Raw genomic sequence first — 55,243 nt, 5'->3', positions numbered from 1 at the left:
TGGGCGCCGCCCGCCTCCGTCTCGACGAGGGCCGGGAGCTGGCCTCCCGCCAGGCCCGCCACGTCCAGGCCGTCCAGAGGCGGGAGGCTCTCACCGCACGCGCCGGTGAACGCGAGGGCTGGGCCGGCCTCCTGGGCCTGGCCGACCGCGCCACCCGGGTGCTCCCCTACGCGCGGGCCGCCGCCGACCGCCGTGACGCGCTCTCCCAGGCCATGGGCCGGGCCGCCGGCCTGCGCCGCCGTGCGGCCGACCTCGTCCCGCCCTCCTGCGTCTGCGCGTCTTCCCCGGCGGCCGCGTCATCCGGTGGTCCGTCCCCCGAGGCGGACGCCTCCTCCTCGGAGGGGCATGTGTGCCCGCCGCTGTCCGTCGAGGCGCCCGTGGAGGCGCTCGGACGGGCGGAGCGCGTCTGGCGGGCGGAGCTGGCCCGACTGGAGGCCCTGCGGGGACGGGAGGTCCGGCACCACGAGGTGCTGCGGGAACTCGCCGGGCACCGCGAGCAGGAGCGGCGATGGGCGGACGAGGAGGAACGCCTCCGGGCACGGCTGGAGGAGCTGCCCGCTCAGGTCGAGGAGCAGCAGACGCTGCTGGAAGAGGCCCGGATCCAGGCGGCCGGGGCCGAGGCGGCGCAGAAGGACGTCGACGACGCCGAAAAGGCCGTGGAGGGCGCACGGCAACGCGACCTGGTGGCCCGTCGGCTGGCGCATGCCGAAGAGGAGACCCGTCAGGCGGTCGACCGGGCCCAGCGGACCCGCGACCGGGTGCAGGAGCTGCGGGAGCTGCGGCTGACCCGGATGGCGGCGGCGCTGGCGGCCGACCTCGTCCCCGGCGAACCGTGCAAGGTCTGCGGCTCGGCCGAGCATCCCGCGCCCGCCGTCGGAGCCACCGACGTCCCGTCCCAGGAGGAGGAGGCGCGGGCCGCGAGGGAGGACGAGGCCGCTCAGAAGCACCGGGAGGAGGCCGGGCGGCGGGTCGAAGGCCTGCGCGCCGAGTACGACCTGCTGCTGGAACGCACGGACCTGCCCGTCGAGACCCTCGCCAAGGCACTGGAGGAGGTCAGGACGGAACTCGCCGCGCGCCAGGCCGCCGCCGCCCGCGCCGAGACCCTCGAACCCCGGTTGAAGGCCGTCCGGCTCGAGCTGGAGGAGGCCCGGCAGGCCCATGCCGACACCGGCCGCCGGCTCGCCGAGACCCGGGCGTCCCTCACCGCCCTGGACGGCGAGGAGATCCGGCTGCGAGCCGAGCTGGACACCGCCCGGGGCGGGGACCTCTCCCTCCAGGCCCGTGCCGTCCGCCTGTCCGGGGAGGCCGACCTGCTGACCGACGCCATCGAGGCGGACGCCCGCGCCGCCGCCGCCCGTTCGGAGCTGGCGGCGGCCGAACAGGCGCTGACCGAGGCGTGGACGGCCGAGGGCTTCGCCTCCGCGGAGGAGGCCGCGCGTTCCCTTCTCGCCCCGGACGTCCGGGCCCGGCTGGAGTCCCAGGTCCGGGAGTACGACGCGGCCGAGGCGGCGGTGCGCGACCTCCTGTCCTCCCCCGACCTCGTCGCCGCCGCGGCGCTGCCCGCGCCCGGCCTGGCTGCGCTGGAGGAGGCCGCCCACCGGGCCGAGCAGTCCCACACCGCCCTGGTCTCCGCCCGCGACCGGGCCTCCCAGCGCCACACCCGCCTGATGGAGCTGCACGCCGAACTTCGCGCGCGGCTCCGGGAGTGGGAGCCCGCCGCCCGGGAGCACGCGATCTGCGCCCGTCTGGCCAACCTCGTCAACGGCCAGCCGCCCAACGCCCTGCACATGCGGCTGTCGGCCTATGTCCTGGCCGCCAGGCTGGAGCAGGTGGTGGCCGCCGCCAACGAACGCCTCACCACCATGTCCTCGGGCCGCTACCTGCTGAAGCACACCATCGACAAGTCCGCCGGCGACACCAAGCGCGCCAGCGGCGGCCTGGGCCTGCGCGTCATCGACGGCTGGACCGGCCAGGAACGCGATCCCGCCACCCTGTCGGGCGGCGAATCCTTCATCACCTCCCTCAGCCTCGCCCTGGGCCTGGCCGACGTCGTCACCGCCGAGGCGGGCGGCGCCGAGATCGCCACCCTCTTCGTCGACGAGGGCTTCGGCACCCTGGACGAGGACACCCTCGACGAGGTCATGACCGTCCTGGACTCCCTGCGCGACGGCGGCCGCGCCGTCGGCGTCGTCAGCCATGTCGCCGAACTCCGCACCCGCATCCCCGCCCAGCTCCGCCTCCACAAGTCCCGCACCGGTTCCAGGGTCACCGTCGTGGTCTGACCTGATCAGAGGAGATGACAGGGATACATACCAAGCGTTAGTTTTTCTTCCGTTGTCTCCGGTTCCGCCAGGAGGACCCATGTCCACACAATCGCCCTTGATCCAGCGCGTGTTCGGGCCGCCCTTCCAGAAGATCTCCGGTGCTCCGTGGTTCAGCAAGGTCGGGCCCAAGGTGGTCCCGGGACTGGACCGGACCCTGCACAAGGTGACCGGGGGACGGGTCATGCTGTCGCAGCTGCTGGTGCCGACCCTGTACCTCACGACGATCGGGGCCAAAAGCGGCGAGGAACGGATCTCCCCCCTGCTGTGCATGCCCGAGAGCGGCGGGTGGATCGTCGTGGGAAGCAACTTCGGTCAGGACAAGCACCCCGCGTGGACCGGCAACCTCCTGAAGACCCCCGAGGCCACGGTCGAGTATGAGAAGAAAGTCCACAAGGTCACCGGCGACCTCCTGACGGACGAGGAACGCGCCCGCGTCTGGCAGCGGCTTACCGAGGTCTGGCCCGTCTACTACCGTTACCAGGCCCGCGTCGACCGCGAACTGCGCATCTTCCGCCTCACTCCCCGGTGACCTCGGGCACCGCCCGCCTTCCCCTCCGCCCGATGGCGGAAGCCCCGCCGTGAGGCGGGGCTTCCCGGGGAGACGGCGCGGTGCGGGTCAGGCGGCCTCGGCCCGGGCCGCGGAGCCCTCCAAGGCGATCTCGAGGACCTCGCGGACGTCGGAGACGGTGTGGACGGTCAGTTCGGACAGGACCTCGGCCGGGACGTCGTCCAGGTCGGGTTCGTTGCGCTTGGGGATCACCACGGTGGTGACGCCGGCGCGGTGGGCGGCGAGCAGCTTCTGCTTGACGCCCCCGATGGGCAGGACGCGGCCCGTGAGGGAGACCTCGCCGGTCATGGCGACGTCCGCCCGGACGGGCCGGCCCGACAGCAGGGACGCCAGGGCCGTCGTCATCGTGATGCCCGCCGACGGGCCGTCCTTGGGGACCGCGCCCGCGGGGACGTGGACGTGCACGCCGCGGTCCTTCAGGTCTCCGACCGGCAGCTCCAGGTCCCCGCCGTGCGAGCGCAGGTAGGACAGCGCGATCCGGGCCGACTCCTTCATGACGTCGCCGAGCTGTCCGGTGAGCGTCACGCCGGTGTCGCCCGTCTCCGCGTCGGCCAGGGACGCCTCGACGTACAGGACGTCGCCGCCCGTTCCCGTCACGGCCAGGCCGGTGGCCACACCGGGGACGGCGGTGCGCCGCTCGGACTCCGAGAGGGAGACCTCCGGGGTGAACCGGGGACGGCCCAGGTAGGGCACCAGGTCGTCGACGGTGACGGGCAGTTCCACCTCGTCGAGCGCGACCTTCGCGGTGACCTTCCGCAACACCCGGGCGATCGCCCTCTCCAGCGAGCGCACGCCCGCCTCGCGGGTGTACTCGGCGGCGATGAGTCGCAGCGACTCCTCGGGCAGGACGACGTCGCCCTCCTCCAGGCCCGCCTTCTCCAGCTGCCGGGGCAGCAGGTGGTCGCGGGCGATGGTGACCTTCTCGTCCTCGGTGTAGCCGTCGAGGGTCACCAGCTCCATCCGGTCCAGCAGCGGGCCCGGGATGGTCTCCAGGGAGTTGGCCGTCGCCAGGAACAGCACGTCCGACAGGTCGAGCTCGACTTCGAGGTAGTGGTCGCGGAAGGTGTGGTTCTGCGCCGGGTCGAGCACCTCCAGCAGCGCGGCCGTCGGGTCGCCCCGGTAGTCGGCGCCGACCTTGTCGATCTCGTCGAGCAGGACGACCGGGTTCATCGAGCCGGCCTCCTTGACGGCGCGGACGATCCGGCCGGGCAGCGCGCCGACGTACGTGCGCCGGTGGCCGCGGATCTCGGCCTCATCGCGCACGCCGCCGAGCGCGACCCGCACGAACGAGCGGCCCATCGCGCGGGCGACGGACTCGCCCAGCGACGTCTTGCCGACTCCGGGAGGGCCGGCCAGGGCCAGGACCGCGCCGGAACGGCGTCCGCCGACGGCGCCCAGGCCGCGCTCGGCACGCCGCTTGCGCACGGCCAGGTACTCGATGATGCGCTCCTTCACATCGTCCAGGCCCGCGTGGTCGGCGTCCAGGACCTCACGCGCGCCCGCGATGTCGTAGGAGTCCTCGGTGCGCTCGTTCCACGGCATCTCCAGGACGGTGTCGAGCCATGTGCGGATCCAGCCGCCCTCGGGTGAGGCCTCGCTGGCGCGTTCGAGCTTGTCGACCTCCTTGAGCGCGGCCTTCTCCACCTTCTCCGGCAGGTCCGCCGCCTCGATGCGGGCGCGGTAGTCCTTCTCCTCGCCCTCGGTGTCGCCGTTGAGCTCAGACAGCTCCTTCTGGACGGCGCGGAGCTGCTGCTTGAGCAGGAACTCGCGCTGCTGCTTGTCGATGCCCTCTTGGACGTCCTTGCGGATGGTCTCGGCGACGTCCAGTTCGGCCAGGTGGTCGCGGGTCCACACGATCACCAGGTTGAGCCGGTCCAGCACGTCGGGGGTCTCCAGCAGCTGGACCTTCTGCGCGACGCTCAGGTACGGCGCGTAGCCGGCCTGGTCGGCCAGGATCGACGGGTCCTCGATCTGCTGGATGATGTCGACCAGCTGCCAGGCCCCCCGGTGCTGCAGGATCGCCTGGACGATCCCCTTGTACTCTTTGGCCAGCGGTTCCGCGCCGGTCGCGTCGGGGATCTCCACGACCGTCCCCTCGACCCACAGCGCCGCGCCTGGCCCTGTCGTCCCGGTGCCGATCCGCACCCGGGACACCGCCCGCACGACGGCTCCCGGCTCCCCGCCGGGCAGCCTTCCCTCCTGCTCCACGACCCCCAGGACCCCGACCGCCGCGTACTTCCCGTCGATCCGCGGCACCAGCAGCACCCGGGGCTTCTTCTCCCGGCCCCCGGCCCTCGCGGCCTCGATCGCCGCACGGACCTCACCCTCGCCGAGTTCCAACGGGACGACCATGCCGGGCAGCACGACCGCGTCGTCCAGCGGCAGCACGGGCACCGTCAGCTTCTCGCTCATTCCACTCCCCAGTCATAGTTCCTGAGTCAATAGCACTCAAGAAAACGGAGCGGGGTTTCATTCCTCTCCCGTGTTCGCCCACAGCGATCATCCCGAAGCGGACCTCTCGCTCCCGGCGGCATGGGAGCCGGGCACCCGAACCGAATCCGGCCCTCGGCCGGGTCCACCTGGCTGGATCCGGGTTTCCTATCGTGGAAGGCATGGAGATCAGGTTCACCCGGCTGCCCGAGGACAGGTGCGAGATCAGCGTCACCGGCCGGAAGGGCCCGGACTTCCGGCTGCCCGCCGTGCGTGTGGGACACCTGCTGCCGCACGACCTCGTGCACGCCGCCGTCGAACGGAGCCTCGGCCTGGAGGACGGGTTCTGGGGCTCGATCGCCCGGGGCGCGAAGCTCGAAGCGGCCGAACCGGTTGAGCCTCCGCAGGAAGAGCCTCCGCCGGAAGATCTTCCACAGGAAGGGCTGGACGACCGCGCCGCGACGGAGCAGAAGCGCCGAGCGGCGGCGCGGGAGGCCCTCCTGCGCCGGGGCGGCAACGGGGTGATGGACGCCGAGATCAAGGTCAACTGGGCCTACCGGGACTGGCGCGGCCTCCCCCAGCCCAGCCCCGGTCCGGGCCCGCTCGACGAGGACGAACGGGCCCGGGCGCGCGAGGCCATCGGCGAGGCGGCCGAACTGTGGGCCGGCATCCCCGAGGGGGGCGACCTGGTCTGGCGCTGGTGAGGCCCGTCAGGTAACGCATGAGCATGGCGGTCAGTTCGTCTTCGAGGCGGCTCGGGTCGCCGGGCTCTTCTGCCGTCACCGCCACCGCCGCCGGCGCAAACTCGTCCGCAGACATCCCCTCCTCGCCGATGACCTGCACGGGAAAGTTCGGTGATCCACGTTTACCCTCGGCTTGACCCTGGGTACTTAAAGTCACGTGGCGATGACACGGAGTTAGTGAAGAAAGGGGCCGGTCTAGAGAACCCAGAAATCCTGCGCAGCCCGCCCTCGGCGGCCCGAGAGCGTTCCCTCCCGCACCTGTACCGGTCGCGTCCCCGACGACCGGTACAGAACACGGGAACACACCTCGGGCTCTCGGACCGCCGAGGGCGGGCACCCCACAAGCCGGGCGCGGCGTGCCCGTATCCCCCGAGACGCCGAGCCCACCGCCGGCCCGGCCCGTGCCACGCGCACCCGCCGGGCCGGCATCATGTCTTCTGTCCTTCCTCCTCTTTAAGCTGTCCGCAGCGACCACCCGCCGGACACGGAAGGACCACCCCTTGATCGGTGAAGCCGAGGCCGCCCGCCTGAGAGAGATCTGCCTGTCCTTCCCCGAGGCGACGGAGAAGCCCTTCGGCGGCCACACCGCCCCGTCCTTCAGGGTCCGGGACAAGCTCTTCGCCATCACCAGAGAGGACGGCACGGCCCTCACCTTCAAGGCCGCCCCCGGCGTCCAGCAGGCCCTGGTGTCCTCGGACTCCGACCGCTTCTTCGTCCCGCCCTACGTGGGCTCCAAAGGCTGGGTCGGCGTCCGTCTCGACGCCTCCCAGGACTGGGACGAACTCGCCGAGCTCCTCGAGGACAGCTACCGCCTCATCGCGCCCAGGCGCCTCTCCGCCCTCCTCGACGGCCCTCCCCCGCCCGAATCGCCCTGACCGTCGCCGTCCGTCCGGGTGGCGGGGCCGCAGGCCGGTCAGGTGACGATGACGGTCGCCGTCGCGAAGTAGATGACCACGGACAGGAGGTCCTGGACCACGGTCGCCAGGGGGCCGGATCCGAAGGCGGGGTCGCGGCCCAGGCGGGTGATGGCCCAGGGCAGGAGCATGGCGACGAGGGTGGCGATGGAGGACGCCGCGAGAAGTGCCACCGAGACGGCCAGCGCCACGGCCGCGTCGTGCCAGACGAGCATGATGAGCGGCCAGGCCAGGACGGACAGCAGCCCGCCCAGCAGCACCCCGGTGATCATCTCGCGTACCACCATGCGGGCGACGGGGACGCCGACCGACAGGCCGCGGATGACCAGCGTCTCGGTCTGGGTGCCGACCGCGTCGGCGATGTAGACCACGCCGGGGATGAAGAAGGCGATGAGGACGGTCTGCTCCAGCTGGCTCTCGAAGGAGCCGACGATCAGGGCCGAGCCCAGCGCCCCGACCAGGCCGACCAGCAGCCAGGGCAGCCGGTGCCACAGCCGCCGGGACACGCTCTCGGTGGAGGCGGTGCGCGCGGAGTTCGCCGTGGCCATGAAGCCGCCGAGCCGCGCCATGTCCTCGGTGTGCTCTTCCAGCAGCACCCCCAGCAGCCGCTGGGGCTGGAGCAGGCCGAGGAAACGGCCTCCCTCGTCGACGACGGCCAGGACGGCGCCCTGGTGGACGGCTTTCCACGCGGCGCGCTCCTGGCTGGTGGCCGGGTGCACGGTGGGCGGGTCGGTGTCCATCACCTCGGACACCGCGGCGTCAGGCGAGGCCTTCAGCAGCCTTTCCATCGTCACCAGGCCGACGAGGCGCTCCCCTTCGCACACGGCGGTGACGGCGACGCTGTCGTAGTCCCTCCCGCGCAGGTCCTCCAGCAGCCGCCCGGCGGATTCGCCGGGGGCCGCGACCGGCACCCGGGTCGTCGCCAGCCGAGCCGTGCTCCCCGCCACCCGCGTACCTCCGGTCGCCGTTTCCGCCACCTGGCTCATTCCACGTCCTGTTCAGCGCTATGCGGCAATTCCCGACGAAGAGTAAAACCTTCTCTTCGCGCATGCGCCAGGGACGAAGGTCGGGAACGCCGACGGGCTCCCGTCGGCGCGGGTCGGAGGCTGCGGAACCGGCCGGGATCAGGCCCTGGCCTGCTGGAAGGCGGCCACTTCCCTGGCCTCGGAGACGATCTTGCGTTCGACGAAGAAGGCGAGGAAGGGGATCAGGCCGGCGGAGACCATGATCGCCATCTTCTTCAGGGGCCACTGGGCCTTGGTGTACAGGTCGAAGGAGATGACCAGGTAGACCATGTACAGGAGGCCGTGGACGGGCGAGATGATCGCGGAGGGGGTCTCGTTGCCCGTGATGAGACGGATGGGCAGGCCGACGAAGCACACCAGGATCAGCATGACGCCGACGATGGTGGCAAAGATGCGGTACCGGTTGATGGCCGCTTCCACGTGAGTCTCTCGCCTTCTAGCGCCGCGGGGAGTTGAGCCGGGCCAGGTAGCGGTTGTAGGCGGCCAGGCTCGGGTCCTCCTTCTCGGCTTCCTTGATCAGTTCTGCTTCGGTCTTGGGGACGACGGGTTCGGCGGGCTCGTCCTGGTCCTTGCCGGTGCCCTTCAGCTCGTCGCGGATCATCTTGATCCACATCACGACCACGAAGATCGCGAACAACGGCCATTCGAAGGTGTAGCCCCAGCTCCGGGCGTTGCCGCTCGAGGCGCGCTCGAACTGCCACCAGCCGAACCACAGGAAGGCGCAGAACAGGACGAGGGCGAGCAGGTGAAGGCCCAGCCAGCCGGGAGTGAAGAACCGTCTCACGGCTCAAAGGTACCGCCGCTCGCGGAGGGTCCGTACCCGCCCCCGGAAAGCACGTGGATCATCCCTTCGAGCGTCGCCTTCCACGGGTAGGCCTCCGCGCGGCGGCGGGCGGCGGCCCTCCGGTCGGCGACGGGCAGGGAGAGCACCTCCTCGACGCCGTCGGCGAAGCCGGTTCCGGAGGCGGGGACCGCCACTCCGGCGCCGGGGGCGAGCAGCTCCCGTGCCGCTCCCCGGTCGGCGGTGACGACGGGGGTCCCGCAGGCCAGGGCCTCCAGGACGGCGAGCCCGAACGACTCGACGGGGCAGGTGGCCAGGGCCACGTCGGCGGTTCCCAGCAGCCGGGCCAGTTCGTCCCGGGAGCCCAGGTGTCCGTGGAAGGTCACCGGCAGCCCGGACGCGGCCCGCCCCAGCGACCGGCGCAGACCGCCCTCCCCGATCACGTCGAGCCGCACGTCCAGACCGCGCCGCAGCAGTTCCCGCACCGCCGCCAGGGCCAGGTCGGGCCGCTTCTCCCGGGACAGCCGGGACAGGTACACCAGCCGCACCGGTCGCCCCGGCCGGGAGAAGCAGGGCCGGAACACCCGTAGGTCGACCCCCAGCGGGATGAGGTGCACGTTCTCCGCCCCCGTCCGCAGGAACTCCGCGGCCGAGAACTCCGAGGTGGCCACGACGGCGTCGAAGGAGTCCGCGAGCCGCCGGTTCCACCGGTCGCTCCCCCGTTCCAGCGCCCTCCGGAAGGGCACCCGCGTCGAGAGGATCGCGTCCAGCCGCTCATGGGAGAAGAGCACCGATCTCACCCCGTTCCGCCGTCCCCACCGCGCCGCGACGGTCAGAGTCGCCTTGTCGGAGACCTCCACCACCTCCGGTTCGAGCTGTTCCAGGACCCTCAGGACGGGACGGGGATCGAGCACGAACCGGTACCCGGGGGCCATCGAGGGGCCCGGCACCGTGATCACGGTGCCGTTCTCCGTCTCCCTCCGGGTGAAGCGCGGCCCGGGGAACACCAGCGCCCTCTCGTGCCCCGCCCGCACGTATCCCCGTCCGAGCGCGTCCACGGCGGTCCGCAGTCCGCCCGAGACCGGGCTGTAGAGGTTCGCCAGCTGGACGATCCTCATGCCTCGCCCACCAACGCCTCATAGGTGAGGGGCCTGGCCCCGGCGCCGAGCGCGGTCCGCAGGGCGGAGAGGGCCGCCTCGCGCAGCCCCGGGCGGGAGAGGTCGGCCGGGTGGAGGGCGATGCGAAAGGACGTGCGGGTGCGGGCGAAGGCCCTTGCCGCGCTGGTCATGAGGCGGGCTCCGGTGCGTTCGCCCCGGCCGCCGGGGCGGTGGGAGAGCGCGGGCATGCGGTGGGCGCGGCCGCCCACGAGGTCGTGGACGGCGAGCTGGCTGGTCCAGTAGGTGAACCCGAGGGAGCGCAGCGCCGTCCGGGACCCCGGGGAGGCCAGCCAGCCCGGCGGGGTGAAGCCGGTGACGGGCAGCCGGGCGTCCCGCATGACCCGCAGGCCCGCGGTCAGGCGTTCCAGCGCCTGGTCCTCGGTGAGGGCGCAGAACTCGCCGGCTCCCCTGGCCATGACGTGGTCGACCGCCTTCCGCCAGGGAGGGCCTCCGGGGACGGCCTCGTGGTGCAGGCCGTGCAGGGAGAGTTCGTGCCCGGACAGCGAGCGCAGCCAGGAGGCGAAACCGGGGTCGTCCGCCAGGGAGGGGCCGCCCCCGAACGCTCCCGGGATCACCAGGAGCGAGGCGGGGACGGCCAGCGCGTCGAGGTCGGACAGCCAGGCGGCCGTCTCCTCGGCGGTGGCGGGCGCCACGTCGTGCACGGAGACCACCAGGCGGAAGTCCGCCTCATGCCGCGCGGTGTAGCGGGGAACCATGGACGACCTCTGAGTAGTGGGCGAGGAGCCGGTCGCAGACGGCCTCCCAGGTGCGGGAGCGGACCGAGCTCAGGGCGGACTCCCCCATCCGGGAGCGCATCGGGCCGTCCGTCACTATGGCCGTGACGGCGGCCCGCAGCGAGGCTCCGTCCGAGGGCGGGAACAGCAGGCCGTTCACGCCGGGCCTGACGAGGTCCAGGGGCCCTCCGGCGGCGGGCGCGACGACGGGGAGCCCGGACGCCTGGGCCTCCTGGAGCGCCTGGCAGAAGGTTTCGTTGGCGCCGGTGTGCACGAAGACGTCGAGGGAGGCGAGCAGTTCGGACAGGGCCCGGCCCGTCTGGAACCCGGTGAAGACGGCGTCGGGCAGGAGGGAGCGCAGCCGCGGCGCGGCGGGCCCGTCCCCGATGACGACCAGGCGGGTGCCGGGGATGCCGGCGGCCTCGGCCAGCAGTTCCACCTGTTTCTCGGCGGCCAGGCGTCCCATGTATCCGATCAGGAGTTCCCCTCCGGGGGCGAGGCGGGCGCGCAGGGGGGCGGAGCGGTGCCGGGGGTGGAAGGCCTCCTGGTCGACTCCCCTTCCCCACAGGGCCAGGCGGGGGAAGCCCCGTTCCTCCAGTTCCCGCAGGGTGGGCCGCGAGGGGGCCAGGGTGCGGTCGGCCTTGGCGTGGACGTGCCGGAGCCACGACCAGAGCGGGCCGTCGGTGCCCCGGAAGCCGTACCGGCGGAAGAATCCGGCCACGTCGGTCTGGAACACCGCGACCGAGGGGATGTCCAGGCGCCGGGCCGCGGAGGCCCCGGCCGCGCCCAGCACGACGGGTGAGGCGAGATGGACGAGGTCGGGCCGGAAGTCCCGCAGGACGTGCTCGACCCGGCGGCCGGGGACCCCGACGACGAAGGACCTGTAGACGGGCAGGGAGATCCCGGGCACCAGCGTCACGGGGGCGCCGGCGTAGCCGGAGGGGCCGGGACGGGGCGCGATGACGACGGCCTCGTGCCCCCTGGCGGCGAGGTGATCGAGGATCCGGCAGACCGAGTTGGTCACGCCGTTCACGCGGGGCAGAAACGATTCCGCCACGATTGCGACCTTCACGGGCGTGAGGCTGACAATCCGGAACGACCACGAAACCGCCGGGCGGAACCATCGTGGAAAACAGGAAACGAACACTCGCGCCGCGGAGAGCCGCCTGACTATGCTGACGTGCACTTAACCGGCATTTCTGTACATCCAGAGGCTGCACATGACGACCGTCAGTTCGGGGCAGGCCTGGACGGCCCAGCAGAGCGCCTACCGGGCGGCTGTACAGCGCCGGGTCCTGTCCGTCCTCACCACGAGCCAGGTGCTGGGCGGCATCGGGGTCGGGCTGGGAGTGGCGGCCAGCACGCTGGTCGCCCGGGACCTCTCCGGCAGCGACGCCATCGGCGGGCTGGCCCAGACCAGCGCGGTGCTCGGCGCCGCGCTGATCGCCGTCCCCGCCGCGCGCCTGGCCGCGGGACGGGGACGCCGCGCGGCTCTCACCTTCGGCTACGGCTCGGGGGCGGCGGGCGCGCTCATGACCGTCCTCGCGGTGGCCCTCGGCTCCTGGCCGCTGTTCCTGGCGGGCCTGCTGCTCTTCGGCGGGGCCTCCGCCGCCGGGTACGCCGCCCGCTACACCGCCACGGACCTCTCCCGCCCCGGCCACGCGGCACGGGACCTGAGCATCATCGTGTGGGCGTCCACCGGCGGCTCGGTCCTGGGCCCGCTGCTGGCCGGGAAGACCGACGCGATCGGCGGCCACACCGGCATCTACGCCCTGGCCGCCGCGGTCTTCGTCCTCGCCACGCTGGGGATCTTCGTCGGGCTGCGCCCGGACCCGCTGCAGGTGGCGCATCTGGGCAGCACCCGGGGTGAGATCCCGCCGGACCGCTCCCTGCGGACCGGGGTGCGGGTGCTGGGCCGCTCCCCCAGCGCCCGGGTGGCGGTCATGGCGATCGTGGTCAGCCACGCGGCGATGGTGGCGCTGATGTCGATGACCCCCGTCCACCTCGACCACGGCGGGGCCGGGCTCGGCACCGTCGGGGTGGTCATCAGCCTGCACATCGCCGGCATGTACGCGCTCTCGCCCCTGGTCGGATGGCTCGCCGACCAGTTCGGGCACGTCCCGGTCCTGCTGGCCGGCCAGGTGCTGCTGGCCCTGGCCGCGGTCGTCGCGGGCCTGGCGTCCCATGACTCGGTGGTGCAGTCGGCTATCGGACTGGTCCTGCTCGGTCTGGGCTGGTCGTGCGGGATCGTGGCGGGGTCGGCGCTGCTGACCGAGTCCGTCCCGGTGGACCTGCGGCCGTCCGTCCAGGGCCTGTCCGACCTGCTGATGAACGGGGGCGCCGCCCTCGCCGGCGTGGTCGCGGGCCTGATCGTCGCGACCCTGTCCTACGCGGCCCTGTCGGCGCTGCTGCTCCTGCTGGCGCTGCCGATGGCGACGCTGCTGCTGTTCGCCCGCCGGATCGCCGACGACTGAACGACCCGAGCCCCAACCTTTGCGACGCGCCGGGCTTGCCCCCGGATGCCGCGGGCAGCGTGAGAGAGGAACAAGGAGGTTCTCTCATGCAACTGCCGATCATCAACACCTGCGAAGCGGAAGCCTGCGCCTACAACAGGGACCGCACCTGCCACGCAGGGGCCATCACCGTGGGGGACGCCGCGCACCCGCACTGCGACACCTTCATCTCCGCCGGGACCAAGGGAGGCGTGGCCACCGAGACCGGACGCGTCGGCGCCTGCAAGGTGGCCGGCTGCCGCCACAACCGCGACCTGGAATGCCAGGCGGAGGGCATCAACGTCGGTTACGTGGAGAACCAGGTCGATTGCCTCACCTACGCGCCCCGTTAGTAGCGCACGCCCGTCAGTTCGGCCGAGACGTCCCACAGGCGGCGGGCGAGTTCGACGTCGTCGCCCTTCGGGTTGAGGCCGCCGACGGCGGGAGCGCCGCGCATGACGAAGCGGGGTCCGTAGACCTGGCCGCCCCGGGCTTGCGGGTCGGTGGCGGCGCGCAGCGTGGACAGGGCGCCGAACTCGCTCGACAGCGCGACGGTACGGCTGCCGAGCCAGTAGGCGGCCGCCTCGACGGGGTTGCCGCCCAGGCGGACGGACGACGTCATCAGGCCGGTGGCCGCGTACCCCGGGTGGGCGACCAGACTGTCCAGGCCCTCGTACCTGCGGTCGAGTTCCTTGGCGAACAGCAGGTTGGCGAGCTTGGAACGGCTGTAACCGCCCCAGCGGGAGTACCGCTTCTCCCACTGGAGGTCGTCGAAATCGATCCGGCCCATCCAGGAGGCGAAGCTCGACACGGTGACGACGCGGGCGCCCGGCCGTTCCAGCAGAGCGGGCAGCAGCAGCCCCGTCAGCGCGAAGTGACCCAGGTGGTTGACGCCGAACTGCGTCTCGAAGCCGTCGGCCGTGGTCGCCCTGGGGATCGCCATCACGCCGGCGTTGTTCACGAGCAGGTCCAGCGGCTCCTTCGCCTGCGGGGCGGCGAAGGAGCGCACCGAGGACAGGTCCGCCAGGTCGAGCGGGGCGAGCGTGACCGACGCCGGATCCGGCGCGACCGCCGCGACCTGCTCCCGCGCCTCCCTGCCGCGCTCGGCGTCACGGCAGGCGAGCACCACGTCCGCGCCGCGCCTGGCCAGCTCCAGAGCGGTGTACAGGCCGAGGCCGCTGTTGGCCCCGGTGACGATGGCCCGCCTGCCGGTCAGGTCGGGGATGTCCGCGGCGGTCCAGCCCATGAGTCAGCACCCCTCGTCGATGATCTGCACGCGAATGTAGACCGGTCGTCCAACGAAGGGCAAGGGCGGGAGGGCCCGGGTTCAGCTCCGGGGCAGCGCGGCCTCGATGGCCGAGACGAGCGCCTCGTCGTCCGGCTCGGTCCGCGGGTCGAAACGCGTGACGGTGCCGTCGGGTGCGATGAGGAACTTCTCGAAGTTCCACCGGATGTCGCCGGTGTGCCCGGTCGCGTCGGGCACGTCGACCAGCTGCCGGTAGAGGGGGTGGCGGTCGGGGCCGTTCACCTCGATCTTCTCGGTGAGCGGGAAGGTGACGCCGTAGTTCGTCGAGCAGAACTGCGCGATCTCCTCGGCGGTGCCGGGTTCCTGACCCAGGAACTGGTTACAGGGAACGCCGAGAACGGTGAAACCGCGCTCGGCGTACTTCTTCTGCAGCTCCTCCAACCCGGTGTACTGGGGGGTCAGACCGCACTTCGAGGCGACGTTCACCACGAGCACGGCCTTGCCCTGGTACTGGGCCAGGTCGGCCGGTCCACCCTGCAGGGACTCGATCTCCACATCGAAAACAGACATACGGAGATCCTAGTGAGTCCCTTCTTTGGACGGCCTCTTCGCCGCCCGTCCGAAGCGTCGTGAAGCCGCCGTCAGCTGCCCAGGGAGCTGACGAACAGACCGAGCTGGTTGCCCGCGTCCCCGATGGCGGAGAACGCGTTGTTCACCACGTCGGCGGCGGCCCTCGGCTGGCTGATCAGATAGAAGATCACGAAGGCGATGGCCACGTAGCGGACCTTTTGATTCATCAGGCGCCGTCCCTCATCAAGTACGCAGTGACACACTGACCCGATTCAGTTGTGCCCACCGTTGATAGCCCGCAAAGAGACTTTCATGTGGCTTCATCGCCACTCCGGTCGGCTCCATCGTAAGACTTCACGGCGCGCATTGAGAGCCCCGGGCCCAAAAGGACCGGGGCTCGCACGTTCTTTCCGTCTCAGGGGATGGCGCTCGTCATGAACGTCGACAGGGAGTCCGCCGCGCCACCGAGTCCGTTGAGCGTCCCCTGGACCACGCTGGCGGCTCCGTCTGGTCGCTTCAGGATGTACCAGGCGACGAACGCAATACCGCCCCACTTAAGCCACTTCTTGGACATGACTGACCACAACCTTCGGGATGCACTCTCGGTTACTGAGAGTGATTCCCCGGTCGCGGACGATCGGGGGACCTCGAAGGGTAAAAGAAAGTCACTTGATGTCCCCGGGCAGGGGCTCGTCATTACGGAGCGCCGTAAACAGCTTTTCGGACTTGGCCTTGTCCCAGACCACGTAGGAGCCGATGGAGCCGGAGGAGCCGAAACTTCCGAAAGGCACGCTCAGCGTCGTTCCGTCCCCGCCGGAAAGACCGCGCATCGCCAGCATCATCCGGGCCAGGTCGTACAGGGAGTCGCCCTCGTCCACGGTGAAGTTGCCGGTGGAGTTCCAGGCCAGCGGGATACCGCGGAACGGGTTGAGCAGGGTCGCGGGCGAGGTCGCCTTGTCGATGAGCGCGGCGAAGAACTGCCGCTGGTTCTTGATCCGCTCCAGGTCGCCGTTGGCGTACTGGCGGGTGCGGACGTAACCCAGGGCCTGCGCGCCGTTCAGGTCCTGGCAGCCCGCCTTGAGATCCAGCCCGGCCTTGGGGTCCTTGAGCGGCTTCTTCACGCAGATGTTCACGCCGCCCACCGCGTCGACCACGCCGACGAAGCCGCCGAACCCGATCTCGGCGAAGTGGTCGACGCGGATGCCGGTCGCCTGCTCGACCGTCCGGACCAGGAGGTCCGAACCGCCGATGGCGTAGGCGGCGTTGATCTTGTTGTTGCCGTGGCCGGGGATCGCGACGTAGGAGTCGCGCGGGATGCTCAGCAGCGTGGTGCCGCCGTCGCCGTAGTGCAGCAGCATGATGGAGTCGGTGCGCTTGCCCTGAGCGCTGCCCGTCCGCAGCTTCTTACGGTCGTCCTTGGTCAGCCCGGCGCGGCTGTCGGAGCCGACGATGAGCCAGTTGGTGCCGGGCGTGTCCTCGACCCGGCCCTCGTAGTCGGCCAGCGCGCCCTCCCGCTGCAGCCGCCCGTCGAGGCTGAGGTAGCCGGCGACCGAACCCGCCAGCAGGACGGCCAGGACGACCGCCAGGACCCGGCCCGGACGGCGACGGCGCCGCCTCGGAGGCTCCTCGTCGTACGCGGGGGACTCCGCGGTGCGCGTGTGCGCCATCTCGACTCCATCCTGCGGTCAGGCCGGCGAGAGCGGGGCCCGCACGGCAAGCTGAAGACAAACTATGAGATACCGACGGCCGACGCATCGGCCTAACGCATCAGCCATATAACCCTCTGTCGTACGACGGGACACGGAAAATGTCGTGCCGCGGGGTGAGACTGCCGGGAGCGGACTCACCATCAGAGGTCAGGAGGACTATGCCGCGTATCGCATGGTCGAGAATCCCGAACCCGTTCCGGCGCGCGAGCAAGGCCCGGAAGGCCGCCGCGGAGGAGAACCTCCCCAGGCTGACCGACCGCCCCTGGATGGCGCACTCGGCCGAACTCGCCGGAACCAAGATGAGCACGGTGGCTCGACGGCTGCCCTCGCTCGTCGCCCAGTCGCTGCGGCTGGCCTGGCGGGCCAACCCGCGCGACACCCTCATCGCCGTCGTCTTCAACCTGCTGGCCGGCGTTTTCACCGCGTTCGGCCTGCTCGCCACCACCGAGGTCCTGTACGCCCTCTTCGCCGAGGGGCCCACCCCCGACCGGGTACGCGAGGCGCTGCCCTCGCTCCTCCTCGTCGGGACCGCCTACACCCTGCAGGGCGCGTTGCAGACCGGCGCGGGCTGGGCGCAGTCCCGGCTGGACCCGCAGATCGAACGCACCGTGCAGAACCGGCTGCTGGAGCTCACCACGGCGGTCGAACTGGCCGCGCTCGACGACTCCGACTTCCTGGACGAACTCCAGCGCGCCGAGGGCCGCGGCATGATGTCGGCCCCGCTGATGGTCGTCCACACCATCGACGTGCTCACCGGCTTCGTCGGTCTCGCCGCGGCCGCGGGCGTGCTGGGCGTCCTGCACCCGGTGCTGCTGCCGCTGCTGCTGCTCACCGCGGTGCCGCTGTGCTGGGCGTCGGTGCGCTCGGCGCGCATGGGCTACCTCACCCAGCTCTCGCTGGCGGCCGGACGCCGCAGGCGCTGGATCCTGTCGGACCTCATGACCAGCCGCCAGCAGGCGGCCGAGGTCCGCTCCTTCACCGTCCGCGACCTGCTGCTGCGCCAGTACGACGAGCTCGCCTCGCGGGAGCGCGACGTCGAGCTCGCCCTCGCCCGCCGCCAGAGCATCGCCAAGGCCACCGGTGACGCGCTGCAGGGCCTGGCCACCGTGGCCGTCTACGTCGCGCTGGGCTACCTGCTGTGGCGGGGCGAGGTGCCGCTGGCCGTCGCGGGCGCGGCGGTCCTGGCGATCCGGACGGGCAAGACGTCGCTCGCCAACCTCGTCTACGCCGTCAACCGCTGCTACGAGAACGGCCTGTACTTCGCCGACTACCTCCACTTTTGTGAGGAGGCGGAGGGACGCGTCCCGAAACGGGCGGAGGAACTGCTGGCGCCGCCCGAAAGGTTCGAGGTCGTCCGCGCCGAGGACGTCACCTTCACCTACCCCGGCGCGGACTCCCCCTCCCTGCGCGGGGTCAGCGTGGAGCTGCGGCGCGGCGAGGTGGTCGCGCTGGTCGGCGAGAACGGCTCGGGCAAGACCACCCTGGCCAAGATCCTCGCCGGGCTCTACGACCCCGAGGCCGGAGAGGTGCTCTGGGACGACGTGTCGCTGTGGCGGGTGGACCCGGCGCTGCTGCGCGAGCGCATCGCCGTCATCGCCCAGGACCACACGCACTGGCCGATGACCGCTCGGCAGAACGTCATCATGGGCCGCCCCGACCTGCCCGAGGCGGTGGACGCCGCGATCGTCTCCTCCGGAGCCCACGAGGTGATCGCCGAACTCGCCCACGGCTACGACACCCTGCTGGACCGGCGGTTCGACGGGGGCGCCGAGCTCTCCGGCGGGCAGTGGCAGCGCCTCGCCGCGGCCCGCGGCTTCTACCGCGACGAGCCGCTGCTCATCTGCGACGAGCCTTCGGCCGCCCTGGACGCCCGCGCCGAGCACGCCCTGTTCGAACGCATCAGGGCGCACGCCGACGGGCGGACCGTCCTGCTCATCACCCACCGGCTGGCCAGCGTCCGGCACGCCGACCGCGTCTACGTCCTGGACCAGGGCAAGGTCGTCGAGCACGGCGACCACGAGTCCCTCATGGCCTCGGGCGGCCTCTACGCCGAGCTGTACACCCTGCAGGCCTCCGCCTACCGCTGACCGCCCCGGGCCGTCTCGGCGGCCCGCAGCCGGATCGCGTGCTCGGCCACGGCGATCAGCGTCGCCTTGGCCGACGCGCGGTCCCGGGCGTCCACGTTCAGGATCGGCACCTCCTCCCGGAGGGTCAGCGCGTCCCTGATGTCCTCCGGGAGGTAGGGGAACTCGCCGTTCCAGCCGTTCACCGCGACGAGGAACGGCACACCCGAGTCCTCGAAGTAGTCCACGACGGGGAAGGCGTCCTCGAGCCTGCGGGTGTCGACCAGCACCACCGCGCCGACCGCCCCCCGCACCAGGTCGTCCCACATGAACCAGAACCGCGCCTGGCCGGGCGTGCCGAACAGGTACAGCATCAGGTCCCCCTCGAGGGTGACCCGGCCGAAGTCCATCGCGACGGTGGTGGTCCGCTTGCCGGGGACGCGCGACAGGTCGTCGACCCTCCGGCTGGCCTCGGTCAGGACCGCCTCGGTGGTGAGCGGCTCGATCTCCGAGACCGCGCCGACGAACGTCGTCTTGCCCGCCCCGAAGCCGCCGCCGACGACGATCTTCGCCGAGCTGGGGCGGCGGGCCCGGGACGGGACCGCCGGATCAAAGGCCGCGGAGACCACTGAGCACCCTTTCCATCAACGCCAGGTCGGGCCGCCCGTCGGGGCCGCCCTGCGGCTGCTGCACCTGCACCAGCCCTTCGTGGAGGAGGTCGGCGATCAGCACGCGGGCCACGCCGAGGGGCATCCGGGTCAGCGCGGAGACCTCCGCCACCGAACGCCACACTTTGCAGAGCCCGAGGATCGCCTGGCACTCGGGGGTGAGCGGGACGCCGTCACGGCCCCGCTCCGAGAAGACCAGGGACTCCAGCGCCAACTCGTAGCGCGGCCGGGTACGCCCGCCGGTGACGGCGTACGGACGGACGAGCGAGCTGGCCCCGTCCATCTCGTAGTCGTACATCCCGGTCACCAGGTCCGCACGGCCGGGGTGAGGACCCGGCCGACCTGCTCGACCAGCAGCGCCATCTCGTGCCCCACCAGCCCCAGGTCGGCGTCGGCGGAGGTGAGCGCGGCCAGCGCCGAGCCGTCGGAGACCGCCATCACCAGCAGGATGCCGCGTTCCATCTCGACCATGGTGAGCGAGACCCCTCCCCCGTCGAAGATGCGGGCGGCGCCCTGGGTGAGGTGGGTGAGGCCGGAGGCGATCGCGGCGAGCTGGTCGGCGCGCTCGGCGGGGAAGCCGTCCGACAGCGCCACCGGCAGCCCGTCGGAGGAGACGACCACCGCGTGGGCGACGGGCGGGACCCGCGCCGCGAAGTTGGTGACCAGCCAGTTCAGATCCTGCGTCATGGCTCCCTCGTTTCGCTGGAATGGCGGCCTTTGCGCACCCCGCGCTGCAGGCTGTCGAGCCGGGAGGCGACGTCATCGGCCGATCTGACGGGACCGGCGGCGGGCGTCGGGGGGGTGGCCCCGCCGTGGACCTTGTTGGCTCCCGGAACCCGTTTGGGCAGTCCCTTGCCCGTCACTCCCCCGACGGCCGGCACCTGGGACACCTGTGCCGCCCGCTCCCACCCGGGATCGGCCGGAGGCCCTCCCGCGGAGGAAGCGGCGCCGCGGTGGAACCACTCCGACTCCACCGCCGCGAAGATCGGTGAGCGCTCCGCGACGGTGAGGACCTGGAGCGCGCCCGTACCCTCGGCGGCCGACGGAGCCGACGGAGCCGACGGAGCCGGCTGCGGGGCGGAGGGGCCGACCGGCCCGGACGCGGGGGCGGAACCGTCCGGCCCGGAGGCGACGGGCTCCAGGCCCGTGCTCTCCACCAGGGCCTCGGGCGGCAGGACGATCATCACGCCGACCCCTCCGAACTCCACCGGGCGCAACTCGACCCGGATGCCGTGCCGGGCGGCCAGCCGTCCCACCACGAACAGGCCCATCCGGCGGGCCACGGAGATCCCCGCCTCTCCCGGGAAGCACAGCCGGTGGTTGGCCTCGTGCAGTTCCTCCCCCGTCATGCCCACACCGTGGTCGATGACCTGGAGGACGGCGCTGCGGTCGGACATCAACTGGCCGGTCACCTCCACCTTCGCGGTGTCCGGCGAGAACGTGAGGGCGTTCTCGACCAGTTCGGCCAGCAGGTGGACCAGGTCTCCGACGACCGGCCCGGCGATGACGAGGCCCTCCTGGAGCCGGGGGCGCACCCGCGCGTACTGCTCGACCTCCGAGACCGCCGCCCTGACCACGTCGATCAGCGCGACCGGCCGCTGGGCCCGCCGGACCTGCTCGACCCCGCCGAGCACCAACAGGCTCTCGGCGTTCCGGCGCATGCGGGTGGCCAGGTGGTCCAGCCGGAACAACTGGCCGAGCCGCTCGGCGTCCGGCTCGTCGTCCTCCAGCCGCTCGATCAGCTTCAGCTGCAGCTCGACCAGCGTCTGGCTGCGCCGGGAGAGGTTCACGAACATGGTGTTGACGTCGCCGCGCAGGCGGGCCTCCTCGGCGGCGAGGCGGACCGCCTCCCGGTGCACCTCGTCGAAGGCCCGCGCCACCTGGCCGATCTCGTCGTCGTTGTGCGCCCGCGGCGGGACCACGGCCGCGGCCACGCTCTCCAGCGGCTCTCCTGGAGGCAGACCCTCCTCCCGCAGCCGCCGCACCGTCCCGGGCAGCCGCCGGGCCGCGATGTCCAGGGCTTCCCCGCGCAGGGCGCGCAGCGGGACCACCAGGGACCGGGCGACGGCGAGGGTGAACGCCAGCACCACCAGCATGACCGCCGACAGCAGCCCGCCCAGCCGCAGCCGCGAGGACTCGGCCTCGGCGGCCCGGCGCTCGCTGTAGCCGACCAGGTCCTCGATGATCCGCTCCTCCACCTGGTGGATGCGGTCGACGAGCACGGTCATCACCGCGAACCAGTCCCCGGCGTTCTCCCGGAACACCCGGTCGAGCCGCGAGGCGTCGCTCCCCCTGGAGAAGGCCTGCCGCACCGCCTCGATCACTTCCCGCAGGATGTCGTAGGCGCGGGCGACCTCGGTCCCGGTGACGGTCTCGTCGTACAGGCGGATCTCGTCGCCGCCGGCCGACAGTTTGAAGTCCGCGACCCGGTCCAGGTGCTGCTGGCGGGCCACGAGCACGACCGTCAGCTCGTCGCCGCGGATGCCGCTGCCCCGCCGCAGCACCCCGTTGAGCATGCCGCGCTGCTGTCCGGCGTTCTCCGCGGCCAGGGCCAGCGCCCTCAGGAGGCGCTGCCCGTAGCCCAGTTCGGGGTCCCCGCCGCTCTGCTCGATCACGTCCAGGAAGGACAACAGCTCGCTGATCAGCGTCGTGTAGCCGGTGAAGACCGTCATCGGAGGCGTGGTGCCCGTCACCCCGTCGCGCTGGACCCCGATCGTGTCGACCAGGCCCAGCACCGTCTGGACCCGGTAGCCGAACGTGCTCTCGGGGTCCACCCCCGAGCCCTCCGCCAGCCTCCGGACCTCCGCGGCCGCGGCGTCGGTCTTGGCCCGCTGCGCCTTCACGGGCTCGAGGAGATCGGCCCGCCTGCGCCCGGACGAGGCGTACCCGTTGCTCAGCCCCCGTTCGGCGGCCAGCTCGTAGCCGAGGTCGGCCACCGCCCCGGACAGCCGGACCAGGGCCTCCGTACGGTGGTACTGGCGGGCCTGCGCGGCGGCGTCCTGGAACTCCTGGACGCACAGGGCCGCGGCGACCGCGGTGGGGACGAGGATCAGCGCCACGAGGCGTTGCCAGACACGCCAGTTTCGCAGCAGGAGCCGGCTCATTCCGGTAGCCCACACCCCCGGCGTTAAGCACCGATTCCACGGCTGTTACAAGCGCGCGGCTCCCGCGCATAAGGTGTTGCGGTGAGTTCCCCCCGGCTTCCCGAACACCTTGAGATCCTGCTGACCGACGAACCGGTCTTCGACGTCTACGGCCAGGGGCCCTGGCGGGTCCCGGACGGGCTGATCGAGGAACTGACCGAGCGGGCGCTGCGGTTCGCCGGAGACGAGCGGGCCGCCGAGCTGAGCCAGCCCCTCACCAGCTTCTACGCCGAGAGCACCTCGGTGCTGGGCGCCGAGCTGTTCTCCCTCCTCACCTTCCTCATGGGGGCCTCGGCGGTGCGGGCCGGCAGCCGCGGCGACATGGACTACGAGCTGCTGCTGTCCTTCCTGGCCAACCCCGAGCCGGCCGTCCGGGACACCACCTCCTGGTTCAGCCAGTCCGGCCGGTGGCGCCCGCCCTCGCTGTGGATGGCCGACCCCGCCGCGAACGACCCCGCCAAGCGGGAGCTGATGTTCCGGCTGGCCCGCGAGGCCCTCGACGTCTTCGAGGGCCTGGAGCCGCTGGACGCCCGCCGCCGTGCCCTGATCGCCCTGCACGAGCGCCGGGAGGAGCAGGACCTGACCGTCTCCATGGCCGAGCTGGGCGAGCGGTGGGCGGCCCGCGCGACGGACGAGGAGCTGGCCGTCCTGCCGGAGCTGTCCGGCGCCGTGGGCTATCTGCAGTGGTCCGTCGACGGGTTCGTCGCGGCCAACCAGAGGCTGCACGGCACGATCGCCGCCGACGCCTCGGAGACCGCGCTGGCCAAGGTCCTGCTGCAGGCCGGGCAGAACGTCCCGCCCGCCGAGCTGGCGGTGGTGCTGGGCAGCGCCGTCTACGAGACGGTCGTGAGCCGGATGGAGGCGCTGCGGGAGGGCTGGTCGACCGAGAACTGGCAGCTGGAGCTGCGCGGCTGGCTGTCGCGGCTGCTGGTGGCGGGCGAGGCCGACGCCTGCCGGGCCTGGCTGGACATGGCGGTCCGGGTCACCGGCTGCGTCCAGGGCCTGCCCGACAACGCCGCCCACCCGGCGATGCACACCCCGATCCGCTGGTTCCAGGCCGACCTGCGCCGCCTGTTCGGGCGGCGGCGCCTGGTGCCCAACCCGCTGACCGAACGGCTCAGGCGGGACGAGACCGCCCCGGCCGCCGGGGAGGACGAGGCCGAGGAGCCGTCCGGGCTCGCCGGGGAGGCGCTGCTCGGCCAGCCCGACCTGGTCCGCGAGATCGACCGGGCCGTCAAGGAGGCAGGGCCGGTACGGCTGCTGGTCGCCGGGCCCGAGGGCACCGGCAAGGGCACCGGCGTGGAGGTGCTGGAGCGGGCGCTGACCGAGACGGGCCAGATCCGGGACGTATTGTGGGTCTCCGACCAGGTCTTCGCCTCGCTGCACCTGTCCGACGCGGTGCTGTGGCTGCAGGCCCGGGTCAAGGAGTGCCTGGAGGGCCGGCAGCTGCTGGTCGTCGACGGGCTCGACAAGATCCTCACCTATGAGCGCTGCGGGCCCGCCGTGGTCGAGGAGCTGCGCCGCCTGCTGGCCCGCAACCACAAGCTGAACATGGTGGCGCTGGCCCGGCCCGGCGGGGACGACCGGCTGTTCGCCGCCAACCCCGGCCTGGTCCAGGGCCTGCGGGTCACCCGCACCCGCGAGTTCGGCGAGCAGGACTACACCGAGCTGTTCATCCGCGCCGTGCGGGCCCGGGACCTGAACGTCGCCCGGACGGTGGCGGCCAGGGCCGGGGCGCTGCTGGCCCGGACCGCGCCGGTGCTGAACCTCCGCAACGCCCGGCTGGTGGAGTTCCTGGCCGATCAGTGCACGGCCGCCGCCAGGGCCAGGACCCCCCGGGCGATCAAGGTGCTGGTGAAGGACCTTCCGGCGCGGCTCGTGCCGGGCGACCCGGCGCGTTCGGCCGACCCGCTGGCCGAGCTGGCCGCCTGCGCGGGCATCGAGCCGGTCAAGCGGGAGATCTCCGCGCTGGTCGCCGAGGCCAAGGCCGCCCGGCTGCGGCGCGAGGCCGGCATGCCGGTGCCGTCGCGGCCCCGGCACCTGGTGTTCACCGGCAACCGGGGCACCGGCAAGACGACGGTCGCCCGGATCCTCGGCCGCATCTACGCCGAGCTGGGGGTGCTGTCGACCGGGCACCTGCTGGAGGTCGACCGGTCCGACCTGGTCGGCGAGTACACCAGCGAGAGCGGCCCGAAGGTCCGGCGGGTGGTCGAGCGGGCGCTGGGCGGCGTGCTGGTGATCGCCGACGCGCACACCCTCGCCGACTCCGACTCGCCGCGCGACCGGGAGGCCCTCGACGTCCTGCTCGCCACGCTGCAGGCGCACGAGGACGAGCTCGTCGTGGTGCTCTCGGGCCCCGACGCGGCGGTCAACGGCATGCTCAAGGGCGACCCCGACCTCGCCCGCGTCTTCCCCAAGGTGGTGCGCTTCCCCGACCTCACCGAGGACGAGCTGGTCGAGGTGTTCCGGGCCAAGGCCGCCGAGAGCGGGTTCGAGCTGGGCGAGGGCGTGCTGGAGCGGGTGCGGGCGCTGCTGCGCGGCGGTTCCCGCCACACCAACGCGCGGCTGATGACGGGGCTGCTCGACCGGGCCATCGCCCTGCAGTCGCGCCGGGTGCTGGAGGACGGCGTCGTCGACGACCACGAGGCGCTCGACCTCATCCTGCCCGTGGACCTGCCGACGAGCCTGTCGGCCACCGGACGGGTGGAGCTGCCGGGCGACCCGCTGGCCGAGGTGGACGCCCTCATCGGCCTCGACCACGTCAAGCACGAGGTGCGGCTGCTGGTCGCCGAGGCGCGGGCCGAGCGGCTGCGCCGCGAGGCCGGCATCCCGATCGGCTCCCCCACCCGGCACATGGTCTTCACCGGCAACCCCGGCACCGCCAAGACGACCATCGCCCGGCTGATCGCCGCCGTCTACGCCCAGCTCGGGCTGCTGTCGTCGGGGCACCTGGTGGAGGTCTCCCGGGCCGACCTGGTCGGCGAGTACATCGGCCACACCGCGCCCCGGGTGCGGGCCGCGGTCGAGCGGGCGCTGGGCGGCGTGCTGTTCATCGACGAGGCCTACGCCCTCACTCCGGCCGACGCCGCGCGGGACTACGGCTACGAGGCGATCGCCGAGCTGCTCAAGCTGATGGAGGAGCACCGCTCGGACCTGGTGGTGATCGTCGCCGGGTACGAGGGCGACATGTTGCGGTTCCTGGACTTCAACCCGGGTCTCGCCTCGCGTTTCCCGACGGTGCTCGGCTTCCCTGACTACAGCGACGACGAACTGGTGGAGATCTTCCGGTTCATGGCGGACCAGGCGGGCTTCACCCTCGGCGAGGGCGCCGAGGACGCCGTCCGCGACCTGCTGCGGGGCGTCCCGCGCGGCATCTCCTTCGGCAACGCCCGCCTGGTGCGCAACATCCTGGACCGCGCCCGCTCCCTCCAGGCCCGCCGCATCACCGCCGAGGGCGCCGTCGCCGACGACGCCGCCGTCCGCCTCCTCCTGCGCGAGGACCTCCCCGAGACCCCGCCCAAGCCCGCCGAGATCCCCATGGGCCAGTACCTTTAGCCCTCTGCGGCCGCCCGGACCCGCCCTCACGGGACGGGTACGGGCGGTCAGCGGTTCTTGCGGGTGTAGGCGCGGACGGCGAGCGGCATGAAGACCGCGGTCAGCAGGAGCGACCACAGGAGGGTGGCCGCCACCGGATGCCGCAGCGGCCAGGCGTCCCCGGGTGCCTGTGGGTTGCCGAACAGCGTCCTGAGGGCGGTGACCAGCGCGCTGACGGGGTTCCACTCGGAGACGGCGCGCAGCCAGGAGGGCATTCCCCCGGTCGGGACGAAGCTGTTGGAGAACATCGTCACCGGGAGGACGAGGGGGACGAAGGCGTCGGCGGTCTTCTCGTCCTTCACGGCCAGGCCGATCCAGATGCCGAACCAGCCCAGGGACATGCGCATCAGGAGGATGAGGGCGAAGGCCGCGAGCGTGCGGGCCGCCCCCTCGTGCGGGCGCCAGCCCACGGCGAGCCCGCAGGCGACCATGAGGGCCAGGACGGGGAGGCCGGTCAGCAGGTCCGCGGCGGACTGGCCGAAGGGCATCGCCCAGCGGGCGATCGGCAGGGAGCGGAAACGGTCCATGACGCCCCGTTCCGCGTCCGCCGCGGTGCTCATGACCTGGGCCATCACGGCACTGAAGGTGATCATGCCGAACAGTCCCGGCATGAGGTACTCGCGGTAGTTCCCCCCGCCGGGGACCCGGATGGCGCTGCCGAAGACGTAGCCGAACATCACCACCATGACGACGGGGAAGATCAGCGCGCCGACGAGTTCGCCGGGGCGGCGCCTGAGCTGGGTGAGGTGCCGGCCGAACATCGTCAGGCCGTCGGAGACGGCCCAGGTGAGGGTGTTCACACGGACTCCTTCGCGTGGTCGGTGAGCTTGAGGAACACCTCGTCGAGGGTGGGGCGGCGCAGGGAGACGTCGAGGACGCCGAACCCCGCGGCGTCCAGTTCGCGGACGATCTCCGGCAGCGTGACGTCGCCGACCGGGAGGCTGAAGCGTGCTCCGGAGAGGTCGGGCTCGCCCCGCCCCGCCCTGCGGGCGAGCAGGCCGGCGGCGCGCCCGGTGTCGGCCGGGTCGGCCAGGACGACGTCGAGGCGGGTGCCGATCTGGGCCTTCAGCCGGCCGGGGGTGTCCCGGGCGATGAGGCGGCCGTGGTCGATGACGGCGATGTCGTCGGCGAGCTGGTCGGCCTCGTCCAGGTACTGGGTGGTGAGCAGGACGGTGGTGCCGTTCCGGACCAGGTCGCGGACGGCCTGCCAGATCTCGCCGCGGCTGCGCGGGTCCAGGCCGGTCGTCGGCTCGTCCAGGAAGAGGACCTCGGGGTCCACGACGAGGCTGGCGACGAGGTCGAGCCTGCGGCGCATACCGCCGGAATAGCCGGAGACGGGCCTGTCCGCGGCATTCGCCAGGCCGAACCGTTCGAGCAGCTCGTCGGCCCGGCGGCGCGCCTCCTTACGGCCCAGGTGGTGGAACCTGCCGAACATGCGCAGGTTCTCGCGGCCCGACAGGTACTCGTCGACGGCGGCACTCTGCCCGGCGAGGCCGATGCGCCGCCGGACCTCCCCGGCCTGCCGGACGACATCGAAGCCCGCGACCGTGGCACGCCCCTCGGTCGGGTCGGCGAGCGTGGTGAGGATCCGCACGGCGGTGCTCTTGCCCGCGCCGTTGGGCCCCAGGACTCCGCAGACGTTGCCGCGGGCGACCTCCAGGTCCAGGCCGCGGAGCGCGTGGGTTTCGCCGTACCGCTTGTGCAGTCCTTCGGCGATGACGATCGGTTCTCCCATCGACCCTCCAAATGGGTACGTAGTACGCAGTAATAGGGACCCTAATTTAATGAGTACAACGTACGCAAGTGGGAGGATGGGAGGGTGAGCGACGAGAAGGCGAGACCGATCATCTGGGCCAGGCCGCCCCGCTCCGCACGGGGGCCGCAGCCCGCCCTCACGCTCGACCGGATCGCCCGGGCCGCCGTCGCCCTCTGCGACGCCGAGGGACCGGACGCGCTGACCATGCGCCGGCTCGCCGCCGAGCTGGGCACCGGGACGATGTCCCTCTACCGGTACGTGCAGTCCAAGGACGACCTCATCGACCTGATGGTCGACCTCACCTTCGAGGAGATCGACCGGCCCGCCCACCCGGACTGGCGCGGCGGGCTGCACTGGCTCGCCCACCAGATCCGCGCGCGGGCGCTGCGGCACCCGTGGGCGGCCCAGGTGGACGCCCCGTACTTCTTCCTCGGCCCCAACGGCATCGAGTTCCTCGAGTACCTCTACGGCATCGTCGACGGCATCGGACTGGACATCGACGAGATGATGCGCGCGATCAACCTCGTGTACGCCTACGCCGAGGGCGCGGTCCGCCAGGAACTGGCGGCCGAGCGGCGGGCGGCGGCGTCAGGCGCCGGCGAGGAGGAGTGGATGCGGGCGCACTCCGCGTACGTCCGCTCCCTGATGGGCACCGGGCGCTACCCCCTGATGCAACGGGTCATGCTGGAGGCGGAGCAGCCGCACATGACGCCCGAGGAGAACTTCGAGTACGGGCTCCAGCGCGTCCTGGACGGCATCGAGACCTGGCTCCCCGGGTCCGGGACGCGAAAGAGCGGCTGAGACGGCTCTATTCGGGGGCGCGCAGGTAGTCCAGGTAGACCGGGCGCAGGGCGTCGGCCAGCTCGCCCTCTCCGGAGCCCAGGAAGTCGGTGACCAGGCCGAAGACCCGCATCAGGTCGGTCTCGCTGCGCTTCATGTTCCCGATCGCCGCCTCCGCCGCCGGGATGTCGCTGAGCAGCCGCCAGAAGAATCCGGCGTCCCTCCGGTGCAGCGCGAGCTTCACCGCCCGGTCGTGCAGTTCCTCCGACGAGAGGTCCTCGAGTCTCTCCTGGTTCAGCCCCATGCCCGCCTCCTACCCGCCTTCCTCCACCCCAGACCGTAACAGATCCGACAACCTTCCACGGGTTCCCCGGGCGCCCCGGACGCCCCTGCCGTCACTTCGCGTCGCCGTAACACGGGACCGCGGCGATCTCCATGGGAAAGACGACAGGGGTGTCGCCGAAGAGCAGGCGGGCGGCCTCGGCGGCGGCGGCGTGCAGCGCGCCGGTGACGGCCCCGGCGGAGGCCTCGGGGGTGTGGATGATCACCTCGTCGTGCTGGAAGAAGACGAGGTGCGCCCCGGCGGGCAGCCGGGGGCGCAGCAGCGCCATGAAGGCCAGCGCCCACTCGGCGGCGGTGGCCTGGACGACGAAGTTGCGGGTGAAGCGGCCCCGCGAGGCCGCGGCGGCGCGGCCCGCCTCGGTGGTGATGAGGTCGCGGTACTCCGGGGAGGCCGGAGGGCAGGTGCGGCCGAGCAGGGACCGCACCAGCTCGCCCCGCTCCCCCGCCCGCGCGGCCGACTCCACGTACCCGAAGGCGTCCGGGAAGCGCTGCTTGAGGGCGGACAGGAGCTGTACGGCCTCGCCCGTGCCGCCGCCGTACATCGCGGACAGCATGGCGATCTTGGCCTTGTCCCGGGCCGAGGGCCCGCCGGGGGTGTCGGAGAAGACCGCGGCCAGGGCGGCGTAGAGGTCGCCCTGGGCGGCGGCCTCGGCGAAGGCGGCGTCGCCCGCGAGGGCGGCCAGGACCCTGGGTTCGAGCTGGGCGGCGTCGGCGACCACCAGGACGTGGCCCGGGTCGGCGACCACGGCGCGGCGCAGGACCTTGGGGATCTGCAGGGCGCCGCCGCCCCTGGTCGCCCACCGGCCGGAGACCACGCCGCCGACGACGTACTCGGGACGGAACCGGCCGCCCTTCGCCCAGGCGTCGAGCCAGCTCCAGCCGTGGGCCGTGTGCAGCCGGGAGAGCTCCTTGTACTCCAGCACCGCGGGCACCGCCGGGTGGGGGACGCCCTTCAGCACATGGGCACGGGTGGAGGAGACGGGGAAGCCGGCTCCGGCGAAGGCCTTCACCAGCTGCTGCGGGGAGTCCGGGTTCACGGGATGGCCGAACTCCGCACAGATGCGGTCGGCCAGCTCCTGGAGCAGGCGGGGGCGCAGCCCGTGCGCCGGGCGGGGGCCCAGCAGGCCGGTGAGCAGCTCGTCGTGCACGTCGGCCCGCCAGGGCAGGCCCTCGTGGCTCATCTCCGCGGCGATCAGCCCGCCCGCGGACTCGGCCGCCGCCAGCAGCCGCAGCCGGCCCTCCAGCCGTGCGGCCTGGGCGGCGTACACCTCCACGACCGTCTCGACCGGGGGCGCGACCCGCGCTCCGAAGAGGAGCTGCTGCTCCCCCTCGGCCTCCTGCGGCTCCTCCTCGGGAGGGGGCAGGCCGCGGAGCCTGGCCAGCGCGGCGGTCACCGACCTGGACTCCCCCGTCCGGCCGTCGAAGGCCAGCAGCAGCGCCTCGGTCAGCTCGAGGTCGTGGCAGCGGCCGACCCGGACGCCCGCCCGCAGCAGCCGGGGGTAGAGCCGTGCCGTGGAGGCCCACACCCAGCGCGGGGCCGAGCGCCGTTCCCGTTCGGCGACGGCGGCCGCGAGGTCGTCGACGTGCTCGACGTCCCCTGCGGGGCTCCCGTCACGGGTCAGCGCGCGGAGGGCCCCGCCCTTCTCCCCCGACGGCGCCACCGCGTAGAACATGTGTTCATTGTGGCGGGTGCCACGGACATTCCAGGCCCCGACCACGCGAGCCCGGGGAAGGCGTCACAGCGGGACGGCGAACAGGGCCCTGCGGCGCGGGAACTCGGTGATGCTCCAGAGCTGCCTCCTGGCCCGCCAGACGGTGAGGTCCTCGGGCCCGAAGGGGTAGGCGCGCTTCTCCGGCGCCGCGCCGGCCGGCCCGACCAGAAGGTTGCCGCGGACCGCTCCGGTCCCGGCCTGGCTGAGGTACCAGGTGTCCCGGTGCGAGACGGCGCCCTGGATCTTGCCGACGGGCGCCCGGTAGGCGTCCGCGGCGGAGGCCACCCCGTCCCGGTGCTCCAGCGTCCCGTCGGACGCCAGCCGCCAGCGCGCCAGCCTGCCGGTCTCTCCGGGCCCGTCGACGTACTCGCCGCAGACCAGGAAGTCCGGGTCGGCGGTGCGGTCGACCGAGGCGAAGGAGAACCGGGCGCCGAGCGCGGCCAGCCGCCAGGAGTCGCACTGCGGCAGGATGTAGCGGTACCCGTAGGCGTGGAACCTGCCGCCCTTGCGGCCGACCCGGTCGCGGTCCCCGGTGCCGTCCTGGACGGACCTCAGGTCCAGGATCTTCCGCAGGTCGAACACCCGCAGCCCGCGCACGGTGTCCGCGATGTACAGGTAATGGCGGTACCAGGCGATACCTCCGGCGTGGATGTCGATCGCCGAGTACCCGCCGTCGGGCCGTGCGGTGACGGCCAGCACGTGCCGGTACCGCCCTTTCTCCGGGTCGAGGAAGGTGAGCCGGATGCCGCGCTCCTCGGTGGCCAGCTCCGGCTTCCAGTACCAGCTCGCGATGAAGGCGTCGGGACCCGATCCGGCGTCCGAGGAGCTGGTCAGCCCCTGCGGGTACCAGTCGCGGGTGTCGTCGTCGGAGTCCTCGAAGGTGAACCAGTCGACGGGCTGGGGCTTCATCTGCCCGAACGCCGTCGTCGCCCCCCTGCGGACGGCGGTGCGGTTCGCGTCGGCGAGCACCTTCGCCACCGGCGCCGCTTCGAGATCCTGTGCCAGCCTGGCCGCGCCCTCGGCCAGGTCCCCCGTCTTCCGGCGCAGCGCGAACGGGTCGGGAGACACCGGAGCCAACTTCAGCATCGTCCGACTATGCACTGAAAGCCCTTTTCGTGCCACAAGATCGGCACATTAATTCCTTCGACTCCCCGGGCCCTCCGCACTACCGTGGGAGCAGGCCGCGAGAGGCGCGGCGCCAGTGAGAGGTGAGTCCGGATGATGATCGTCGTTGTGGCAGGCCGTTCCCGGACCCTGTTCACCAAGGCGTCCGCCTGAACCTCTGAGGCTCAGGCCGGCGCCGTTCCACGAAAGGCGCCACCTCAGTGGCCTTCTCTCTTTCCTCACTCGGCTTCGACGCGTTCTTCTCCGCCGCGCTCGAGCCGGGGTTCACCGCCGGGAGGGTCTCCCGGGTCGACCGCGGATCCTGCGACGTGCTCACCGAGGCCGGCGAGCTCCGGATCCCCTGGAGCGGCGCTCTGACGCGCGCCTCCTCCCAGGATCCGGTCGCGCTGCCCTGCGTGGGCGACTGGGTCGCGTTCGACACCGCGATCCGCGCCGTACTGCCCCGCCGGACGAGCATCGTCCGCGCCGGGGTGCGCCCCGGGGACTCGCACGGGCAGGTGCTGGCCGCCAACGTGGACGTGGTCCACGTGGTGGAGCCCGCGGTGCCCGAGCCCGACCTCGGGCGGATCGAGCGGCTGCTCACCCTCGCGTGGGAGAGCGGCGCCCGACCCGTCGTCGTCATCACCAAGGCCGATCTCGCCGAGGTGGACCTCGACCGGATCGCCGCGGCGGCCCCCGGCGCCGAGGTCCGCGCGGTCTCCTCCTCCACCGGGGAGGGGCTGGACGCGCTGCGGCCCGGCCCCGGCGAGACCGCGGTGCTGCTCGGACGGTCCGGGGCCGGTAAGTCCACCCTGGTCAACGCGCTGGCCGGGGACGAGCTCATGGCCACCGGAGAGATCCGCGAAGCCGACGGGCGGGGCCGTCACACCACCGTGCACCGGGAGCTGCTGCTCCTGCCCGGCGGCGGGATGATCATCGACACTCCGGGACTGCGCGGGATCGGCCTGCACGACGCGGACGAAGGGCTGGCGCTGGCCTTCTCCGACGTCGAGGAGCTGGCGGAGGACTGCCGGTTCTCCGACTGCGCGCACCAGGACGAGCCCGGTTGCGCGGTCCTGGCGGCCGTGGCGGCGGGCGAGCTGCCCGAACGGCGGCTGGCCTCCTGGCGCAAGCTCCGCAAGGAGGCCGCGTGGGCGGCCTCCCGGACGGACGCGCGGCTGCGGGCCGAGCGCACCCGCCAGTGGAAGATCATCCACAGGTCGATGCGGGGCCGTAACCGGCCCTGACGTCAGGCGGCGGGCCTCCCTCTCCGGGGGGCCCGCCGTCCCGTCCTCACAGGGGATGGAGGTCGGGCCGCTTGGGCAGGCGCCCGTCCCCCGACGACCGCCCCTTCACGCGGCGCTCCACCCAGGGCAGGAAGTACGTCCTGGCCCAGTAGAGGTCCTCCCGCTTGGCCTCCTGCCACGTCTTGGGCGGGATCGCCGGCCAGGGGGCGCGCCAGTCGCCCTCGGCGGGGACGCCGAGGACCTCGGCGACGGCCAGGCCGAGCCTGCGATGCCCCTCGGAGGTCAGGTGCAGGCGGTCCTCGTGCCAGGCGGCGATGTGCGACAGCACCGACATGGACCACAGGTCCACGACCGTCAGGTCGTACCGGTCGGCGATGGAACGGATGTGCAGGTTGAGCGTGGCGACCTTGCCGCGCCATTTGCCGTCGCCGCCGCCGCGGCCGTTGACGTTCCACTGCTTGGGGTCGAAGCCTGTGAAGACGACGACCTCGGCGCCCGTGGCCTTCAACCTGCGCACGCAGTCCATGTAGAGCAGCGCGATGGCGTCGGGGTCGGCCCCCGGGCGCAGCATGTCGTTGCCGCCGGCGGAAAAGGTGATCAGGTCCGGCGCCATCTCGACCGCGCGGGGCACCTGCTCCTCGGCGACCTGGCGCAGCAGCTTCCCGCGCACGGCCAGGTTGGCGTACCTCAGGCCGGGGCGGGCCGCGTCGATGTGCTCGGCGAGCCGGTCGGCCCATCCCCGGAACCGGTCGTCGCCCAGGTGGTCGTTCAGGCCCTCGGTGAAACTGTCTCCGAGCGCGACATAGGACTGGAACTCTTTCACGACGCCAAGCATGCAGGATGCACAGAAACCTACGCGATCGTAGGAGGACGTGACGCCTCCCACGTCAGTGAAGACTTATGCGCAGTTCGTGTTCGACCGGCGGGGACAGTTCGTGTTCGCGGCAGCCCGAGACGCCGAAGCAGCGGATGCGCAGTTCGCCGGACGTGACGTCGAGGCGCAGGAAGCTCTTGAAGAAGGGCGGGGTGTCGCTGTCGGAGGTCTCGGAGAAGAGCTTGCGGTACGCCTGGCCCACCGGGAGGCGGAACCTGCGGGGCGACGTGCCGCCGCCCCTGGGCACTCCCAGGAGGAACGCGATGAGCTTCGCCCTCCGGCCCGCCTTGACGTTCCTGCCCTCCGGACGGGACGGCTCCAGGCCCAGGCGTTCGGCGATGGCCGCCGCCGCCTGCGGGTAGGACAGGTCGAAGAACCTCCCGAGCCCCAGCCTTCGCAACCGCCGCCCGTACACCTGGCTGTAGTAGACCAGTGAGTCGCCGCGCAGCGGGTAACAGGTGAAGTCCTCCTCCTCCACGACCGTGGTGCGGCCGATGATGTGGGTGGCGTGCATGTAGGCGCCCGAACCGCCCGCGACCAGGTACTCGATCTTCCGTCCGGGCTCCACGGCGACGGAGTAGCGCTGGTAGTTGTGGATGTCGCCGCCTATGACCGCCACGTAGTTCGAGGAGCGGACGATCTCGTCGACGGTGCCGCCGCCCTCGATCGGGCACGGCTGGTACTGGTCGTTGCGGTAGACGGGCTTGCCCGTGATCAGCAGTTTGGGGCGGGGGTCGGCGGACACGCGGCGCAGCCACTCCCCCTGCTCCCGGTCGAGCCTGCCCCTGATCCCGGTGTCGATGCCGACGATCCGCAGCGAGGGGCCGTCGATCACCCAGTACGGTCCGGGCTGGACGCCCTGCTGCTCCGGAGCCGAGCGCAGCTTGCGGGCCTCGGCCAGCGCCCCCTCGTCGGCGGGTTCGGGCCGCCGCCACAGCCTGCGGGCGAGGATGCCCGGGCCGCCCTTCCACCATCCGCCGGGCGAGCCGTCGCCGCGCCGGTCGCAGAACACCCGCATGAAGCCCTCGAGCCCGTCGTACCAGTCGTGGTTGCCGGGCAGCGCGTAGATGGGACCCTGGTAGCCCTGGTAGGCGTGGAAGAACTTGTGCGGGTAGTCGTTGATGCTGCCGACCGGGTAGATGACGTCACTGGCGATCACCATGAAGTCGGTGTCGGCGCCGGTCTTCAGCATCGGGGGCACCACCGCGAACTGCGAGCTGTCGCCCTCGCCGGTGTCGCCCAGCAGCAGGAACGAGAAGTCCCCTTCCTCGGTGCGCAGCAGCTGGTCGCCCGGGGCGCCGACCCAGCGCCGCCGCAGGTCGTCCACCGGGTCGCCGAACCAGCGGGCGATCACGTCGTTGCGGGAGCGCCACAGGACGGACGGGCGCAGCCACGACAGCGGCGCCTGCGGATTCAGCGTCCAGAAGGTGCCCGGCTCCCGGCACCCCCAGCCCGCGCCCGCCGGTGACTGATGTGAACTTCGGGGGGACGACCTCACCCGTCAAGACGATCATGCCGGGGCGGCGAAGACAAGTACTCAGCCGGGGTGTCGGTGCTGCCCCGTCAACGGGACCTCCTCGCCCTGGCCGGGCACCAGGTCAGGGGTGGTCTCCGGTCCGGGGTCCGGCGGCCCGCCCTGCGGCAGCCCGTGGGAGAGCATCTCGATGAGCCCGCCGAGTTCGGCGGCGGGCAGCCTGAACGTGGCGGTGCAGGTGCCGCGGTCCCACAGGCTGAACACCATGAGGTCGACGTCCGGGTGCCAGGAGAGCCGCAGCGCGCGGTCCTCGCCGCGGGCGTCGAAGAAGACCTCACCGGAGCGCGGCAGAGCGTATCCAGACATGGCGCCATGATCTCCCCGCCCGGAGCGGCATGTCCAGACCCGGCGCTCAGCCCACCCCGAAGCCGCGCGGGTCGTCGGTGGAGACGATCTCCCTGCCCAGCGGGGTGAGGGAGACGGGGATGAGCTTGAAGTTGGCGATCCCCAGCGGGATGCCGATGATCGTGACGCACAGCGCCACGCCGGTGACCAGGTGGCCCAGCGCCAGCCAGATCCCCGCGATGAGGATCCAGATGACGTTGCCCACCGCCGAACCGACCCCGGCGGTGGGCTTGGCGATCACCTTCTTGCCGAACGGCCAGAGCGCGAAGACCCCGATCCGCCAGGCAGCGACCCCGAAGGGGATCGTGATGATCAGGATGAAGCACAGGACGGCCGCGGTGAAGTACCCCAGGGCCAGCCAGAAGCCGGAGAGGAAGAACCAGATCAGGTTCAGGATCGTGCGCATGCTTCGAGCCTACGGGCGGATCACGCGGAGTGCTCCTGGCAGGACCCGCACGTTCACCGGAAGCCTGCCGGGGAGTTCCCCGTCGCAGCCGTAGGGCAGGTCGCGGGAGGCCTCGATGCGGATCTCCTCGCAGCGCAGCACCTCGACCTCGGACCGGTGGACGTGCGCACCGGTCTCCAGCTCGTTCATCACGGTGACGAACAGCCTGCGGGACGCCTGATGGATGATCACGACGTCGAGCAGGCCGTCGTCCACGGACGCGCCGGGGGCGATGCGCCGTCCGAATCCGTAGTAGCCGGAGTTGGCCGCCACGACCGTGTACGCGCGGCGTTCCAGGCGTCGGCCGTCCACCGTCACGGTGTAGGTCACCGGCTTCCAGAACGTGAACGCGCGGACGGCGCCGAAGGTGTACGACGCTCTTCCTTTGAGCAGCTTCGTCTCGTTGGCGTACAGGTTGGCCAGGGCGTCCACGCCCGCGTAGACGCTGCCGAGCGCGGCCCGCCCGTCGACCTCGATGAGGTCCACCGGGCGGGATTCGCCGTGCAGCAGCAGTTCGGCCAGCTCGGAGACCCCGGTCGGCAGGCCCAGCTGGCGGGCGAAGTCGTTGCCGCGCCCGGCGGGGACGATGCCGTATTCGGCGTCGAGCCCGGCCAGCGCCCCGCCGACCCCGCCGACGATGCCGTCTCCGCCGACGCCCAGCACCGTGTCGCCGCGCCCCGCGGCCTCGCGTGCGAGTTCCCCGGCGTGGGCGAGATCGCGGCTGTACTCGACCTGGAGGGCGGCGCCCCCTTCGCGCAGCAGGCGGGCGAGCGCGAAGAGCGTCCGGGCGGAGGAGGAGCCGCCCGCGGTCGGGTTCACGACCGCCGTGAAGCTCCTCATGGGACCAGGATCCCCGGGTTGAGGATCCCGGCGGGGTCGAGGCTGCGCTTCACCGCGCGCAGGACCTCCACGCCCAGCGGGCCGATCTCCTCGGCGTAGGCGGCCTTGTGCTCGGTGCCGACGCCGTGGTGGTGGCTGATCGAGCCGCCCGCCGCGATGATCGCCTCGTTGACGGCGGTCTTCGCCTCGTCCCAGTCGATCCGCGCGGTGACGATAGTGAAGTACAGGGAGGCCGACGAGGCGTAGACGTGCGAGATGTGGCACATGACGAGATGGCCGGGCAGCGCCGCCTTGACCGCCGCGTAGAGGGCGGGGACGTTCGACCAGAACGTCGTCGTCTCCAGCGTCTCCACGAAGGCGCCCACGTCCAGCAGCGAGTCGCGCAGGTAGGGGGCGCCGAACCGGCCGTGCTCCCAGCTCTCGCCCGGCTCGGATCCCAGGGCGGTGCCGCCGAGCGAGACCAGCACGGCGTGCGTCCTGTCCCGGCGGACCGCCACCTCGCCCGCCTGGCCCTCGTAGCCGACGATCGCCAGGCAGCCGGAGTCGCCCTCCCCGATGCTCTCGGTGCGGGCGAGGCCGACCATCGTCTCGGTCTCGTCCGACAGGCGCAGGACGGTGGGCATCGGGCCGTCCTGGGAGAGGACGCGCAGAGCCGCGGCGCCGGCGGCGAAGTCGGGGAAGCGCCAGCCCTCGTAGAGCTTGACCTCCGGTACGGGGCGGATCCGGACGGTCAGCGAGGTGATGACGCCGAACGCGCCCTCGGAGCCGAGGATGAGCTGCCGCAGGTCCGGTCCGGCCGCCGACTTCTGCGCCCGGCCCAGGACGAGGGTGCCGGTCGGCGTGGCGACGGTCATCCCGACGACCAGCTCGTCGAACCTGCCGTACCCGGCGGAGGACTGGCCGCTGGAGCGGGCGGCGGCGAACCCGCCGATGCTCGCCCACTCGAAGGACTGCGGGAAGTGCCCGATGGTGTAGCCGCGCCCGGCCAGCAGCTCCTCGGCCCGCGGGCCGCGCAGCCCCACCTGGAGGGTGGCGGTGCGGCTGACCTCGTCCACTTCGAGGACCTCGTCCAGGCGGCGCAGGTCCAGAGCGACGAACGCGGGGGCCTGCGGGGCCAGGCCGCCGACGACCGAGGTGCCGCCGCCGAACGGCACGACCGCGAAGCCGTGCTCGGTGGCCAGTTCCAGCACGCTCAGGACGTCCTCGTGGGTTGCGGGCAGGACCACCGCGTCGGGGGTCTGGGAGGTGTCCCCCCGCCGGATGCGCAGCAGGTCGGGGGTGGACTTGCCGCCGGTGTGGCGGATCCGGGCCTCGGCGTCCGTCCTCACCTCGGCGACCTTCCCGAGCGCGGCGAGCACGTCCTCGCCCAGCCGCGGCGCCGGCGGCGCGATGTCGGCGAGGGCGACGGGGGCCTCGTCCCGGGGCTCTACCCCGAGCAGCTCCCGCAGCAGGGTGGTGATCGATTCGGACAGGGGGGTGGCCTTCGCCGGGTCTCCCCAGCCCGACCACGACATCTGTACGGGCACCGCGGTTCCTCCCAGCTCTTGCTGTATCGATTTCTTGTGGTTCACTGTGACATATGACGTCGATTCGTCACAACCACCGACCAGGGAATCGCGCGGGCCGCACCGACGAGGACAACGTCCTCGACGCCGCCCGCGACTGCGTGCTGGCCGTGGGCGTCCGCCGCACCACGCTCACCGACATCGCCCGCCGGGCCGGCGTCTCCCGGATGACGCTCTACCGCCGCTGGCCCGACGTGCAGACGATCGTCGGCGACCTGATGACCAGGGAATGGCTCCTCCTGGCCGAGTCCGTCATGGCCGAAAGCGGCGGCGACGCGCGCGCCCGCCTGGTCGACACCCTGGTACGGGGCACGCGCGCCTTCCGCGCGCATCCGCTGCTGCGCAAGATCGTGGAAGTGGATCCCGAACTGCTGCTCCCCTACCTGCTCACCCGGACGGGGGCCAGCCAGGAGGCCTTCCTGGACCTCATCGAACGCGAACTCGCCCGGGGCCACGAAGACGGCACCGTGCGGAGGGACGCGCCGGCCCGCCAGGCGCGCGCCGTACTGCTGGTCGTCCAGGGGTTCGCGCTGTCGCTGCCCACGATGCTCGGCGAGGACGACCTGTCCGCGGAGTGTTTCGACGAGGAACTCCGCCTCCTCCTCCAACGATTCCTCACCCCTGAACACTCCGAAGGGAACCCGCATTGAACACCCACGCCGGCCCGGGTACTTCTCTCAACGCGCAAAGACGTGCCCGTGAACTCGCGGCCTCCGTCGACGACGTCGCGGACGTTCTGGTCATCGGACTGGGTGTGACCGGAGCCGGAGTCGCACTCGACGCGGCGGCACGGGGGCTCAAGGTGACGGCGATCGACGCGCAGGACCTGGCGTTCGGCACGTCGCGGTGGAGTTCCAAACTCGTTCACGGCGGCCTGCGCTATCTGGCGTCCGGGCAAGTCGACGTCGCCCGCGAGAGCGCCGTCGAACGCGGCACGCTCATGACGCGCACCGCCCCTCACCTCATCCGCGCGATGCCGTTCGTGATGCCTCTCACCCCGCTGATGTCACGCCGTAACGCGGCGCTCGCGATGGTCGGGCTGCGCGCGGGAGACCTGCTGCGCGCCTCCGCGCGGACCCCCCGCAAGGTGCTGCCCGGCCCGTTGCGGCTGTCGCGCGCGCAGACGATGCGGCTGGCGCCCGGACTGCGCGAGAACGGTCTGCGCGGAGGCTTGTTGTCCTGGGACGGGCAACTGTGCGACGACGCCCGTCTCGTCACCGCGATCGCACGTACGGCCGCCGGATACGGAGCACGGATCCTCACCCGTTGCAGAGCGATCGAGGTCACCGGTGAAGGCGCGCGGGTGCGGGACGAGCTGACCGGCGAGGTCAAGGACCTGCGCGCACGCAGAGTCGTCAACGCCGCCGGCGTGTGGGCGGGCGGGCTGGTCCCGGGCATCACGCTGCGCCCGTCGCGCGGCACGCATCTCGTCCTCGACGGGAACGCGATGGGAGAGCATCCGCTCGCCGCCCTCAAGGCGGGCCTTCACCTGCCCGTTCCCGGCAGCGTCAACCGGTTCGCGCTGGTCCTTCCCCAGGACGACGGGCGCGTCTACGTGGGGCTCACCGATGAGCCCGTCGATGAGATCCCGGACGTTCCGACCGCCCCCGAGAGCGACATCGGCTTCCTCCTGGATCTGCTCGGAACCGTCCTGGAGACGGCTGTCCGCCGCTCCGACGTCCTGGGCGCGTTCGCCGGCCTCCGCCCTCTGCTCGACGCCGAAGGCCGCACCGCCGACATCTCCCGGCGTCACGCCGTCCTCACCTCGCCCGAGGGGATCGTGACGGTCGTCGGCGGCAAGCTCACCACCTACCGGCGCATGGCCCAGGACGCCGTGGACGCCCTGAACCTGGCCGCAGGCCCCTCGCCGACCGCCGGAATCCCCCTCGTCGGGGCCCCCGGCACCGTCCCCTCCTCCGCCCCGCGCAGGGTCCCGCTCCGGCTGGCCCGCCGCTACGGCGCCGAGGCCCCGCTCATGGCGGCTCTGGCCGATGCGGATCCGTCGCTGCTGGAGCCGGTGCTGCCCGGGCGTCCCTACCTGGCCGTCGAGTGGGCCTGGGCGCTCGCTCATGAGGGCGCGCTGGACGCCGGCGACCTCCTGGACCGCCGCACCCGGGTGGGCCTGGTCGAGGCGGACCGCGCGGCGGCGCTCCCGAGGGCCGAGGCCATGGTCGCCGAGGTGAGGTCGAGTTCACACGGTCTTTGAGGCTTGCCTCCTTCCTTGGCCGGGCAGGCCAGGTTAGGTTAGGGTGACCTAACTAACTTTTTCGGGGAGGAGTGACGGCAGTGGCGCATTCGCCATCCTGTGAGCACTGCCCTGGCGGTCACACGGGCGAGCGCCCCTGCCTGGCCAGCGCGACCACCAAGCCGCGCGGCTGGCTGCTGCTGGAGCACCCGGGCCCGTGGGCGCCCAAGATCGAGAAGATGGGCATCCCCATCGTCGCCGAGGCCGCGCGGCACGGGGTGCGCCCCCAGCTCATCCGCCGCCCGGGCCGGCGCCGGGCCGCTCCCCCGACCCGCGTCTACGTCGTCTGGTCGGGCGACGACCCGTGGATGGAGACGCGCGAGGTGGCCGATCCGGCGGAGTTCGCCGAACTCGACCTCGCCGCCGTCGCCCGGGGCGAGCGCCCCCGCTTCGGGCAGCCCGCCGAAGATCCGGTCGTGCTGGTGTGCACGCACGGCAAGCGCAACGTCTGCTGCGCCCGTACGGGTGCGCCCCTGGCCCGCGGGCTGGCCGAACGGTACGGCGACCTCATCTGGGAGACCACTCATGTGGGCGGCGACCGTTTCGCCGCGAACATGGTCTGCATGCCGCACGCCCTCTACTACGGCCAGCTCGACGCGGCCTCGGCTCAGGACGCCGTCGACGCCTGCCTGCGCGGTGAGGTCTCCCTGGAGCGGCTGCGCGGCCGGGCCGGGATGCCGGAGGCGGCCCAGGCCGCCGAGCACTTCGTCCGCGAGCGCACCGGCCTACTGGGCATAAACGACGTGCGTGTCATCTCCGTCACGGGGACCGGCCCCTATATGACCAGAGTCACAGCGGGTGGCGAGCTCTGGTCCGGCACCATCGAACTGGTAGAAAGCCCCAGTTTCTGCGGGCAGGAGTGCGATGTGAGCGTTCAGACATACCAAATGCGGGGGCTGGCCCTTCACACCGAAGCGGCCCTCGTGTAACCTCTCGGAGGCCCCAGTCGGGGATGCTGCGCCGCGAGCTTACCCATCATAGGGAACACAGCGGCAACTCCAGACGTTGTAAATTTCAGCGCTACTGAGCGCTAGCAACGTCTTTGTCCGAAATTGCTCAGAAATCAACTGAGGTGGGTGTTTCATGGCTCAGGTACGTCGGCAGGCTAACCTCCCCCGTCCCAGCTGGGGCTGGCAGGACGCCGCCGCGTGCCGGGGGGAAGACCTTGTGCTCTTCTTCGGCCCTGACGGCGAGCGTCAGCCCGAGCGGGAGATCCGCGAGCGCAAGGCGAAGCAGGTCTGCATGGGCTGCCCCGTCCGCACGGATTGTCTGGACTACGCCGTCTCCCGTCCGGAGAAATACGGTACTTGGGGCGGCCTGAACGAGGACGAGCGCGCCTCCGAGCGTCGCCGCCGCATGCGCCGCGCCAACGCCGCCTGACGATCGGCCGCCGGACCCCGGCACTTCGACGAACGTTCACGGCCCCGGTTCCACGGGGCCGTTTGCGTTCACAAAAACGAAAAACACAAAAGGCCCTCGAAAGAGGGCCTTTTGTGTTAGGCATCCGCTTACACCGCGAGCCAGCGGAGGGTGTTCTCCCGGGTGATCAGATCCAGCGCCGCCTCGTCCACGCCGCAGGCGCGCAGAGCCGGCACGAAGTCGTCGAAGACGGTGCCGTAGCCCGGACCGCCGTAGTGGACGAGCTGCTCCATCCGGCAGATCCCGCCTCCCAGCAGCAGCCGGTCGGCGTGGCCCGCCTCGATCAGCTCCAGCACCGGCCGGATCGCGTCGTTCCCCGTGGCGGCCAGCCGTCCGAAGGAGACGTAGGCCCCCAGCTCGGCGAGCTTGCGGTGCACGCCCGGATCGCCGGTCAGGCTCTGCTGCCCCACGGCGACCTTGCCGGGGGCCACTCCGGTCTCCATCAGCAGTTCGAGCTGCGCCAGCCCGGAACGGCCGTACGTGGCGATCGGCAGCCCCGACTGCAGGGAGGCCAGCGCCGCGGCCCGCAGCCCCGCCTCCTCCGCGGGGGTGGGCTGTTCGTCCCAGCAGCCGACCTCGCCGATGACGCCGGGCAGGACGCCGGTGCCGTCCATGCCGAAGCCGATCTCGGCGACCAGCCGTTCGGCCAGCCGGCCGGCGTCCACGCCCCGCGTGCTCACCGGGTGGAAGGGCTCGCAGAAGAAGCCGGTGCCCGCCACGACGGCCACCCCGCTGGCCGCGCTGATCCGCGCCAGGGCCGAGGCGTCGCGGCCCATGCCCAGGCAGGTGAGCTCGACGACCAGGCCGAGGTCCTGCCGCTCCCGCAGCCGGGTCAGCTCGTCGCAGACGTGGATCTCCTCGTCCAGCCAGCGGCCCGGGTCCGACTCCGCGCGGACCGGCCAGCGCAGGTCCATCCGCAGGTGTTCGTGGGCGAGTGTCCGCCCCCGCAGGGCGGAGATCGGCAGCGGGCCCGTCACCGTGCGGATACGGGCGTCAGTGGCAGGGGCTGTCATATAAGGCGAGGTTACGTGAACTTTGCCGGAATTAGTGCAAGTCGTTCGGATTCTTTACCAGGCCCCGTGCCACGCCCCTCAGGCCTCGTGGCTCTTCAGCAGGGCCACCGCCCTGGCCCTCGACGTCCCCGCCGCGGGCCATCTGCGGTCCACCTCGGCGTTCAGGCAGGCCCCCACCAGGACCGCGAAGGCCGTCACGTACAGCCAGGCCATGAGGGCGATCGGGGCGGCCAGGGAGGCGCTCACCGAGACGCCCGTCAGCGACTCCGACAGGTAGACCCGCAGCAGGACGCTGCCGCCGATCCAGAAGACCATCGCCACCACCGCGCCGGGCGTCTCCCGCCACCAGGCCGTCCGTACCGGGACGCTCAGGTGGTACAGCAGACTCAGGAAGAGGATCGACAGGGTCAGCAGGACCGGCCAGTAGAGCATCGACACCAGCCGGGCGGTCGAGGGGAACGTCTCCCGCGCCAGGGCCGGACCGGCGATCATCAGGGGGATGACGACCACCGCGACGACCAGCCCCACGACATAGAGGAGGAAGGACTTCAGACGGGTGCGGATGACGCCGCGCACGCCGTCCAGGCCGTAGGAGATCGTGATCGTGTCGACGTAGACGCTGAGCGCCCGCGACCCCGCCCACAGCGAGATCAGGAAGCCCACCGAGATGATCCCGATCCGCTCGCCCCGCACCACGTCGTCCACCAGCGGCCGCACCACCTTGTCCACGGCGGGCTCGGTGAGGAAGGTCCGGGACTTGGCGATGATCCAGCCGCTGAGCTCCTGGACCAGGTCGGGCCCGAGCAGGCCGCTCAGATGGCCCACGCTGGAGACCAGGCCGAGGAACAGGGGAGGCAGGGAGAGCAGGGCCCAGAAGGCCGCCTCGGCGGCCAGACCGGTGATCCGGTAGTGGAACGCGGTGACGGCCGTGCCCTTCGTCAGCGCCCAGAACACACGGCACAGCGCGCCCACCCTCCGGGTGGCCGTGCTGGCGGGGGACTCCGCGACCTGCGGGGAAGCAGTCGTCACGACGACCACCGTAGAGCCTTGCCTGCCCGGATCATGCCACCTTGCGCGAATCGATAGATCATCTCCGGCGTGCCGTCCCGGCGGGCCCGCCACCCCTCACCTGATATGAGGTTGCCCACACCCCGGAGGTTCGGGGCATCTCTACCAATGGGTAACACTGAGTCATGATCTGTGCTGCGTGCCGGGAGCGGCACCATGAGGACTGCAGGGGCGGGACCTGGTGTGACTGCCAGCACCAGCCCCCGGCCGAGCCCGTCGACGAGGAGCCCCTCAACTGGGTGAGGCAGGGCTGACCGGAGGGTGTCCACATGACGGACGTGACTGGACAACGGCCGCTACGCCGTGTCAGAGTCGAGACATGACCGCTGCCTGTGACCCGTTGCTGGTGATGCGCCGGCACGTGGACCTTCTCCGGGTCCGCAGCGCCATCTGTCGGTAACGCCCCGACCATGCCCCCGACGTTTTCCGGGCGCGTGGCGACACGGCGTGGCCACGTTCACTGAGCTCATCGGCGAGCCTTTCAGACGAGTGGAGCACCGCGTCCCGCCACGCTGCCCTCCGCAAGCTTCACCCTCTGGAGAGGACACGCGCCGTGCCGCCCCGTACGCGAGGTGAGGGCCAGTGGGCCCTCGGCTACCGAGAGCCGCTGAACAAGAACGAAGAGACGAAGAAGAACGACGACCCACTGAACGTGGGCCGTCGGATCGTCGAGATCTACAGCAAGACCGGCTTCGACTCCATCGACCCCGCCGACCTGCGCGGACGGTTCCGCTGGTACGGGCTGTACACCCAGCGCAAGCCCGGCATCGACGGCGGCAAGACCGGCTCCATCCCCGAGGAGGAGCTCGACGACCGCTACTTCATGATGCGCGTGCGCATCGACGGCCGCCAGCTGAGCCTGGCGCAGCTGCGCGTCCTGGCGGACGTCTCCGTCAAGTACGCCCGCAACACCGCCGACATCACCGACCGGCAGAACATCCAGTACCACTGGATCGCCATCGAGGACGTCCCGGCGATCTGGGACGCCTTCGAGAAGGTCGGCCTGACCACCATGGAGGCCTGCGGCGACTCCCCGCGCGCCTTCCTCAACTGCCCGCTGGCCGGGATCGACGCGGACGAGATCCTCGACGCCACGCCCCAGGCCGACGAGATCCGCGAGCGCTACATCGGCTCCCCCGAGTTCTCGAACCTGCCGCGCAAGTTCAAGACCGCGATCTCCGGATGCGCCTCGCACTGCACGGTGCACGAGATCAACGACGTCTCCTTCGTCGGCGTGGTCAACGAGGCCGGTGAGGTCGGCTACGACCTGTTCGTCGGCGGCGGCCTGTCCACCAACCCGATGTTCGCCAAGCGGCTGGGCGTCTTCGTCCGCCCCGAGCAGGCGCACGAGGTCTGGAAGGGCGTCATCTCGGTCTTCCGCGACTACGGCTACCGGCGGCTGCGGCACCGCGCCCGGATCAAGTTCCTGATCAGCGACTGGGGCCCGGAGAAGTTCCGCGACGTGCTCCAGAAGGAGTACCTGGGCTACGAGCTGCCCGACGGCCCCGCGCCCGCCGCGCCCAAGGCCCAGCGCGACCACGTCGGCATCCACCGCCAGAAGGACGGCCTCTACTACGTCGGGTTCGCCCCGCGGGTGGGCCGGGTCAGCGGCGAGAAGCTGAACACGATCGCCGACCTGGCCGAGCGGTACGGCTCGGGCCGCACCGCGCTGACCACCGAGCAGAAGATGATCATCCTGGACGTCCCGGAGGAGAACACCGAGGCGCTCGCCGCCGAACTGGAGAAGCATGACCTCCAGGTCCGCCCGTCGGTCTTCCGGCGCCAGAGCATGGCCTGCACCGGCATCGAGTACTGCAAGCTCGCGATCGTCGAGACCAAGCAGCGCACGATGGACCTCACGGACGAACTGGAGAAGCGGCTCCCGACGTTCGACCAGCCGCTCACCATCAACATGAACGGCTGCCCGAACTCCTGCGCCCGCGTCCAGGTCGCCGACATCGGCCTCAAGGGCCAGCTCGTCGTCGACGAGGACGGCAACCAGGTCGAGGGCTACCAGATCCACCTGGGCGGCCAGCTCGGGCAGACCTTCGGCAAGAAGGTCCGCGGCCTGAAGACCACCTCGGCCGACCTCACCGACTACGTCGAGCGCGTCGTGCGCAGGTACGACGAGCAGCGCGTCGAGGGCGAGACCTTCGCCCAGTGGGTGGGCCGCGCCGACGAATCCGACCTCAAGTAGGCCGACATGAGCGAGCGCGCCGTCCCGTTCTACTGCCCGTACTGCGGAGACGAAGACCTAGTTCCCTACGAGGGGGACGGGACCTGGCACTGCCGGGCCTGTGCCCGCAAGTTCCGTGTGACTTTCCTCGGGATTGGAGCCCCCCGGTGACCCTGCTGGACACGGCACGTACGGATCGATCGGAGATGGCGCGTCCCTCGCTGTCGTTGGAGGACATCGTCGACTCGGCCGCCGCCGCGCTCGAGGACGCCTCTCCGCTGGAGATCATCCGGTGGGCGGCGGCCACCTTCGGCGACCGGATCTGCCTGACGTCCTCGATGTCGGACGCCGCGCTGATCCACCTGGTCTCCAAGGTCAAGCCCGGTGTCGACGTATTGTTCGTCGACACCGGCTACCACTTCGCCGAGACCATCGGGACCCGGGACGCCGTCGAGGCGGTGTACCCGGTGAACGTGATCAACGTGACGCCCAGCCGGACCGTGGCCGAGCAGGAACGCGACCTCGGGCCGCGCCTGTACGGACGCAACCCGGACCTGTGCTGCCACCTGCGCAAGGTCGAGCCGCTCGGCCGCGCGCTGCAGGGCTACATGGCCTGGTTCACCGGGGTGCGCCGGGACGAGACCGGCTCCCGCAAGGCGATGAAGGTCGTCGAGTGGGACCGCAAGCGCGAGATGGTGAAGATCAACCCGATCCTCCACTGGTCCGACGAGGACATGGAGAACTACATCGCCGACAACGGCGTGCTGGTGAACCCGCTGCACTACGACGACTACCCGTCGATCGGCTGCGAGCCGTGCACCTCGCGGGTCTCGCCCGGCGACGATCCCCGCAGCGGCCGGTGGGCGGGGCTGGGCAAGGTCGAATGCGGCATTCATCTCTGAGTTCCGCGAGGCCGCCCCTGGTGGCGGTGGAGTCCCTCCTGGACCTGGTGCGCGCCCGCGGCCTGGACGTGCGCACCTCCTACCTCGACCACGCGCCGCCCTCTCCCGTCCAGGCGCTGGACGGGCTGGCGGAGGCGGTGGTGATGCCGCTGCTGCTCACCTCCGCCTACCACAGCAAGATCGACCTTCCCGGGGTGCTGGCGGAGGCCCGGCGGCGCGACCCGCGGCTGTCGACCCGGGTGACCGCGACGCTCGGTCCGCATCCGCTGCTGCTCGACGCCCTGGAACGGCGGCTCGCCGAGACCGGCGTCCGGCCCTCCCCCCGCACGGGGGTGGTGCTGGTGGCCGCGGGGTCGTCCGATCCGTCGGCCAACGCGACGATCGCCGCGACGGCCCGCGACTGGCGGCGGCGCGGCTGGTACGACGTGCGGCCCGCCTACGCCTCGGCCGCCGCGCCGACGCCCGCCGAGGCGGTCCGCTCCCTGCATGAGGCGGGTGCGCCCGAGGTGGTGGTCGCGTCCTACTTCCTGGCGCCCGGTTACTTCGCCGACAAGGTCCGTGCCGCCGCCGAGGAGGCCGGCGCCCGCGCGGTCTCCCCCGTGCTCGGCGCGGCCCCCGAACTCGCCGAGATCATCGTCGAGCGCTATCTCGCCGCACTGGCCCGTCCGTCCGTCAGGGCCGCCGGTTAGTCCAGCAGCAGCCGGATCAGGTCGCCCAGGGGGCGGGAGGACAGCTCGGGGTCGACGGCGCGGCGCAGGCCCAGCCCGATGCCCAGGGCCAGGATCGCCTCGGCCAGCTCCTCCACGGGCAGCGGCAGCTCGCGCGGAGCGCGGTCGAGCTCCGCGCGCAGCAGCGCGGTCAGGACCCCGGCCGCTTCACGGGCGCCCTGCGCCACCCTTTCCCGGACATCCGGAGCGCGGCGCGCGGCGTGGATGGCGAACTCGGCCTCCAGGAGCGTCCAGCCGGGATCCCCGATCGTGTTCTCCGCCCAGACGTCGAACGCCTTCAGGCTCTCGGCGAGTTCGCCGCCGGCGCCGAACAGCGCGGCGACCGCCTGGACGTGCTCGCCCCTGACCTGGGCGATGACCTCTTCGCACAGCTCGTCCTTGGTTCTGAAGTTGGAGTAGACGGCTCCCTTGGAGAATCCGGCGGTGTCGGCGACCTTCTCCAGGCTGGTCGCGTGGTAGCCGTCGCGCAGGAACAGCTCTCGTGCGGTGGCCAACAGCAGTTCGCGGGTGCGGGCCTGGCTCTCGGCGCGTGTCCGTCTCGGCATGGATACCAATGGTATCCAGATACCCATTGACAGTCCAGAAGCCCCCAAATACCTTCGGTATCCCAGATCGGGCGAGGGAGGCACCGATGGATTTCGAGGTCATCGCGGTGGGCGCCGGGTTCTCCGGGCTCTGCGTCGGTATCAAGCTCCGGGAGGCGGGCGTCGAGGACTTCGCGATCCTGGACGCCGCGGACGGCGTCGGCGGCGTGTGGCGGCACAACACCTATCCGGGGGTGGCCGTGGACATCCCCTCGGCCACGTACAGCTACTCGTTCGAGCAGAACCCCGGCTGGTCGCGGGCCTTCGCTCCCGGCGCGGAGCTGCTCGCCTACGCCGAGCACGTCGCGGACGAGTACGGGCTGCGGCCCAAGCTGCGGCTGAACACCTTCGTGCGGCGGGCGGTGTTCCGCGAGGAGTCGGACCTGTGGGAGGTGCACACCGACACGGAAGTACTGACCTGCCGCTTCCTCGTCGGCGCGGTCGGACCGCTCGACCAGCCGAAGAACCCCGAGATCCCGGGCATCGAGACCTTCGGCGGCAAGATCATGCACACCGCGCGCTGGGACCATTCCCACGACCTGTCCGGGGAGAGGGTCGCGGTGATCGGGACCGGCGCGTCCGGCCTGCAGGTCATCCCTCAGATCGCGCCGAAGACCGCACGGCTGGAGGTCTACCAGCGCACGCCGATCTGGGTCTTCCCCAAGCTCGATTTCCCCGTCCCCCGGCCGGTGCGGCTGTTCTTCCGGGCGTTCCCTCCGCTGATGTGGGGCGTCCGGGCCGTCACCACCGCGCTGACCGAGATGGTCTTCGTGCTCGGGGTGATCCACCACAAGAGGCTGCCGTTCCTCTCCCGCGCCATCGAGCGGATCTGCAGGTGGCACCTGCGGCGGCAGGTGAAAGACCCCGAGACCCGCCGGAAGCTCACTCCGTCCTACGGCTTCGGCTGCAAGCGGCCCTCTTTCTCCAACACCTACCTGTCCGCCTTCAACCGCGACGACGTCGAGCTCGTCACCACCCCGATCGAGCGGATCACCGAGACCGGGATCATCACCTCCGACGGGACCCTGCGGGAGATCGACTCCCTCGTCCTGGCGACCGGGTTCAAGATCCTCGAACCGGGCGCGATGCCGGCCTTCCCGGTGCACGGGCTCGGCGGGATCGAACTCGGCGCGTTCTGGGACACCCACCGGTACCAGAACTACGAGGGGGTCGCGATGCCGCAGACGCCGAACTTCTGGCTGATGAACGGGCCCTACTCGGTGACCGGGGCGTCCTGGTTCACCATGATCGAGTCGGGGACCCGGCACATCGTCCGGTGCGTCGCCGAGGCCCGCAGGCGCGGGGCGACGCGGGTGGCGGTCCGGCAGGAGCCTCACGACGCCTACACCGCGACGATGCGGGAGCGGATCTCAGGGACGATCTTCGCCCGGCCGACCTGCGCGACCTCCAACTCCTACTACTTCGACCGGCACGGGGACGTGCCGTTCATCCGCTCGCAGTCCGGGGCCCGCCTGTGGTGGGCCTCCAAGCACTTCGACCTGGACGACTACGCGTTCACCACCGGGTGAAGGACGCGGCTCTCGCGTCGACGGAGCCCCGGGGGGCGGGCCGCTGCAGCGCCCGGGCGACCTCCGGGTCCAGGCCCAGCAGGCCGGTCACCGCGTCGGCCTCGCACACGCTCATCTGCTGCTGACCCAGCAGCGCGGACGTCGTCCACACGGGGTGCCGGTCCACGGCCTCGGCGATCTGCGAGAAGGTCAGCCCCTTCTCGGCCTTGGCCATCAGGATGAGCTCCATCGCCCGCATCTTGTCCATGCGCGGCACGCTAACGGCCTCTGGTTTCGGGAGCATGAAGAGCAGATCACACCGTGACACTGATAACACCATTTTCTCCTGTTTCGAGATATTCGACTGGTGATTATCGGCATATGAGTCATCACTGTGAATTTCGGATAAAAGTTGCGGAGTTTGATCCACCGAGGTCAGATGATCTCTATAACCTTGATCGACATCGGGGCCGCCCCCCAGGTCCGGCCCGGCACGCCGGAGCCGAGGGACGGTCCGAGCCGCCCTAGGAACCGAGAGACCTGATGCTTCCCGTTCTGACCCCACCGCCGGCCTCCCGCCGCAACCGGCTCCTCATCCGGACGCTGGTGGCGGGACTGGTCCTCCTCCTGGGCGCGCAGATCGCCCTGGCGGCGGACACGGCGCCGCGGATGACGGCCGTGGCGGGAGTGCTGATCGCCGCCGGGCTCGCCGCGGCGCTGACCGCGGAGCAGCGCCGGCAGGACGCGGACCGCGAGCAGGCGGACCTCAGGGAACGGCAGTGGGGCCACGCCTGGTCGGAACTGCGCGCGGCCGCGACCGAACTGGTCAGGGAGCGACTGCCGTCGGTGCTGGAAGGCAGGGAGATGCCGCCCGCCGCGCGCAAGCCCTCCGACCCCGTGCTGGCCGAACTGCTCGACGAGGCGGTCACCATGGCGGTGGGCGCGGCCAAACGGGGAGCCGACCGGGAGGAGTCGCTGCGGCTGGTGGTCGTCTCGCTGGCCCGGCGCGCCCAGGCCGCCGCGCACCGGGTGCAGGCCGCCGCTTCCCTGCTGTCCGAACGGCACTCCGCCGACCCGGACGTCGTCGAGTCGTGCATGGTCGTCGACCACGAGGCCGCGCAGCAGGGACGGCACGCCCAGAGCCTGGCGGTGCTGTGCGGCGAGTGGCCCGGCCAGCAGTGGCAGGAGCCGCTGGCGTTCGTGGACGTGGTGCGGTCCGCCGCGGCCCGGATCGTGGCGTTCCGCCGGATCGAGGTGACCGGCGACCCCGACCTCGCGGCCGCCGCCCCGGTCGTCGAACCGCTCATCCACCTGCTGGCCGAGGCCCTGGCCAACGCCACCCAGTCCTCGCCGCCGAGCAGCATGGTGACGGTCGCGGTGCGGGCCGTGGAGCGCGGCGTGGTCGTGCAGATCGACGACGGCGGGGTCGGCATGGACGCCCACCGCCTGGAGGAGGCCAGGAAGATCGCCGCCGGGGAGCGGAAGATCGGCCTGAGCCAGGTCGGCGAGATCCCGCAGACCGGGCTGCCGGTGATCGGGCACTACGTCCGCAGGCACGGGCTCATGGTGGACCTCGCGCCCTCCCCCTACGGCGGGATCCGGGTCGTCCTCCTCGTCCCCGAACAACTCGTCCGGGCTCTGGAACCGGCCGGAACCCGGCAGGCGCTCGAGCCACCGGAGGCGCCTCGCCCGGCCGCCCCCGCCGCGCCCGCACCGCCGCCCCCTGCCACCACCGCCTCGGAGCTGCCGCTCCGCCGGCGCCACCGCCGCGAAGAGCGACAGCCGTCCGCGCCGGCCGCCCCGGAACGGGCCGCGCAGAGCCCCGAGGACGCCGCCCGCTGGGCCGGCGCGTTCTTCACCGACCCCGGAGCTCAGACCCCAGAAGGCCAGGATGGAGTGCAGTAGATGACGCAGGACGACGAGTGGATGCTCGCCGAGGTCACCGGAGTCCCCAACGTGCGGCACGCGATGGTGCTCAGCTCCGACGGGCTGGTGAAGGTCACCTCCGCGGGACTGCACCGCGACGAGGCCGACCGGCTGGCCGCCGCGTGCTCCGGCCTCCACTCGCTGGGCCGGAGCCTGGCGGGCCAGTACGGCAGCGGCACGGGCAACGTCAGACAGGTCGTCGTGGAGATCGACGGCGGGTTCGTGTTCCTGCGCGCGGCCGGGCAGGGCTCGCAGCTCGCGGTCGTCACCACCGCGGGTGTGGACCCGGCGCTGATCTCCCAGCAGATGGCAGTCCAGGTACGCAAGATCGGCGAGAGCACGCTGGCCACGCCCGCGCGGGGAGACCTCGGTCGGTGACCGAAGGCGACTACCGCGACCAGCCGCTGCGGCCCTACGTGCTCACCTCGGGCCGGGCCCAGCCGAGCCGCAACTGGATCGGGGTGGACACCCTCCTGATCGCCGCCCCCGGCGCGGCCCCGCTGCCGGTGACCGCCAGCCGGCAGGAGATCTCCCTGCTCAGGCTGTGCGGCGGCCTCCTGTCGGTGGCCGAGGCCGCCGCCCACCTGGCGCTGTCCGTCAGCGTGGTGAAGGTGCTGGCCTCGGACCTGATGGACTCCGGCCACCTGCAGACCCGCTCGCGTACCGCCGACGGACCGGACATGGCGCTGCTCGAGGAGGTGCTCAGTGGGCTCCGCGACCTCGGCTGAGCGCCTCTACCTGCCGGACACCGTCCAGCGCTCGGTGAAGATCCTCGTCCTGGGGAGCTTCGGCGTCGGCAAGACCACGCTGATCGGCTCGGTCAGCGAGATCCCGCCGCTGTGCACCGAGGAGGTCATGAGCGACGCCGGCGTCGGCGTGGACGACCTGACCGGCGTCGGCCGCAAGACCCACACCACGGTCGCGCTCGACTTCGGGCGGATCACCCTGGGCCGGCGGATCGCCCTCTACCTGTACGGGGCGCCCGGCCAGCAGCGGTTCTGGGACCTGTGGGAGGGGCTGGCCGAAGGCGCCCTCGGAGTGCTGGTGCTCGTCGACACCCGTCGGCTGGAAGACGCCTTCGACGTGCTCGACCAGCTGGAACGGATGGAGAGGCTCCCGTTCGTCGTCGCCGTCAACCACTTCCCCGACTCCCGTGCCTACCCGGCCGAGGAACTGCGCGAGTCGCTCGACCTGCCCCCGCACATCCCCATCGTCGACTGCGTCGCCCCGGACCGCGTCACGTCCCTGGCCGCCCTCACCACTCTCACCGACCATGCGATGCGTGTGCTCGCCTCGCGGAAGGCGCTCTCGTGACCCCACCCACCCCCACACCGCTGTCCGACACCACGATGACGGCCGACCCGGCCGCGGTGTTCGCGCGGCTGCGCGCCGAGCAGGGCCACGTCGCCTGGGTCGAGCTGGAGCCGGGCGTCGGCGCGTGGCTCGTGATGGGCTACGACGAACTCCTCACCATCACCCGGCAGGAACGCCTGTACTCCCGGGACGCCCGCAACTGGCGGCTGTTCCAGAACGGGACCGTCCCGCCGGACTCGCCGCTCGGCCCGATGATGTTCTTCCGCGACAACGTCATCGGCTACGACGGCGCCGGGCACGCCCGGCTGCGGCGCCCGCTGGACGACGCGGTCTCCGCCATCGACCAGCGGCGGATGCGCCGCTCCGTCGAGCAGATCTGCGGCCTGCTCATCGGCGACTTCGCCGTCCGGGGGCGCGCCGACCTCGTCGCCGACTACGCGGTGATCGTCCCGATGCTGGCCATCGCCGACCTGTTCGGCCTGGACACCATGCAGGGGCACGACCTGCTCGTGGCGATGCAGGCGCTGTTCGGCTCCGCCGAGGACGCCCAGGAGGGCAACCGCCGGTTCGAGGAACTGCTCGGCGGGGCGCTGCGGGCGCGGAGGCGGGCCCCGGCCGGCGACCTGACCACCGCGCTGCTGCGCCACCCCGACCTGCGCGGCGACTCCGAGGTGCTGCAGTCGATGGTGGTGATGGTGTCGGCCGGCTACCACACCACGATCTCCTGGATCGCCCAGTCGCTGCGGCTGATGCTCACCGACCCCCGGTTCGCCGCCCGGATCCGCGGCGGGCGGCTCGGCGTCGACGACGCCCTCGACGAGGTCCTGTGGCGGGACCCGCCGATGTGCAACATGCCGGCCCGGTACGCGCTGCGCGACGCCCAGCTGGGCGGACGCTGGATCCAGCGGGGGGACGCGCTCATCCTCGGCCTGGCCGCCGCGGGCCACGACCCGCGCGTCCACGCCGGACACCGGGAGAGGGAGACCGGCAACCGGTCCCACCTGGCCTGGTCGGCGGGCCCGCACTCCTGCCCCGCACGCGTCCCCGCCCGGCTGATCACCCGCACCGCCGTCGAGACCGTCCTGCACCGGCTGCCCGGCCTCTCCCTGACCGTCCCCGCCGAGAGCATTCCGCTGACGCCGTCGCCGTGGACGCGCTGCCCGGCCTCCCTGCCCGTCTCCTTCTCCGTGCCGGTTTCCACCGGCTCCCGGACCTGACCCCCTGACCGCACCCTCCGGAGGAAACCCATGACAGCTCTCGGTTCCGAAGTCCCCACCGTCGTCCTCGACCCGACCGGCGCCGACCACCACGGGGAGGCGGCCCGGATGCGGGAGCTCGGCCCGGTCGTGCGGATCGTGCTGCCTGGCGACGTCCCCGCCTGGGCCGTCACCCGCCACGACCTCGTCGCGGACCTGGTCAAGAACCCGCTGGTCAGCAAGGACTGGCGGAGGTGGAACGAGATCAAGGAAGGCCGCATCCCCGACGGCTGGCCGCTGATCGGCATGGTCGCGGTGACCAACATGGTCACCGCCGACGGGGCCGAGCACCACCGGCTGCGCCGGCTGGTCACCCAGACCCTCACCCCGGCCCGGGTGCAGGCGCTGGCCCCCCGCGTCACCGAGATCGTCACCGAGCTGCTGGACCGGCTGCCCGAG

General features: G+C 71.8%; 56 protein-coding genes (2 of these 56 running past the window's edge). 25 read left to right on the top strand and 31 right to left on the bottom strand.

What is annotated here, in order from left to right:
* Nucleotides 1-2,282, top strand: partial view of an SMC family ATPase gene (locus ABGB12_RS15990; RefSeq protein ID WP_347678539.1) — the 3' portion only. 775 nt of this gene lie to the left of the window's left edge; the window shows 2,282 of its 3,057 coding nt (coding positions 776-3,057); its start codon lies beyond the left edge, outside the window; it ends in the stop codon at nt 2,280-2,282.
* 79 nt (nt 2,283-2,361) lie between these two features.
* Nucleotides 2,362-2,853 carry a nitroreductase family deazaflavin-dependent oxidoreductase gene (locus ABGB12_RS15985; protein WP_347678537.1) on the top strand — a complete coding sequence of 164 codons (492 nt, stop codon included), beginning with the start codon at nt 2,362-2,364 and terminating at the stop codon, nt 2,851-2,853.
* Between the two features lie 87 nt (nt 2,854-2,940).
* On the opposite strand, the gene lon is transcribed toward ABGB12_RS15985, so the two are convergent.
* Nucleotides 2,941-5,304, bottom strand: a complete 2,364-nt coding sequence (lon, locus tag ABGB12_RS15980) for an endopeptidase La (protein WP_347678535.1) — start codon at nt 5,302-5,304, stop codon at nt 2,941-2,943.
* Nucleotides 5,305-5,504: 200 nt separating this feature from the next.
* On the opposite strand from lon, the gene ABGB12_RS15975 reads away from it, so the two are divergent.
* Nucleotides 5,505-6,026 (top strand): hypothetical protein, encoded by a 522-nt coding sequence (locus ABGB12_RS15975; protein ID WP_347678533.1) that lies wholly within the window; start codon nt 5,505-5,507, stop codon nt 6,024-6,026.
* Between the two features lie 539 nt (nt 6,027-6,565).
* On the top strand, nt 6,566-6,940 hold the full coding sequence (locus ABGB12_RS15970) for an MmcQ/YjbR family DNA-binding protein (RefSeq protein WP_347678531.1): 375 nt from the start codon (nt 6,566-6,568) through the stop codon (nt 6,938-6,940).
* 38 nt (nt 6,941-6,978) lie between these two features.
* On the opposite strand, the gene ABGB12_RS15965 is transcribed toward ABGB12_RS15970, so the two are convergent.
* From ABGB12_RS15965 to ABGB12_RS15940, 6 genes are all read right to left on the bottom strand, one after another.
* On the bottom strand, nt 6,979-7,965 hold the full coding sequence (locus ABGB12_RS15965) for a magnesium transporter (protein ID WP_347678529.1): 987 nt from the start codon (nt 7,963-7,965) through the stop codon (nt 6,979-6,981).
* Between the two features lie 138 nt (nt 7,966-8,103).
* Nucleotides 8,104-8,424: a DUF3817 domain-containing protein gene (locus tag ABGB12_RS15960; RefSeq protein ID WP_347678527.1), complete on the bottom strand. Its 321-nt coding sequence runs from the start codon at nt 8,422-8,424 to the stop codon at nt 8,104-8,106.
* A gap of 16 nt (nt 8,425-8,440) precedes the next feature.
* Nucleotides 8,441-8,788 carry a hypothetical protein gene (locus ABGB12_RS15955; protein WP_347678525.1) on the bottom strand — a complete coding sequence of 116 codons (348 nt, stop codon included), beginning with the start codon at nt 8,786-8,788 and terminating at the stop codon, nt 8,441-8,443.
* Nucleotides 8,785-9,903 (bottom strand): glycosyltransferase, encoded by a 1,119-nt coding sequence (locus ABGB12_RS15950; RefSeq protein WP_347678524.1) that lies wholly within the window; start codon nt 9,901-9,903, stop codon nt 8,785-8,787. The genes ABGB12_RS15955 and ABGB12_RS15950 overlap by 4 nt, the downstream gene beginning before the upstream one ends.
* Nucleotides 9,900-10,658 carry a DUF2334 domain-containing protein gene (locus ABGB12_RS15945; RefSeq protein ID WP_347678522.1) on the bottom strand — a complete coding sequence of 253 codons (759 nt, stop codon included), beginning with the start codon at nt 10,656-10,658 and terminating at the stop codon, nt 9,900-9,902. Before ABGB12_RS15945 ends, ABGB12_RS15950 begins: the two co-directional genes overlap by 4 nt.
* Complete coding sequence (locus ABGB12_RS15940) at nt 10,630-11,733, bottom strand: glycosyltransferase family 1 protein (RefSeq protein WP_347678520.1); 1,104 nt, start codon at nt 11,731-11,733, stop codon at nt 10,630-10,632. Before ABGB12_RS15940 ends, ABGB12_RS15945 begins: the two co-directional genes overlap by 29 nt.
* A gap of 163 nt (nt 11,734-11,896) precedes the next feature.
* On the opposite strand from ABGB12_RS15940, the gene ABGB12_RS15935 reads away from it, so the two are divergent.
* Together ABGB12_RS15935 and ABGB12_RS15930 are read left to right on the top strand one after the other, a co-directional pair.
* Nucleotides 11,897-13,150, top strand: a complete 1,254-nt coding sequence (locus ABGB12_RS15935) for an MFS transporter (protein WP_347678518.1) — start codon at nt 11,897-11,899, stop codon at nt 13,148-13,150.
* An 86-nt stretch (nt 13,151-13,236) separates the two neighbouring features.
* Nucleotides 13,237-13,521: a DUF1540 domain-containing protein gene (locus ABGB12_RS15930; RefSeq protein ID WP_347678516.1), complete on the top strand. Its 285-nt coding sequence runs from the start codon at nt 13,237-13,239 to the stop codon at nt 13,519-13,521.
* On the opposite strand, the gene ABGB12_RS15925 is transcribed toward ABGB12_RS15930, so the two are convergent.
* From ABGB12_RS15925 to ABGB12_RS15905, 5 genes are all read right to left on the bottom strand, one after another.
* Nucleotides 13,518-14,414 (bottom strand): oxidoreductase, encoded by an 897-nt coding sequence (locus tag ABGB12_RS15925; protein WP_347678514.1) that lies wholly within the window; start codon nt 14,412-14,414, stop codon nt 13,518-13,520. The genes ABGB12_RS15930 and ABGB12_RS15925 overlap by 4 nt on opposite strands.
* Before the next feature lie 81 nt (nt 14,415-14,495).
* Entirely contained in the window at nt 14,496-14,984 is a 489-nt protein-coding gene (locus ABGB12_RS15920) for a glutathione peroxidase (protein ID WP_347678512.1), read from the bottom strand.
* A 71-nt stretch (nt 14,985-15,055) separates the two neighbouring features.
* Nucleotides 15,056-15,211: a hypothetical protein gene (locus ABGB12_RS15915; protein WP_344451242.1), complete on the bottom strand. Its 156-nt coding sequence runs from the start codon at nt 15,209-15,211 to the stop codon at nt 15,056-15,058.
* 188 nt (nt 15,212-15,399) lie between these two features.
* The gene (locus tag ABGB12_RS15910; RefSeq protein WP_347678510.1) at nt 15,400-15,558 is read right to left on the bottom strand and encodes a hypothetical protein; all 159 of its coding nucleotides are present in this window, start codon (nt 15,556-15,558) and stop codon (nt 15,400-15,402) included.
* A 91-nt stretch (nt 15,559-15,649) separates the two neighbouring features.
* On the bottom strand, nt 15,650-16,651 hold the full coding sequence (locus ABGB12_RS15905) for an LCP family protein (RefSeq protein ID WP_347678508.1): 1,002 nt from the start codon (nt 16,649-16,651) through the stop codon (nt 15,650-15,652).
* Between the two features lie 200 nt (nt 16,652-16,851).
* Between ABGB12_RS15905 and ABGB12_RS15900 the strand changes: the two genes are divergently transcribed.
* Nucleotides 16,852-18,780 carry an ABC transporter ATP-binding protein gene (locus tag ABGB12_RS15900; protein ID WP_347678506.1) on the top strand — a complete coding sequence of 643 codons (1,929 nt, stop codon included), beginning with the start codon at nt 16,852-16,854 and terminating at the stop codon, nt 18,778-18,780.
* On the opposite strand, the gene ABGB12_RS15895 is transcribed toward ABGB12_RS15900, so the two are convergent.
* The 4 genes from ABGB12_RS15895 to ABGB12_RS15880 are packed head-to-tail and all read right to left on the bottom strand — an operon-like array spanning nt 18,771 to nt 22,528.
* Nucleotides 18,771-19,385: an ATP/GTP-binding protein gene (locus ABGB12_RS15895; protein ID WP_347678504.1), complete on the bottom strand. Its 615-nt coding sequence runs from the start codon at nt 19,383-19,385 to the stop codon at nt 18,771-18,773. The two genes, ABGB12_RS15900 and ABGB12_RS15895, sit on opposite strands and share 10 nt — an antisense overlap.
* Entirely contained in the window at nt 19,366-19,722 is a 357-nt protein-coding gene (locus ABGB12_RS15890; protein WP_347678502.1) for a DUF742 domain-containing protein, read from the bottom strand. The genes ABGB12_RS15895 and ABGB12_RS15890 overlap by 20 nt, the downstream gene beginning before the upstream one ends.
* A gap of 5 nt (nt 19,723-19,727) precedes the next feature.
* Nucleotides 19,728-20,111, bottom strand: coding sequence for a roadblock/LC7 domain-containing protein (locus tag ABGB12_RS15885; protein ID WP_347678500.1), 384 nt, complete (start codon nt 20,109-20,111; stop codon nt 19,728-19,730).
* Nucleotides 20,108-22,528 carry a nitrate- and nitrite sensing domain-containing protein gene (locus ABGB12_RS15880; protein WP_347678498.1) on the bottom strand — a complete coding sequence of 807 codons (2,421 nt, stop codon included), beginning with the start codon at nt 22,526-22,528 and terminating at the stop codon, nt 20,108-20,110. Before ABGB12_RS15880 ends, ABGB12_RS15885 begins: the two co-directional genes overlap by 4 nt.
* A gap of 81 nt (nt 22,529-22,609) precedes the next feature.
* Between ABGB12_RS15880 and ABGB12_RS15875 the strand changes: the two genes are divergently transcribed.
* Nucleotides 22,610-26,122 (top strand): AAA family ATPase, encoded by a 3,513-nt coding sequence (locus ABGB12_RS15875; RefSeq protein ID WP_347678496.1) that lies wholly within the window; start codon nt 22,610-22,612, stop codon nt 26,120-26,122.
* A 47-nt stretch (nt 26,123-26,169) separates the two neighbouring features.
* On the opposite strand, the gene ABGB12_RS15870 is transcribed toward ABGB12_RS15875, so the two are convergent.
* Nucleotides 26,170-26,961, bottom strand: a complete 792-nt coding sequence (locus ABGB12_RS15870; RefSeq protein ID WP_347678495.1) for an ABC transporter permease — start codon at nt 26,959-26,961, stop codon at nt 26,170-26,172.
* The gene (locus ABGB12_RS15865; protein ID WP_347678494.1) at nt 26,958-27,896 is read right to left on the bottom strand and encodes an ATP-binding cassette domain-containing protein; all 939 of its coding nucleotides are present in this window, start codon (nt 27,894-27,896) and stop codon (nt 26,958-26,960) included. Before ABGB12_RS15865 ends, ABGB12_RS15870 begins: the two co-directional genes overlap by 4 nt.
* An 84-nt stretch (nt 27,897-27,980) precedes the next feature.
* Here ABGB12_RS15865 and ABGB12_RS15860 point away from each other — a divergent pair, with 84 nt between their 5' ends.
* Entirely contained in the window at nt 27,981-28,718 is a 738-nt protein-coding gene (locus tag ABGB12_RS15860) for a TetR/AcrR family transcriptional regulator (RefSeq protein WP_347678493.1), read from the top strand.
* Between the two features lie 7 nt (nt 28,719-28,725).
* Here ABGB12_RS15860 and ABGB12_RS15855 read toward each other — a convergent pair whose 3' ends face one another.
* The 3 genes from ABGB12_RS15855 to ABGB12_RS15845 form a co-directional block, all read right to left on the bottom strand.
* Nucleotides 28,726-29,001 (bottom strand): hypothetical protein, encoded by a 276-nt coding sequence (locus ABGB12_RS15855; protein WP_347678492.1) that lies wholly within the window; start codon nt 28,999-29,001, stop codon nt 28,726-28,728.
* A gap of 91 nt (nt 29,002-29,092) precedes the next feature.
* Nucleotides 29,093-30,712, bottom strand: a complete 1,620-nt coding sequence (locus ABGB12_RS15850) for a bifunctional 3'-5' exonuclease/DNA polymerase (RefSeq protein ID WP_347678490.1) — start codon at nt 30,710-30,712, stop codon at nt 29,093-29,095.
* A gap of 63 nt (nt 30,713-30,775) precedes the next feature.
* A complete protein-coding gene (locus tag ABGB12_RS15845; RefSeq protein WP_347678488.1) occupies nt 30,776-31,837 on the bottom strand; it encodes a hypothetical protein in 1,062 nt (353 codons plus the stop codon).
* Nucleotides 31,838-32,076: 239 nt separating this feature from the next.
* Between ABGB12_RS15845 and rsgA the strand changes: the two genes are divergently transcribed.
* Nucleotides 32,077-33,102 (top strand): ribosome small subunit-dependent GTPase A, encoded by a 1,026-nt coding sequence (gene rsgA / locus ABGB12_RS15840; RefSeq protein ID WP_347678486.1) that lies wholly within the window; start codon nt 32,077-32,079, stop codon nt 33,100-33,102.
* Between the two features lie 46 nt (nt 33,103-33,148).
* Here rsgA and ABGB12_RS15835 read toward each other — a convergent pair whose 3' ends face one another.
* From ABGB12_RS15835 to ABGB12_RS15810, 6 genes are read right to left on the bottom strand one after another with little or no spacing between them, the layout of a single operon-like run.
* Complete coding sequence (locus ABGB12_RS15835; RefSeq protein ID WP_347678484.1) at nt 33,149-33,937, bottom strand: SGNH/GDSL hydrolase family protein; 789 nt, start codon at nt 33,935-33,937, stop codon at nt 33,149-33,151.
* Between the two features lie 52 nt (nt 33,938-33,989).
* Nucleotides 33,990-35,474 (bottom strand): metallophosphoesterase, encoded by a 1,485-nt coding sequence (locus ABGB12_RS15830; protein ID WP_347678482.1) that lies wholly within the window; start codon nt 35,472-35,474, stop codon nt 33,990-33,992.
* A 39-nt stretch (nt 35,475-35,513) separates the two neighbouring features.
* Nucleotides 35,514-35,816: a hypothetical protein gene (locus tag ABGB12_RS15825; protein WP_347678480.1), complete on the bottom strand. Its 303-nt coding sequence runs from the start codon at nt 35,814-35,816 to the stop codon at nt 35,514-35,516.
* Between the two features lie 46 nt (nt 35,817-35,862).
* Entirely contained in the window at nt 35,863-36,261 is a 399-nt protein-coding gene (locus ABGB12_RS15820; protein WP_347678478.1) for a YccF domain-containing protein, read from the bottom strand.
* A 9-nt stretch (nt 36,262-36,270) separates the two neighbouring features.
* A complete protein-coding gene (locus ABGB12_RS15815) occupies nt 36,271-37,140 on the bottom strand; it encodes a YegS/Rv2252/BmrU family lipid kinase (protein WP_347678476.1) in 870 nt (289 codons plus the stop codon).
* Complete coding sequence (locus ABGB12_RS15810) at nt 37,137-38,654, bottom strand: FAD-binding oxidoreductase (protein WP_347679185.1); 1,518 nt, start codon at nt 38,652-38,654, stop codon at nt 37,137-37,139. Before ABGB12_RS15810 ends, ABGB12_RS15815 begins: the two co-directional genes overlap by 4 nt.
* A gap of 65 nt (nt 38,655-38,719) precedes the next feature.
* Between ABGB12_RS15810 and ABGB12_RS15805 the strand changes: the two genes are divergently transcribed.
* The 4 genes from ABGB12_RS15805 (at nt 38,720) to ABGB12_RS15790 (ending at nt 42,330) form a co-directional block, all read left to right on the top strand.
* Nucleotides 38,720-39,355, top strand: a complete 636-nt coding sequence (locus ABGB12_RS15805; protein WP_347678474.1) for a TetR/AcrR family transcriptional regulator — start codon at nt 38,720-38,722, stop codon at nt 39,353-39,355.
* Nucleotides 39,352-40,911, top strand: a complete 1,560-nt coding sequence (locus tag ABGB12_RS15800) for a glycerol-3-phosphate dehydrogenase/oxidase (RefSeq protein ID WP_347678472.1) — start codon at nt 39,352-39,354, stop codon at nt 40,909-40,911. Before ABGB12_RS15805 ends, ABGB12_RS15800 begins: the two co-directional genes overlap by 4 nt.
* Nucleotides 40,912-40,991: 80 nt before the next feature.
* Nucleotides 40,992-41,879, top strand: coding sequence for a sucrase ferredoxin (locus ABGB12_RS15795; protein WP_347678470.1), 888 nt, complete (start codon nt 40,992-40,994; stop codon nt 41,877-41,879).
* A 154-nt stretch (nt 41,880-42,033) separates the two neighbouring features.
* A complete protein-coding gene (locus ABGB12_RS15790; RefSeq protein ID WP_106399257.1) occupies nt 42,034-42,330 on the top strand; it encodes a WhiB family transcriptional regulator in 297 nt (98 codons plus the stop codon).
* A gap of 128 nt (nt 42,331-42,458) precedes the next feature.
* Here the strand turns inward: ABGB12_RS15790 and ABGB12_RS15785 are convergent, their stop codons facing one another.
* Together ABGB12_RS15785 and ABGB12_RS15780 are read right to left on the bottom strand one after the other, a co-directional pair.
* Nucleotides 42,459-43,382 (bottom strand): aryldialkylphosphatase, encoded by a 924-nt coding sequence (locus tag ABGB12_RS15785; RefSeq protein ID WP_347678468.1) that lies wholly within the window; start codon nt 43,380-43,382, stop codon nt 42,459-42,461.
* Nucleotides 43,383-43,460: 78 nt separating this feature from the next.
* Nucleotides 43,461-44,411, bottom strand: a complete 951-nt coding sequence (locus ABGB12_RS15780; protein WP_347678466.1) for a YihY/virulence factor BrkB family protein — start codon at nt 44,409-44,411, stop codon at nt 43,461-43,463.
* 592 nt (nt 44,412-45,003) lie between these two features.
* Here ABGB12_RS15780 and ABGB12_RS15775 point away from each other — a divergent pair.
* From ABGB12_RS15775 to ABGB12_RS15760, 4 genes are read left to right on the top strand one after another with little or no spacing between them, the layout of a single operon-like run.
* On the top strand, nt 45,004-46,647 hold the full coding sequence (locus ABGB12_RS15775; protein WP_347678464.1) for a nitrite/sulfite reductase: 1,644 nt from the start codon (nt 45,004-45,006) through the stop codon (nt 46,645-46,647).
* A 6-nt stretch (nt 46,648-46,653) separates the two neighbouring features.
* Complete coding sequence (locus ABGB12_RS15770; RefSeq protein WP_347678462.1) at nt 46,654-46,797, top strand: Insertion element protein; 144 nt, start codon at nt 46,654-46,656, stop codon at nt 46,795-46,797.
* 35 nt (nt 46,798-46,832) lie between these two features.
* Nucleotides 46,833-47,528 carry a phosphoadenylyl-sulfate reductase gene (locus ABGB12_RS15765; RefSeq protein WP_347679183.1) on the top strand — a complete coding sequence of 232 codons (696 nt, stop codon included), beginning with the start codon at nt 46,833-46,835 and terminating at the stop codon, nt 47,526-47,528.
* A gap of 20 nt (nt 47,529-47,548) precedes the next feature.
* A complete protein-coding gene (locus ABGB12_RS15760; protein ID WP_347678460.1) occupies nt 47,549-48,217 on the top strand; it encodes a sirohydrochlorin chelatase in 669 nt (222 codons plus the stop codon).
* On the opposite strand, the gene ABGB12_RS15755 is transcribed toward ABGB12_RS15760, so the two are convergent.
* Entirely contained in the window at nt 48,214-48,801 is a 588-nt protein-coding gene (locus ABGB12_RS15755) for a TetR/AcrR family transcriptional regulator (RefSeq protein ID WP_347678458.1), read from the bottom strand. The two genes, ABGB12_RS15760 and ABGB12_RS15755, sit on opposite strands and share 4 nt — an antisense overlap.
* Before the next feature lie 86 nt (nt 48,802-48,887).
* On the opposite strand from ABGB12_RS15755, the gene ABGB12_RS15750 reads away from it, so the two are divergent.
* Nucleotides 48,888-50,369 (top strand): NAD(P)/FAD-dependent oxidoreductase, encoded by a 1,482-nt coding sequence (locus ABGB12_RS15750; RefSeq protein ID WP_347678456.1) that lies wholly within the window; start codon nt 48,888-48,890, stop codon nt 50,367-50,369.
* Here ABGB12_RS15750 and ABGB12_RS15745 read toward each other — a convergent pair.
* Nucleotides 50,356-50,616: a hypothetical protein gene (locus ABGB12_RS15745; protein WP_347678454.1), complete on the bottom strand. Its 261-nt coding sequence runs from the start codon at nt 50,614-50,616 to the stop codon at nt 50,356-50,358. The two genes, ABGB12_RS15750 and ABGB12_RS15745, sit on opposite strands and share 14 nt — an antisense overlap.
* A 275-nt stretch (nt 50,617-50,891) precedes the next feature.
* On the opposite strand from ABGB12_RS15745, the gene ABGB12_RS15740 reads away from it, so the two are divergent.
* The 6 genes in view from ABGB12_RS15740 to ABGB12_RS15715 are tightly spaced (at most 30 nt apart) and all read left to right on the top strand, a layout consistent with a single transcriptional unit that may run on beyond the window.
* A complete protein-coding gene (locus ABGB12_RS15740) occupies nt 50,892-52,253 on the top strand; it encodes an ATP-binding protein (RefSeq protein ID WP_347678452.1) in 1,362 nt (453 codons plus the stop codon).
* On the top strand, nt 52,254-52,652 hold the full coding sequence (locus tag ABGB12_RS15735; protein ID WP_347678450.1) for a roadblock/LC7 domain-containing protein: 399 nt from the start codon (nt 52,254-52,256) through the stop codon (nt 52,650-52,652).
* Complete coding sequence (locus ABGB12_RS15730; RefSeq protein ID WP_347678448.1) at nt 52,649-53,002, top strand: DUF742 domain-containing protein; 354 nt, start codon at nt 52,649-52,651, stop codon at nt 53,000-53,002. The genes ABGB12_RS15735 and ABGB12_RS15730 overlap by 4 nt, the downstream gene beginning before the upstream one ends.
* Nucleotides 52,980-53,588 carry an ATP/GTP-binding protein gene (locus ABGB12_RS15725; RefSeq protein ID WP_347678446.1) on the top strand — a complete coding sequence of 203 codons (609 nt, stop codon included), beginning with the start codon at nt 52,980-52,982 and terminating at the stop codon, nt 53,586-53,588. Before ABGB12_RS15730 ends, ABGB12_RS15725 begins: the two co-directional genes overlap by 23 nt.
* Nucleotides 53,585-54,805 carry a cytochrome P450 gene (locus tag ABGB12_RS15720; RefSeq protein WP_347678444.1) on the top strand — a complete coding sequence of 407 codons (1,221 nt, stop codon included), beginning with the start codon at nt 53,585-53,587 and terminating at the stop codon, nt 54,803-54,805. The genes ABGB12_RS15725 and ABGB12_RS15720 overlap by 4 nt, the downstream gene beginning before the upstream one ends.
* Nucleotides 54,806-54,835: 30 nt before the next feature.
* Nucleotides 54,836-55,243 carry the 5' portion of a cytochrome P450 gene (locus tag ABGB12_RS15715; RefSeq protein ID WP_347678442.1) on the top strand. 822 nt of this gene lie beyond the right edge of the window, so the window shows 408 of its 1,230 coding nt (coding positions 1-408); it begins with the start codon at nt 54,836-54,838; its stop codon lies beyond the right edge, outside the window.

The organism is Actinocorallia sp. B10E7 (genome assembly GCF_039871655.1).
In the GTDB taxonomy this organism is placed as follows: domain Bacteria; phylum Actinomycetota; class Actinomycetes; order Streptosporangiales; family Streptosporangiaceae; genus Actinocorallia.
This window is presented reverse-complemented; position numbering and strand designations above follow the sequence as displayed.

Bases quoted from the DNA above. Each gene is read 5' to 3' on its own strand.
- ABGB12_RS15920 (WP_347678512.1), bottom strand. From the start codon at position 14,984: ATGTCTGTTTTCGATGTGGAGATCGAGTCCCTGCAGGGTGGACCGGCC.
- ABGB12_RS15985 (WP_347678537.1), top strand. From the start codon at position 2,362: ATGTCCACACAATCGCCCTTGATCCAGCGCGTGTTCGGGCCGCCCTTC.
- ABGB12_RS15890 (WP_347678502.1), bottom strand. From the start codon at position 19,722: ATGTACGACTACGAGATGGACGGGGCCAGCTCGCTCGTCCGTCCGTAC.
- ABGB12_RS15820 (WP_347678478.1), bottom strand. From the start codon at position 36,261: ATGCGCACGATCCTGAACCTGATCTGGTTCTTCCTCTCCGGCTTCTGG.
- ABGB12_RS15770 (WP_347678462.1), top strand. From the start codon at position 46,654: ATGAGCGAGCGCGCCGTCCCGTTCTACTGCCCGTACTGCGGAGACGAA.
- ABGB12_RS15880 (WP_347678498.1), bottom strand. From the start codon at position 22,528: ATGAGCCGGCTCCTGCTGCGAAACTGGCGTGTCTGGCAACGCCTCGTG.
- ABGB12_RS15885 (WP_347678500.1), bottom strand. From the start codon at position 20,111: ATGACGCAGGATCTGAACTGGCTGGTCACCAACTTCGCGGCGCGGGTC.
- ABGB12_RS15815 (WP_347678476.1), bottom strand. From the start codon at position 37,140: ATGAGGAGCTTCACGGCGGTCGTGAACCCGACCGCGGGCGGCTCCTCC.
- ABGB12_RS15930 (WP_347678516.1), top strand. From the start codon at position 13,237: ATGCAACTGCCGATCATCAACACCTGCGAAGCGGAAGCCTGCGCCTAC.
- ABGB12_RS15915 (WP_344451242.1), bottom strand. From the start codon at position 15,211: ATGAATCAAAAGGTCCGCTACGTGGCCATCGCCTTCGTGATCTTCTAT.
- ABGB12_RS15855 (WP_347678492.1), bottom strand. From the start codon at position 29,001: ATGGGGCTGAACCAGGAGAGACTCGAGGACCTCTCGTCGGAGGAACTG.
- ABGB12_RS15935 (WP_347678518.1), top strand. From the start codon at position 11,897: ATGACGACCGTCAGTTCGGGGCAGGCCTGGACGGCCCAGCAGAGCGCC.
- ABGB12_RS15925 (WP_347678514.1), bottom strand. From the start codon at position 14,414: ATGGGCTGGACCGCCGCGGACATCCCCGACCTGACCGGCAGGCGGGCC.
- ABGB12_RS15750 (WP_347678456.1), top strand. From the start codon at position 48,888: ATGGATTTCGAGGTCATCGCGGTGGGCGCCGGGTTCTCCGGGCTCTGC.
- ABGB12_RS15965 (WP_347678529.1), bottom strand. From the start codon at position 7,965: ATGAGCCAGGTGGCGGAAACGGCGACCGGAGGTACGCGGGTGGCGGGG.
- ABGB12_RS15785 (WP_347678468.1), bottom strand. From the start codon at position 43,382: ATGACAGCCCCTGCCACTGACGCCCGTATCCGCACGGTGACGGGCCCG.
- lon (WP_347678535.1), bottom strand. From the start codon at position 5,304: ATGAGCGAGAAGCTGACGGTGCCCGTGCTGCCGCTGGACGACGCGGTC.
- ABGB12_RS15740 (WP_347678452.1), top strand. From the start codon at position 50,892: ATGCTTCCCGTTCTGACCCCACCGCCGGCCTCCCGCCGCAACCGGCTC.
- ABGB12_RS15735 (WP_347678450.1), top strand. From the start codon at position 52,254: ATGACGCAGGACGACGAGTGGATGCTCGCCGAGGTCACCGGAGTCCCC.
- ABGB12_RS15755 (WP_347678458.1), bottom strand. From the start codon at position 48,801: ATGCCGAGACGGACACGCGCCGAGAGCCAGGCCCGCACCCGCGAACTG.
- ABGB12_RS15790 (WP_106399257.1), top strand. From the start codon at position 42,034: ATGGCTCAGGTACGTCGGCAGGCTAACCTCCCCCGTCCCAGCTGGGGC.
- ABGB12_RS15810 (WP_347679185.1), bottom strand. From the start codon at position 38,654: ATGTCGTGGTCGGGCTGGGGAGACCCGGCGAAGGCCACCCCCCTGTCC.
- ABGB12_RS15745 (WP_347678454.1), bottom strand. From the start codon at position 50,616: ATGGACAAGATGCGGGCGATGGAGCTCATCCTGATGGCCAAGGCCGAG.
- ABGB12_RS15765 (WP_347679183.1), top strand. From the start codon at position 46,833: ATGGCGCGTCCCTCGCTGTCGTTGGAGGACATCGTCGACTCGGCCGCC.
- ABGB12_RS15900 (WP_347678506.1), top strand. From the start codon at position 16,852: ATGCCGCGTATCGCATGGTCGAGAATCCCGAACCCGTTCCGGCGCGCG.
- ABGB12_RS15865 (WP_347678494.1), bottom strand. From the start codon at position 27,896: ATGGGAGAACCGATCGTCATCGCCGAAGGACTGCACAAGCGGTACGGC.
- ABGB12_RS15975 (WP_347678533.1), top strand. From the start codon at position 5,505: ATGGAGATCAGGTTCACCCGGCTGCCCGAGGACAGGTGCGAGATCAGC.
- ABGB12_RS15825 (WP_347678480.1), bottom strand. From the start codon at position 35,816: ATGTCTGGATACGCTCTGCCGCGCTCCGGTGAGGTCTTCTTCGACGCC.
- ABGB12_RS15850 (WP_347678490.1), bottom strand. From the start codon at position 30,712: ATGTTCTACGCGGTGGCGCCGTCGGGGGAGAAGGGCGGGGCCCTCCGC.
- ABGB12_RS15845 (WP_347678488.1), bottom strand. From the start codon at position 31,837: ATGCTGAAGTTGGCTCCGGTGTCTCCCGACCCGTTCGCGCTGCGCCGG.
- ABGB12_RS15805 (WP_347678474.1), top strand. From the start codon at position 38,720: ATGACGTCGATTCGTCACAACCACCGACCAGGGAATCGCGCGGGCCGC.
- ABGB12_RS15945 (WP_347678522.1), bottom strand. From the start codon at position 10,658: ATGGTTCCCCGCTACACCGCGCGGCATGAGGCGGACTTCCGCCTGGTG.
- ABGB12_RS15910 (WP_347678510.1), bottom strand. From the start codon at position 15,558: ATGTCCAAGAAGTGGCTTAAGTGGGGCGGTATTGCGTTCGTCGCCTGG.
- ABGB12_RS15950 (WP_347678524.1), bottom strand. From the start codon at position 9,903: ATGAGGATCGTCCAGCTGGCGAACCTCTACAGCCCGGTCTCGGGCGGA.
- ABGB12_RS15905 (WP_347678508.1), bottom strand. From the start codon at position 16,651: ATGGCGCACACGCGCACCGCGGAGTCCCCCGCGTACGACGAGGAGCCT.
- ABGB12_RS15835 (WP_347678484.1), bottom strand. From the start codon at position 33,937: ATGCTTGGCGTCGTGAAAGAGTTCCAGTCCTATGTCGCGCTCGGAGAC.